Raw genomic sequence first — 57,671 nt, 5'->3', positions numbered from 1 at the left:
CTATGCCTGTATTCAGTGTATTCACGATTTGTGCATCTTTTTTAACGATATCATGTGTTGTTGGGTCAATCTCCAGATTCACATCTGAGATAGCGGCACCGCTTGAATATGCTTGGACAAGGAGCTTTCCGTCTACCGTAGAGTTCAGGTATTTATGATCATGAGCGGCAAAAATAACGTCCACTTCATCATCTACCGTATTGGCAAGGTCGATGGCTTCACCTGTGGGATTTGATCCATCAAGATTGGAGGTTCCGGGATTATGGGCTAATACAACGATAGCCTTGACTCCTTGATCCTTTAATTCTTTCGTATATTTATTGATTGCTTCTGCTTCGTCTGTGAATTCAACACCCTCAACACCGCTTGGAATAACGATGCTTGGTGTATCAGAATAGGTAACCCCGATAAAGCCGATTTTTTGTCCAGCTTCTTCTTTAATGATATAAGGATCAAAGATCGGTTTTCCAGTTGACTTGTCGATTACGTTTGCGGAGATGTACGGGAAGTTTGCTCCCTCAAAGGTGCCATATTGCTTGGTTTTCGGATGCTCTCCGCCATTGACCAGGCGCTTCATTTCAGCAACCCCTTCATCAAATTCGTGGTTGCCAAGAGTGCCGATATCAAATTTCATCAAATTCAAAAACTTGATGGTTGGCTCGTCCTGCAGCAGGGCGGAAACCGGCGAGCTTGCGCCGACAGCATCTCCAGCCGAAACCTTGATGGTATTCGGGTTTGTCGCTTCAAGCTTCTTTAGGTAGGCAGCCAAATAGGCAGCCGTTCCAGTGACTTGTCCATTAATCTTCGTTGTTTTATCAAGCTGTCCGTGAAAATCATTGATGCCAAGAATTTGGACCTTTACATTTGCAGTTGTATCCTCAGCGTGAGCAAGCTTTTGTCCTGCAGGAGACATGAACGATCCGAATAGAAGGGCAGAGGCCGTAATCTGGCCGAGCCTGGTAAACTGTTTCTTTTTCATCAAGGTTACACCATTCCTTTTCACAAATTAGTAGATTAATAGAGAAATAAGTAAAAAAAGGGCGCAGCATGCTAGCTAACATCCTTCATTATTATATATTTCTATTAGTTCTGTGAAAAGGTAATTTTCAGAAAAAATACAAAAGCCGCCATAAATTTTCATGGCGGCTAAATATTTTAACGTGATTTATGCTGTCCGGGAACAAAGGGGATATGTGCAGCTTTCATGATGATCCTTGATATGTCTGTATTATCTATGACACCTTTGAAATTCTCACTGCCTGGTCCTTCTGCAAAGACGGCAATGCTGTTAGCTGTATGTCCTCCAGTTGTTTTGCTTGCTGCCCGAATGCTGCGGTCCTGGACCCCTGCAAGATTATGAAGAGCGATGAGACTTCCTATTTCCCAGCCGGTAATTTGTGAAGGATAGATGGATTTGCCTGGAGACTGAAGATTTTTAATCAGCTCCTGAGTTTCCTTGGGAGAAAGCTTTATATTGGCATACTTCTGAAGTACCTCTACAAGGCTTTCAGGAATGATTTCTCCATCGCTTGTTTTTTTAAGCTGTGAAGCCATGTATTCAGATGAAGCTTTTACGCTTTTCAGTCCGCTAACATTCATGGGTTCTGATGACGAAATGCCCATCGTTTCATGATCGGCAAGCACAACAACAAGTGTATCTCCGCGTTTTTTTGCCCAGGATGTAACCTCTTTGACTGTTGAATCAAACTCGGCTGTTTCCTGCCAGATTCCTGTGAAATCGGCTGCGTGTGAGGCATGGTCAATACGTCCGCCTTCCACCATTAAGAAAAAGCCTTTGTCAGAGCCGGCGAGAACATGGAGTGCTTTTTCAGCCATTTCATTCAAAGTGGGCTCATTGGAACGATAGATATCCCGGTCATTCACAAATTGCATATATCCCTGATTGAATAAGCCTATAAGCTTGCGGTTAGAAGGAGCAGCCCGCAGCTGATTTTTGTCAGCAACGATGGTATATCCATTTTGACGGAATTTATCGATCAAATCTGTTCCGTTCTGTTCTTTTGGCGAAAAGTATTTAGCTCCGCCGCCGAGGATAACATCCAGATTATGCTTGTAAATTTGCCTGGCAATATCGGCATTTCCTGTCCACCTGTTTGCAGCGCTTGCACTAAAGGCTGCCGGTGTGGCGTCGGTGATCATGCTTGTTGAAATGATTCCCGCCCGTTTTCCATTCATCTGTGAGGCGTCAAGGATACTGTCTATTTCCTTTCCGCTCGGATCTGTGGCGATAGAACCGTTATTGGTTTTCACCCCTGTTGCAATTGCTGTTCCGCCAGCAGCAGAATCTGTTACAGAATTGTTCTCAGAATAGGTATGCATCAAAGCTAGATGCTCCATTTTCTCCATATTCAGCACGCCTTTTTTTCCATACTCCAACTGCCTCGCTATTTCCATCTGCCCAATTCCCATTCCGTCACCGATCATGACGATGATATTTTTTGGAACAGAGCCTTGTTTGGCAGCCGTTTTTAACGGGAGCCCGCAAAAACTGCCAAAAAGCAGAGTGGCTGTTAAAGTGAAGGCTTTGATATTGTGAGGCTTCATCACTCTTCAACCTCCTTTCAGTTACCAATAGGGTGCGTGATGCAGCTTGAATTATTCATGATGAGAAAAAGGAGGGGGAGAGGTATAAAACAGTGCGGGAAATCCATATTAACTATGTTCGTTATTAACGTTTGGGAGGGATTTTTAATGATGCAAAATCAAGGCCAAAACCACCAAAATATGCATACAGGCAGCGTACCTCCGCATTTAAACCATGGAGGACATGAAATATTTGATGTCGGGGAAGTGCTCTCTGGAACGATAAGTACGCTGAATTCATATATGCTGCTCCGCTCTCACGTGCAGGATCCTGAGCTGCTGGGAATTTTAGACCGCCAGAGTCAATTTATCCAGAATGAATATAACATTACGCTAGATTGCTTTAAAAGCGGGCAAGATCCGGCACAGCCGACTCAAAGCTATAAAATGAACCAGGGAAATGACTTCATTTACGGCTTAACACCAACATCGCCAACGAAGCCGGTGCAAAATGTTTCTGAAATGACGGATGCATCTGTTTCAAGCTGTATGCTCGGAGCTTTAAAATCGAGTGCTTCAGCGAAAACGATGGCAGCCCTGGAAACAACAAACCCTGTTGTCCGGCGCGTGCTTGCAGATTCGATCCCGAATTGCATTGAAATGGCCTATGAAGTCTCGATTTACCAAAACAAGCATCATTATTACCAGGTGCCGCAGCTGGCAGAGCAGGATATGCAGCAGATGCTGAATGCTTATGCACCTGCATCAGGCTCAGGGCAGCAGAGGCCAAATGGCGGAATGGCTCACTAAGATTCCAAATGAAAAATGCCCTTAAGCATACTGCTTAAGGGCATTGCGCGTTTTTAAGGATCCGGCGCTGATTACGCAGCAGCTTCTGCAGAGTGAGCAGGCTTGTTTCTTTTAAATAAAAGGAGAGCTGCTGTTAATAGGGAAAAGACTGCTAAAAAGACAGCCAGTGCAGCTGTATTTCCCCAAAAAGATGCATAGTTATCAAGGTTGATGACGGCTTTGAATCCACCGATTGAATATGTCAGCGGAAGGAATTTGCTTAATGTCTGGTAACCCTGCGGCAGCATATCTATAGGAAGGCTTGAGCCCGTTATTGACAGCTGCAGAACCAGGAATGCCAATCCCGCAAAGCGGCCGATATTTCCTGCAAGCACTGTCAAAAAGAAGACGATCGCCAGGAATGCCAGGCTTGCAAAAATGGAAAACAGCACCATGCTGATTCCGTTCATAAAATTGGAATGAATAAAGAATAGAGTAAACAGGGAAACGATGGCTGCCTGGGCAGCTGATAGCATTGCCATGGTTCCTAATTTGCCTCCGTAAAAACGTAACTTTGAAACTTCAAGGTTTTCCGGCAGCTTCAAATCAAAAAGAAGAGTCAAGAGCAATACGCCTGTAAACAAGGCAAGTGACAAGATATATGGAGCATTCGCATAGCGATATGCCTTGAATTTATGGATCGCTGTTCCAGCAAGTTTGACTGGAGCGGAAAATTGCTCGATGTTTTTATCTCCTGCATGGATGGCACCGGTTTGTTCTGCACCGCCTGCCAGTCCAGCAGTGAGTTCATTGGAACCGCTTTCAATTTCACCCACACCATTATCAACCTTTTTCAGGCCAAATGTCAGGGCTTCCCATCCAGTTTTAACAGACTGAGTTCCATTGGATACTTGAAGCATTCCGTTATCAAGTTTGTTAGCGCCGAGAGTTAAGGCGCTCCATCCGGTTTTGACTGTCTGGTTTCCGTCAGCAACCTGTTTTGTGCCATTTGCGAGTGTGGAAACACCAGAGGTCATGTCTTTCCAGCCGCTCTCAACAGTATGGTTGCCTTTATTAACAGAAGAGATGCCTCCATTAATGGCAGCCACTGAATCCGTCACCTTTTTCCAGGAAGAATTAACAGTTTCGTTTCCTGCAGCAAGTGTTTCTGTTCCAGCTGCAAGGGTGCCTGCTCCTACCGATAAGGTATTTGCTCCTGCTGAAAGCTTTTTGGCACCTGCATTGACTGCGGTTTGGCCTTTTACCAAATCACTCAATCCGCCATTCAGGGCTTTTGAACCTGTTTTTGCAGCAGCAATTCCAGTTGAAACCTGTTCAGCTCCCGCTTTAAGATCAGGAGTTTTTGCTGCAAGCAGACCCAGCCCGCCAGAAACCGCTTTGCTTCCCTCTAATAGCTTTTTAAAATCAGGGCTTTCTTTAAGGCCAGGCACTTTCTCAGCCAATTGGTCAAGTCCTGCAGCGACTGACTGTGCTCCGGCAAGCAAGGATTTTGCATTTTTGTTTACTTCGCCTGCGCCGTCAGCAACCGCCTTGCTTCCAGGCTCAAGCTTGGCCAAACCGCTGTCCAAAGAAGTGCTTCCGGATGCTGCATCTTTTAAACCATTAAGAACCAGTACAGAACCCGCCTCAAGGCTTCCGGCTCCAATAGCTAAATCACGTGCGCCTCCTGCAACCTTTTTCGCTCCGCCATCAACCTGCTTGGCGCCGTCCGCTAATTGGCCGATGCTTCCGGAACCATTCTTAAGAGATTTCAAAAGAAGACCAGATCCGTTCTCAAGCTGCTGTGTTCCGTCCGCAAGCTTCGAGATATCTGAAGACTTTTCCTTCAGTGAAGATAAAAGCGTATTTGTTCCGTCATTCACTTGCTTAGAGCCATCCGCTAGTTTTGCGATGTCGTTTTGTTTTCCGGAAAGAGAGCGGTATAATTCGCCTGTTCCCGATTTAAGCTCTTTGGAACCATCCGCCAATAATGAGATATCTGGCGCCTTTTCCGATAGGGAAGAGAGGATTTTTCCTGTTCCCTTATGCAGCTCCCCGGCACCGGTATTGATTTTTCCTGAACCATAAGCTCCGTCTTTAAAGCCCGCAGAAATGTCTGATAGCTTAGCAAATAATGTTTTGGTGTATGTTTTGGTAATCTGGTTATCAAGCTTTTCATGAATCGCGGCTGCTGCATTTTTCGTAACCTGTGCCGCCATAAAATGAAGCCCTTCATTTTGTGTGTACTTCAATTCTGGTTTCTTGGGATTTTCATCCAAAACGGTTGTTGCGTTTTTGGAGAAATCACGCGGGATTTCAATCACCATATAATACTTTAAATCCTTCAGCCCCCGCGCTGCATCGTCTGAACTTACAAAATCCCATCCGAGTGAATTGTTTTTCTTTAAATCTGCCACCAGATCACTTCCGACATTAATCGGCTGATCTCCTGACATGCCGCCTTCATCATGGTTTACAATGGCTACCGGCACTTTTGATAAGTTGTCATAAGGGCCCCAGCCGGCAGTAAGGATGATTGCCGCATACACAAGCGGTACTAATAAAACAGCGATAAGTGCAATAATCCATCCCTTTCTCCCGGTCAGTCCAGATGACTGTAATGCATAACCTTTCATTCTATCCCCCCATTGAATCTTTTTTACGCACAGAAAATGAATTGTTATTCACTTTCTGTGCGTAAATTATAATATTCTGAATATTAGTACTAAATACCTGCTAACTTTTTTAATGGTTACAAAATTTTTACTCGCTATTCAACAAGAGGTTGATTTCCGCTTCAGGATGCACGCTTTCCGCTCATCTAAGCAGGAGTCTCGTAACACTCGAATCAGCCTGACTTAACAATGGAATTGCCTCACAGAACAAATTAAAAACAACAAACTTTAAGAAAGGTCGTACATAAGAGAGATTCCGGCACAGTTTGCAAAATTGCACGAAAAGAAAATATTTCCAATAATGGGAAAATGACTTATGATAGAGGGGATAAAGAAATAGGGGGAACGATATGAAGCCGATTGCGAAAAAAATCCTGTCACTTGGCGTAAGTTTGTCTCTAGCCTCATCACCGTTTTTTTCTCATCATGAAGTCCTGGCTAAGGGACCGGCAATCTCTAAAGCAGCTTTGCCGCTGAAAAGTGCCCGCGCTTCTCTAAATGGCAAGCTGCAGGAAGCAAATGCACAGAATTACAGTGATGATACACTTGTTGTGAAATACTCGAAGCCGTTATCAGCAGCAGACCACCAGCTCGCGGGAGGCACTGTCATTCGGCATGTGAGCGGACTGAATTATGTTGTTGTTAAAGTGAAAAACAAGAAAGATTTAAAGAAGGCGCTATTAAAATATCAAAAAAATAAAAAAGTTGTGTCTGTCAATGTCAGCCCGATTTATAAAGCTCTGGGTACAGCAGATCCTAAAACGGACAAGCAGTATTCACTGAGTCTTCTGCATATCAATGAGGCTCAAAAACTGGCCGGAAAGAACAAAGTGACAGTTGCTGTCATTGACCAGGGAATTGACCGCAATCATTCTGAACTGAAAGGATCCCTGCTGTCAAGCTATAATGTTGTGAATCCGATGAATCCGGCTAATCCTGATTTTCACGGCACACATGTGGCAGGAATCATCGCTGCCAAAAAAGGAAATGGAATCGGCGGGTACGGTGTAAACCCGAATGTAAATCTTCTTTCGGTCGATGTGTTTGACAGACAAGGCGGCGCCTATGATTATAATATTGCCCAGGGTGTTTTATATGCGGCAGAAAAAGAGGCTAAGGTGATTAACATTAGCATTGGAGGAGGGTTTCCCTCGCCGGTCCTAGAGGATGCCATCAAAAAGGCAATCTCTAAAGGGGTGGTTGTGGTAGCCGCTTCCGGTAATGACGGGATGGAAATGCGGAGTTATCCGGCAGCCTATGAAGGGGTTATCAGCGTCGGTTCGGTTGACAGCAAGAAGAAGCTCAGCTATTTTTCCAACTACGGAGCCACAACAGATATTGTGGCGCCTGGTGAGGATATATACGCGCCTATTTATGACAAAGAGAAAAAATCAACCTTTGGTGCGATGAGCGGAACAAGCATGGCCACGCCGGTCGTGGCAGGGGCGGCATCACTGCTTCTTTCAAAATATCCAAAACTTACTCCGGCACAAGTGGAATACATTTTGGAACAAACATCAACAGATCTCGGAGCATCAGGCTATGATATCAAATACGGAAACGGGCTTGTCAATCCAGTTTCAGCCTTGAAATATGATATAAAAAAACTTCCGGCTTTCGTAAAGGAAAACTGGACTGTAGATGAAATTTTTAAAAAGGCAGAAGTCATTAAACCTGAAGCAGGAGCAAAGAAAATCTCTGGATCAATCACAAAGCCTTATCAGCAAAACTGGGTGAAGTTTCATGTGGAAAAAGGGGAGTATATCCAGGCAAACCTTTCTAGCAGCTCTCCATATGATTACAAGGTAATGGTGAATTTTTACGGAAACGAAATAAAACAGCAGATTGAAGTAAACAAAACAATGCAGGGAAAGAACGAAGCTAAGCTGATTCAAGCTCCATTTACAGGAGACGTTGCTATTGGTGTGAAAGACGTGAACGGAAACTTTGATAAAAGCCGTTCAACGTACTCGTTATCCCTCACTAAAACAGACAAGCTTCCAGAGGATGAATCAAGCAAAGAAGCACCAATTGATATGAAAAGCGTTCCCGGAGCCTTGCATCTTACAGGCGAAGAAGGTGACGACGATTATTTCACCTTTAAATCAGGAGATACATCGCAGCTGATGAAATTCAGTGCCTCAGGAATTCCTGGAGTCAATATCGGGATTGAAGTGTACGATAAGGCTTCCCTCTTTCCGCCAGCTGACGATGATTCCAGAGATGGAGAAGGAACAGCTCCAAAAGACGGAGAAAAAGCTGCTTCCAATGAAAAACCGCCTGCCAAGGAGGAAGATATCCCGTCACTATTCTTTGCGAATAAAGGCGGCATGGGGGACGGTGAAACAATTACCTTCCTTGCTGAACCTGATACAGAGTATTATGTGAAAGTAACGAGCAAGAAGCTGAAGTTGGATGATTCCATGAGCTTCATTGAATTCATAAATATGCTTATGACTGGAGTGTTCGAGTTTGAGCAGGAACCTGGACAATCTCTGCTTCCTTATCAAGTTCACCTCGACAGCAAGCCGCTTCCAAATGATGAAGATGGCCTCCCAAGTGAAGAACCAAATGGAGAAGATAGCGGCGGGGACTATGATTCTGATAAGGAATATGAAAAGATCTCCAGCGCAGCCCTTCCTTATGTATTAGGAAGTACGCTAAGTGGCTATATTCAGAACGAGGGTGATGAGGATTGGTACTCATTCACTGCAGATAAAACCGGAATTTACAAATTTGAACTTCCTGGAACAGAGGGAAGGCCTCTGCTGCAGATTTCAGAAGTAATTGAGTCAAAGGACGAGGATGGAAAAACACATAGATTCTTAAATCCGATTGGCTATAATGTGGAAGGCGATTTCTTTTCTATGGGATTGTCGAAGGAAGTTTATACAGGATTTAAGGCAGGGAAAACATATTATTTAACTGCGGTCATGAATCCATTTTCTTCGAATCTTTCTTTTAATCCGTATCATATCAAGGGACAGTTCTATATGAAAGCTTCAGGAGACATTTATGAAGAAAATGACACACCTGAAAAGGCGAAAACAATGCCAAAAGGGCCGATTGAAGGAAACTTCGCCATGCCGAATGATACTGACACCTTTTATCTTGCGCCTTCCAAAACCGCCATTTACGGAGTGGACTTTCAGCGCAAGGAACTGACAGATTCTTTGAAAGCAAGATATCCTCAAGCGCTGCTGGCTCCTTTCTTCGGATTCGTGGCCATCACCGAGGATACGAACCTAAACCACAAGCTGGATGATGATGAATATGAAAAAACTACTTATGTAGAAAAAATGGATCAATCCGGCTTTAATTACGGTTCCTTTAAGGCTGAAAAAGGAAAAAGGTACTTTGTCACATTGCAGAGCTATATTGATAGCGCCTCACCGCTGACATTATGGCCATATAAGCTGACTGTTGCACCGGTGAATCAAAGCGATGAAGACGCTTCTTCCAAAGTGCGTAATAATACACCGTCGAAACCGCTGCAGTTTAAAAAGATTAATAGCAAAACCTACTCTGCAAGTGCAAGTTTGAATGCAGGAGTCGGAGAAGGCGATGAAGACTGGTTTGCCTTCACATCCGCAAAAACTCAAACAGGGAAGATCACACTAAAAACAGGCAATGAAATCGACGGAGTGATTGAGGTTTACAAAAACGGGAAACGTGTCGCCTATAGTGATTACTACGCACAGGGAGACAGCGAAATCTTATCGCTTAACCTATCAAAAGGCACATACTACATCAAAGTCCGCGACAGCAAAGGAAATGCATCTTTCAATCAGTACGGATTAACGATTGCATTGAATTAGATACCTTTTAAGCAGCTCTCCTTTAGGGGGCTGCTTTTTTCTGCACATTTCTCATGAGAAGGTGCATGGATTTGGGAAGTTGCATGATTTTATGGGAAAGTCGCATGATTTCGAGAAAAGTTGCACGAATTTGCTGTAAAGGTGCATGATTATGGCTAAAAGCCGCATGATTTCTGGAGTAATCCCTGATTGTTAAGCATCAGAGCTGTGAAAAGAGCCTTAAAAGAGCGTATCAAAACCTTAAGATACCCTAAGTGTTTTAGAAAGACCATGAAAACAAGATAAACTTCAAAAATATAAAAATCCCCCGGCTTCTAAAGTCCAGGGGATATATTAATTCTTATAATGTTTTGCAGCCCATGTATCTTGGTTTCCAGTAGGAGTTGCTTAAGCTGGCGATGCTTACTCCGTGGGAAGAAGATGAGTTGATGAACTGGTTGTTTCCTATATATATGCCAACATGGGAGACGCCTGATCCGCCAGTGTTGAAGAATACGAGATCTCCTTTTACTGGGGCAGAGGTTTTTAGTCCGATGTTAGAGTAAAGCTGTGAGGAAGTCCTTGGAAGGATGATTCCTTGTTTTTGATAGACGTAATAGATCAAGCCTGAGCAATCGAATCCGGATGGAGTCATGCCTCCCCATCTGTAAGGAACACCCATGTATTGTTTGGCAGTACTGATAAGTCTTGGGACATCAACATTGTATACGCCCATAGCATTGTAGGTATTGCGTCCGGAAATTCCGTCAGCAGTCAGTCTTTTTGCGGATTGGAATCTTTTAACGGCACTAGTTGTTGAAGGACCGTAGTATGTAGTATATGAACCTGAATAGCTATAATAGCCTTTGATTTTTAATAGATTTTGGAGCTGCCTGACATCTGTACTTGTCATAGCAGGTTTAAGAGTTTTGTCTCCGATATTTGCGGAAGCCTGATGGCTGAAAAGCGGTGATAGCATAATGGCGGCAGCGGCTGCAACAGAAGCGATTACTTTTTTCATGATGTGTGTTGTTTCCTCCCGAATAATATCTTGGATAACTTGTACAATCATGGTAATACAGGAATGTTACAATAAACGCGCAATAATATTACAATTGTATTACAATTTTGAAATAGTAATCATTGGTAAATTTAATTTAGGTAAATTTTGACACATGAACATAAAATTTCTTAATATGATATAATTCGACTAGATGTTTATTTAATGGTAACAGGGGAGAATCGCATGATATCTAAAGTTAAAGAGCTTTTTAATGAAAGTTCAAAAGATTTGAAAAGACTATTTAAATTAACAGAAAAAGTAAATAAATTAGAGAAAAAGTATGAGAAATTGTCAGATTCAGAGTTAAAGGCATGTACTGAGGCCTTTAAAGAGAAGCTGAAATCCGGAGAGACTATTGAGAATATTCAATCAGAGGCGTTTGCTGTTGTAAGGGAAGCTGCCAAAAGGGTAATGGGTCTCAGGCACTATGATGTGCAGCTGATTGGCGGAGCTGTCATGAATGAGGGCAGTATTGCCCAGATGAATACAGGGGAAGGGAAAACACTTGTTGCCACTCTTCCAAGCTATCTGCGCGCGCTTGAAGGAAAAGGAGTTCACATCATTACAGCGAATGAATACCTTGCCAGCCGCGATAAAGAACTAATGGGCCAGGTTCATGAGTTTCTTGGCCTGACGGTTGGATTGAATATCTCCCAGATGGAAAACGCTGAAAAAAGAGCGGCCTATCAGGCTGATATCACGTACGGAACTGGCACAGAGTTTGGTTTTGACTATCTTCGCGACAACATGGTATTCCGTAAGGAAGATAAAGTTCAAAGGGGCCATCATTATGCGATTGTCGATGAAGTGGACAGTATTTTGATTGATGAAGCGAAGACACCTTTGATTATTGCCAACCAGTCCAGCGAGGGAGCCGAGCTGTTCAGGATTACCGCTGAGATTGTCAGGAATTTTAAAAAAGATGAGGATTATGATTTATTCCAGGATACCAAGCAAACCTTCTTAAGCGATGGAGGTTCGAAAAAGATTGAACAAGCTTTTGGAATAGACAATCTGTATGAAGCCGAGCATCAGGAGCTTCTTCACCATGTGATGCAGTCTCTGCGTGCATCCGTCATCATGAAAAAAGACGTGGATTACATTATCAAAGAAGGAAAGATTGTCATAATCGACCAGTTCACTGGAAGGGTTATGGAAGGCCGTACATTCAGCGAGGGCCTTCATCAGGCAATCGAAGCAAAGGAAGGTCTTGAAATTTCTGAGGAAAATGAAACACATGCAACGATTACGATTCAAAACTATTTCCGCATGTACAAAAACCTTTCCGGAATGACAGGCAGTGCCACACCTTCTAAAAAGGAATTCTGGGAAACGTACCGGCTGAACGTCGTCACCATCCCTACAAATAAAGAAGTCCGCCGAATCGATTATGACGATCTGGTATATAAGGATCAGCCTTCAAAAATCAAGAAGATCATTGAAGAAGTCAGTGTGATGCACGGCAAAAAGCGTCCTGTCCTGATCGGGACGACTTCTATTGAGCAATCTGAGAAATTATCGGCGCATTTGAAGAAGGCAAAAATCAAGCATCAGATATTAAATGCCAAAACAGAAGAAGATGAAGCAAAAATGATTTCAATGGCCGGCCAAAAAGGCCAGGTTATGCTTGCGACGAACATGGCTGGACGGGGAACGGACATCCTGCTTGGCGAAGGAGTCAGGGAACTTGGCGGCCTTCATATTATCGGGACGGAAAGGCATGAAAGCAACAGAATCGATATGCAGCTGAGAGGGCGTTCAGGACGCCAGGGAGATGAAGGCTCATCGCAATTCATTATCTCGCTTGAAGATGATTTGTTCCTTTATTACGATGAAGAAGAAAAAGAACGCTATATGAAAAAAGTAAAAACAGACACTAACGGCCTTGTGCTTACACCGGATCCCGTAAAGTTCACCAAAAAGGTCCAGGAAATGATCGAAAGTACACACTACAGCTCCCGCAGCCATCTGCTGAAGCTTGAAAATGTGCTGGATCAGCAGAGCAAGGTTGTATATTCCATGAGGGACAGGGTTCTTGACCTGGAAAGTGATGAAATGTTCCAGGAGCTCCTCCAGTATATGGAACGTTATATCGTTCAGATTATAGACAGATATTATCCGGAAGATCCTGCAGAATGGAATCATGAGGGGCTTGAATATGAACTTTCCATCTTGTTCTTTGCCCAGCATTTCCCGCAAGGAAGTCTGGCTGAACTTGAGAAAGCTGAGGCAGAGAGTCTGATATGGAGCGAGTTTGCCCATTTGAAAGAAATGATTTCCACTCTGGAAGAAGATGAAGGGTTAAGCATGCAATTGAAGCAGTTCATGCTTTCAGCCATCGATACGAACTGGATCACCCATTTGAATTTGATGAGCCAGATTAAAGACGGAATCCATCTTCGCAGCTATGCACAAGATGATCCTTATGTTCAGTTTGAAAAAGAAGGAATGGCAGAATTCAAACAGCTGATTGCCGATATCGAGTCAGAAATCAGCATCCGCTTCTCTGAATTCATGAAAAATGCCTATGATTATACAAATGATGATGAAGAAGGTGAAGAGTGATGGGATTATTCAAGAAAAAATCACCTATGCCAGTTAAAGAACCAATCGCACAACCCCCGGAGAACCTGTCTGAAACACTTGCAGACTTAGGGACGGATACAAGTTTATATTTTCACCCTGATTGGGAGCTGAGTGCTTCTGAGCAATATGTGTACCGTTTCCGCCATCAGCAGCTGGAAGCTCTGAAGCCTAACCAATTATCAATTACAGGACTGAATATGGCAGAGCTTGACGGCGATATCATGGTGGTAGCATTTTTGCGCAACACTCTTCCGAAAGCCGTGAATTTTGAAGAAGTTGATCTGCTGCTGATTGATAAAGACGGAAAAGCATTTGCCAAAAAACAGTTCGAAATGGATGATATCGGTGAAATGCCGCCGATGTCCTGCATGCCATGGAGATTTCTGTTTTTGAAGGAAGACCGGGTATCCGAGGAGATTCCTGAAGACGGCTGGAAGATTGCCTTTCAGCTGAAGCAGCCTCAAAAGGAAGCTTTAGATCTTGATAGTACATGGGAAAATCAGATTTCCGCCGAACAGCGCAAGTATCTGGAGGAAATGGTTACGAACCTTCCTAAACTGAATCCCGGAGAGATCAATTTAATGGGAATCGAAGCCACTATGAAAGATGATGGGACACTTGCTTGCGTGGTTCTTATCCGCAATGGAAACGATAAGAACATCAAGCTTGAGACCATTCCTTTAGTTGTGGAAGACGCTGATGGCGACATTGTCTGCCAGGGCGGATTTACACTAGAGAACTTTGAAGTGAAAGCAAATACCAGTAAGCCATGGACATTCATTTTCCCTGCTGCGCTTATTACAAAGCCTCAGCCTAATTTTGAAAGGTGGAAGGTATATCCTCCGCAATCTTAATGGAGGCGCAAAAAAACCTGTTCTTTTTGAACAGGTTTTTTCGTGCTTACTCTTGTTCTATGTATATCAACACCAGAAGGCTAGCGCTTCCACCGTTTTCTAGCCCTTATGTAAAGTCCGGCCAGTTGATTTGTATCTGGTCGCCTTCTATTTTTTCAAGTGTCCGGTATTTGAATGGAAGAAGATCGCTGTCAGGCTTGCCGATGAATTCTCTGATCAGCTCAAACGGCAGAAGTTCAAATTGATCGGATGCTTCGGAGATAAAGTATACCCCGGCAATTTGTCCGCTGCTGCTCATATCTAGTGTGAGAAATGCAGGATAATAAGTTTGGTCTTTTGCTTCAAGGATCCCTTTTGCAGTGATCTTGCCATCTGGCTCAGTTTCAACAGCATCGTTTGAGATTTTGTCCAGAACCTTTAATGCCCAGCCCGGCTTTTTGTAGCCGCCAATGATCTTGGGCGGGGTATTTTTTAATTGTTCTTTGAGATGGTTGATCTGATTTTGGTTATTATCCATGATCTATTCCTCCTTATAGTGAATACAAGTCCATGCCAGGCAACTTGCATACTCCTGATGTATATGCCAGGCACCGTCAAAAAAAGGCGGATGCGGTGCAGGAACTGGATATCTTGCTCTTTAAATGCCTGGCTTTCAATGCATTTTATACAGCGTAGGAGCCTGATGACCTTAATAATGAAGAAATTAAACTGATTCTCTCCATTGCCTGAATCCTTATAATTCGTTAAGCTTGGTGTGACGCAAATAGAGTTTACAATATGGATAATCATAACATACTTTATTTCTTTAGATATATTCATTCACCGTCATTTTTGTTGTGGAGCGTTAAATCCAGGACACTCGCTTCGTTAAAGTACCGGGAGAAACTTTGAATGGTAGAATTAGCATAGGAATTTTTTATAAAATCATCAGCACGGGGCAGCGGGAAGATGGGGCTTCCTGAAAGGGTACTATCCAAGCATCTAAACCAGTGGATATGTCTCTTTCTATTAAATTCCGAAGACTTTTGCTCTACCCGGGTTCCTGCAAAAAACCAGGCAGCTGAGGCAGGCCTGGTTCTTCAGGTTTTATAAGCTTCTATAACCTGCGAATCTGGTTTGATAGTAAGACATGCTGAGTGAGCTGATTTGCACGCCTTTACTCGAGCTGGCATGAATGAACTGTCCGTTTCCTATGTAAATCCCCATATGCGAAATGAGGACCGAGCTTGCCGGATTGGTAGAAAAGAAAACCAGGTCGCCGGGTTTAGGAGCTGCTACGGATTTGCCAAGGTCATAATAAGTGGCTGCAGAAACTCTTGAAATCTGGTAGCCGGAATTTTTAAAAACGTAATAAATGAAACCGCTGCAGTCAAAGCCATCAGGTGATGCTCCAGCCCATGAGTATGGCACACCGATCATTTTCTTTGCCATTGCAATTACAGAGCTTGCGTCCTTGGCTGGAAGCGGATTTGGCTTTGCTTCAGCAGGTGGTGCCGGTGCTGGTGCTGGTGCAGTTCCGCTTTTAGGAATCAGCAGGCTTTGCCCTACAGTGAGTGCATCAGTTTTTAAATGATTGAAATCAATGATGCTTTGCGGGGAAGTTTTAAATTGAGAAGCGATTTTCCATAAGCTGTCACCAGACTTTACAAGATAAGCCGAGCTTTCGGTTTTGCCTTCTGTATTGGCAGGCTTCGGCAGTGTCACCACGGTCTTTTCTTTAGTTTGGGAGATAATCAGTTTTTGCCCTATGTATATACTGGCGGTTTTAAGATTGTTTAGTTTTTTCAGTTCTGCCAGAGTGAGAGAATATTTATTGGCAATCTTGATTAAGGAGTCTCCCTTTGTGACTGTATATGTAACTGAATTGGTTTTCTTTAATGTGACCTTTGTATCTGGAACTGTCAGCTTCTGATTGATGCGCAGGCTATCGGAAGACAGTTTGTTCATTTGTTTAAGCTTGGCGACGGTAATATGGTGAGCGCTGGCGATTTTTGAGAGGCTGTCGCCGCTTTTTACGATATATGTATCAGCAAGTGCCGGGGAGGCGAATGCGGATGATATGACCGCTGCAGCTGACAGTGTGACAATGCCCTTGTTCATTAATTTCCCACCTCGGAGTCTTTTTTCCTATTCTACCAAATAAAGAATTGCAAGATATATTACAATTTGATTACATTTGGCGATTTAACAATTTGTATGCTGAATTTTAGTTTAATTGCTTGATATATGTAAAATAGTGTAATTTTAATAGTGCTTCAGTTGGGTGGAGGCGTCTTTTTGGAGTTCGCTCGAATGAAGGCGGATTTGGCTCGAATCAGAAGGAATTTGGCTCGAATCACTGGGTAACTGGCTCGAATCAGACTCAATTTGAAACTATTATCCAATTAAATGGAAATTATGAGCGTTTCAGCTGCCACAGCAGTTGGGCGGAAGGATGCGTCTAATTGTAGTTCGCTCGAATGGAGGCGGATTTGGCTCTAATCAGAAGGGATTTGGCTCGAATCGGTGTGTAACTGGCTCGAATCAGGCTCAATTTGAAACTATTATCCAATTAAATGGAAATTATAAGCATTTCCGCTGCCGCAGCAGTTGGGTGGAAGGAGGCGTACAATTGGAATTCGCTCGAATGGAAGCGGATTTGGCTCGAATCGGTGTGTAACTGCTCGAATCAGGCTCAATTTGAAACTATTATCCATTTAAATGGAAATCCCAAGCCCTAACCGCACCCAAAAAAAGCCAATGACAGCGGCTGTCATTGGCTTTTCGTATTTACTAGTTTAAAAGTAGAACTTGTTTTAGTGCTTTTATTGCCGGCATCATCGGCAGCTTTGACTAAAAACCTGTAATTTCCGCTCAATGCTTGTGCGTTTGCGGCAAACTTTCCTTCCCATCCGGCGGTGGATATTCCTTGAGGGAGGGATTTACCGGAGATCAGTGTTTTAATCGTCTGGTTTTTGCTGTTAATGATAGACACACTCGCTTTTACTTTTTCATTCATGCCGATCTTGACAGATATCCTGCTGCTTTCTGACGGTTTAAATACATGAGCAGATTTCAGCGTTACAACAGGAGGCGTGCTGTCGGCGATTAGCTTCAGGTTTACTGGAGCACTGATTCTTCCTGCTGTGTCTTTTGCAGACATTTCCAACGTATAGGATCCGTCAGGAACGATTCCGCCCTTGCTGTTTTTCCCGTCCCATTTCAGCGTATTTTTTCCGCCGTTTAAGGTCTTGTTTGACAGCAGTGTTTTTACGGTTTTACCTGTTTTGTCCGTGACTGCAGCTGTAAGGGCAGTGTTTTTATTCAGCTCGATAGGCACGATCAATGTCTTTTTTGTAGCCGGCGAAAAGGCCGTGATTTTGCTGCTGGCACTCAAACTGGGAATGACAGAGTCATTAATGGTGATATAAGAGCTTTTGAATAGAGTGTGCTTCCCATTCGTGACTTTTGCCGTCATTTTATATCTTCCTTGTGGTGCAAATGCCCCGCTGGTCAATTTCCCGTTCCATGTGAAAGAAAGAGGAGTATCAGAGAGAGTTTTATTCCTGGTTATTATGCTGACTACTTTATGTTTTTGATTTGTTACATAAAGGGAGGCTTTTGTCAGCTGTTGAGCTGAAAACTGCACAGATATCGTGTTCTTTCCGTTCTCGTTAAGGGTGCTGGCAGAAAGCTTTAAACTGGATACGGGACTCGGAGTGTTTATTAATGCCTGGTTTGCATCAGGAAGGCCGTATCCGAAGTATTTGTCCCAGCCTTTTTCGCCAAGGTCAGCTGCGGATTTCTTTAAAATGCTGATGACCCCATCCGGCTTTAAAAAAGGATTTTTCGATAAAATCAGGGCTGCTGTACCCGCAATGGCAGGTGAGGCCATGGAGGTTCCGCTCAGGTATCCATAAGAACTATGAGGCATTGTTGAGTAAATATCTGTTCCTGGAGCAGTGAAGTCAATATAAGTTCCGTAATTAGAAAAGGGTGCAGCATGCTTTTCTGGATCAATGGCACTAACGCCGACGACAGATTTCAGGGCTGCAGGATAGCAGAGTTTGCTTGTATGATCATTCCCGGCTGCTGCAGTGATGAAGACTCCATGTGAAGAGGCATATTTCACGGCATAATCCATGATCGATGAATAGTCGCTCATTGTCAGGCTAAGGTTGATGACATCGGCTCCTGCTTTCACTGAGTGGATGATCGCATCTGCAATATCATAATCGCTTGAATCATTGCCTGTGAACACATTGACCGGCATGATACTTACTCCAGGCGCAATGCCGACTGTATCGCTCTTATTGACAGCGGCGCCGATTATTCCTGAAACATGGGTACCGTGCTCATCAGCAGGGATGGTTTTAGTGCCAGTCACCGCGTTATAAGGAGTAATGATCCTGCCCTGAAATTCAGGGTGTGTCACCTGCATTCCACCGTCGATGACAGCCACCTTAATATCACTGGAACCTCGTGTAGTATCCCACGCTTGTTCAGCATGCATCATAGGAACATTCCATTGCTTGCGGTATCCGCTGTCGCTTGGAATATAGCTTGCCTTCACAAGATAGTTCAGCTGAACATCCTTAATCCGGCTGTCTTTTTTAAGCATATTGGCCGTTTTCATAAGGTTTGTATGTACAGGGAAAGCCAGCCTTGAATAATCCCCTGTTTGCAGTTCGTCATTTTCAATGGCTCCGTATGTTTTCAAAATATCCTCTTTTTGCTGAGCGTTTACAGCTCCCCGGAATTTAATGATTAAATGATTTTTGCTATATGAGCTGTCCGTCTGGGAAAGCTGCCGGGAAGAATTCTTGTGCAGCACATCCTTATTAGGTGCAGCATCCGCATCAGCTGCACTCATGAAGCTGAGTGAAAGCGCACAAATTACTGAAAGTAGAGGTTTCATCTTCAGTCTCCTGTCTGTTTCTGCATTGTTTGTAATCTTTCAAACCTGCAATCTATCATCATTTTATCATGACAAAACAGCAAATCACATTGGTCTACAGAGCCATTTTTTAAGAACAGGAAAAGGATGAATTTAAAAATAATGTAAAAAAGTGTTAACAATAATACCGGTTTCTAGGATAATAGAAGTGCGGACGCGGGTCTCATGAAAAAATTACCATGTAAAAGGTGAGTTATAGCTTCCGATATTACTAGAAGATGCTAGTGTTTTACAAACTTAATAAGCACTGCAGGCTATTTGCATTGTGAGAATGAATCAAAGGAATCAAATAGACAGAATCAACAAACTATTAAAGGTCTGGAAAGGATGTCATGATGAAGAATATTGGCAAGGCGCTGATTTTATCAACAAGTATTTTTGCCGGAGCGGCGGCATATGTGAATCCAACGGGGAATCTGCAGGCAGAAGCCAGCAGCGTCACTTCAATCAGCAAAACTTCATTTCAAACTACAGCCAATTTAAATATACGAATGTCTGCCAACTCAAAGGCCAAGCTGATTATCACTGTTCCGAAGGGCAAGATCGTGACGGCCACGCAAAGAATAGGAAGCTGGTACAAAGTTTCCTATACGTATAAATCAGGCGGGAAGAATGTTACGAAGGCAGGCTGGGTAAGCGGCAATTACCTGAATGGAGTGAAAGCCCCAATCTCGCCCGTCTATCTTTTTACAAATAAAACCTCTAAGCTCTATTCCTCACCGGATACCAAAAAGAAGGAAGTTTACTCAGTTGCCGGCAATACCGGTTTTTATTCAAAAATAAAAGTGGTAAATAGCGCGGGACAAACATGGTACCAGATTTCTTATAAAGGAAAAACTTTATACGTAAACAGCAGCGATACTGCAAAAAAAACGAAGTCAGACTTCACTCAAGCTAAATACACTGCCAAAAAGGATACCTATATCTATCAAAGCTACGGAAGCTCTTATACTAGAATCATTAAAGTGCCAAAGTCGGCATTCGTCACATCCAAAAGCAAAGTTGGAGATTGGTATGCGGTTTCCTACGGCGGAAAATCCGGATACACCATGAGTGCGGATCTTGCTAAATATAATGAAGTCACCTTCAAGCTGATTGATACAGATGAAACCTATTACTTTTCTAAATCATCCATTAAACTCTATGCAGCACCGGATGCCACTAAGCAACCCGTTTTATCCTCAGAAGCTAACGAGGGTTTTGTGTCTAAAAAAGAAGCAGTGAACAGCCTTGGCGAAACATGGTATTGCGTAGAGATGAACGGCAAGAATTATTACGTTAAAAATTCAGATGTGACCAGTGAAGCCTTTATGCCGGTTTCAGCATCCAAATTTAAACTAACGGCAGCATCCAGTTTGTTCGAATTATTTGGGACACAATATAATGTGCTTACAAATGTGCCAAAGGACACCATTGTCACTCCTGATAAAAAAATCGGCAGCTGGTATCATATTTCCTTTGAAGGGCAGTCGGGATATATTTCTGAAAGTGAATTGGTTCCGTATACCGACTATACTGAACAAAAAATTACGAAGACAACATTTGTGACAACCTCCGAACTGAATATCAGAGGATCTGCTGATGCAGCTTCCGGACTGTTGTCAGTCATTCCTGCCAGCACCCTTGTTGCGGCGGATTATAAAACGTCAAATGGCTGGTATAAAGTAGCCTATGATGGAAAAACAGGTTATGTTTCAGGAAGCTATCTGAAACAGGTAGTTACGGGAGACCCGCTGACAAACCATGACAGTTACCAGTTTATTGACCTGCGTACAAAATCTAATGTTACAGCTGCACAAATCAATAGCTATATTGCAAAAAACTTGAAGGCAGGGCAGGTTAGTGTGTTAACGAATAAAGGCCAGGCATTCATTGATGCAGGCAATAGATACGGAGTGAATGCGCTGTACCTTGCCGCACACGCCATACATGAAAGTGATTTTGGCAGATCAAACATTTCGTTGGGGAAAAATAACTTATTTGGTTTTGGAGCATTCGATATTTCTCCATTTGTTGCTTCATACCGTTTTTCGACGATAGATTTATGTATTAATTACATTGCTGCTGAGATAAAATCCACGTACTTAAATAAGGCGAGCTGGAAATATAGCGGAGCATATCTTGGCTTCAGTACAAAAGATATGAAGAATACCCGCATCGATCAAAATAGTGAAGGCATGAACTTTTACTATGCGAGCGATCCTAACTGGGGAAAATCGATTGCAAGGCATATGGAAAATATGCTTCCTTATGATAAAGCCTACTACAAAAATGCAGTGATTAATCCAACTGTTCCAGGCCAGCCTGGGATACCGGGCGGAAGCGACGTTTTTCCAGCAGGCATAACCGCAGTGGCCAAACAGGATCTGGTTTTAAACAGCGCTAAGGGCGTGAACGATAAAGTCAAAACCATTAAATCTGGATCATCATTCAATCTGCTGGAAAAAACGAATAATTACTGGGTCAGAGTATCAATCAACAATGTGGAATATTGGATAAACACTATCAAATTCGATAAATATAAAAACTATCTTGCCGTTCAGAACCTGGGCAGAATCACAGGTGCAAGTTCTGTGAACATCAGGAAAGATGCAACTGCGTCATCTGATATTCTTGGTTCTTATAAATTGAATGACTATGTTTCTATTGTTCCGCAAAAAGATGGCACTGCAACAATGAATCCCGCAAAAACATGGTATAAAGTACAGCTTTCCGATGGAACCTTTGCATGGGTCAGCGCCACATATGTAGCACGTGAACTTCAATAAACCACATGGACTCCGCAATTGCGGGGTCTTTTGTTATTTTAACGGGTATGTCATGGTCAATAGTTTTGGGTGAACATGATAGTTTCAGGCAGACGTTCCGAAACTGGAATTTCCAAATAACTGGATAATTTTCCGGAATCAAACTTGATTCGAGCTAGATTCCTGCTCATTCGAGCAAATTTTAGTATCCATCTAAAATAGGGCATAAAAAAGCAGGCGCCATAATATCAGGGTGCCTGCATCATCTTTTACTTGATTAAATATGTTGGAACGTCGAGCTGCATGGTGTATTTAGATAGCTGGGAATACATTTGCGAAATCCTGGAGGTTTGTTTGACCGCCCAGCCGATGTCAGTTGCGTATTGGTGTGTGGCATAGCCTTTTTTGGCCATTCCATCAGGGTTCCAGCGCATTTTATAAAGGGTATCCTGGCCGGCGTTTACATAGCCGTCACCGATGAATTTCGCTCCTCCGATAATTGCTGCATCCGGTGTAAACCAGCCTGCACTATAGGCGTACTCAGAGCCGCATCGTTCCGGACAGGAATCCTTTGCACCGATTCCGTACATATTATAGACCGTTTTAGGAGTTACGGCCTTGCCGTTTACACTTTTAACAAGAATACCATTAGATAACTTAGAACTGCCGTTTCCTGTTTCAAGCAGCGAATGGCTGATCAGGTAGATTTCATTGACGCCGTATGTTTTGCTTGCTGAAAGATAGGAAGCAGCTCTTCCTGTAAGGATGCCTTTACTTTTTAAAATCGTGTTATTAATTTCAGCTGCATCTGTTCCAGCAGATTTTGATAATGTTAGAAATTGATAAAAAGAGCTGGATGTTTGAATGAAATTTCCTGGATCAACATAATATTTCACCTGGCTGCTTGAAGCCGTCTTCCAGGAGCCTGATGAATCTGTCTGCGGATTCACCTTCATTTGCAGGGAAACTGCATCATCATAGGTTAAATCATAATACGATAATCCCTGTACATCGCTGCTTTTAATATAGCCAGTCGTTTTGACGCCGCTAACATAGACACTGGCTTCGAACCAATTATCTGAAAGGGTGCTGTATTTCAGGATTGAACGCTCTTTGTAGCTTTTTAGAACCTTGGAAACATCTGCCGCCTTGGAATAAATCTTAGTCGGACTCTTCATGGCCACCCCGCTTAATGACTGTTTGGTGCTCCACAGGTTTTCGAGGTCACTTTTCTTGATATAGCCAGTTGTTGCTTTTCCGCCGATGAAAACATTGCACTCCATCCAGCTTTCAGAAAGAGTTTTATACTTTAAAATTGTACCTGCTTCATAGCTTTTTAGTACCTTAGAGCCTGAATAGGCGGTACTGTATATTTTGGTCGGACTGCTTTTTCCGATTCCCTGCAGGTTTTCCTGTTCATCAACAAGCTTTTCAGCATCGCTTACATTCAAGTAACCAGTTTTTTGGATGCCATTCACATAGAATTTTGCTTCATACCAGTTTTCTGAGAAAGTTTTAAAAACTAAAACCTTTCCTGCTGGATAGCTTTTGAGCGACTTTGAACTTGACGAAGCTTTTTCATGCATGATTGTTGGGTTTTTTAATGACAATCCTTTTACCGATTGCTGTGACGAAAACAGATTTTCTGCATCACTGGCCTTCAGGTATCCGATGACTGCCGTGCCGTTTACGTAAAATCTGGCTTGATACCAGCTTGAAGTAAAGGTTTTATAGGTTAAAACAGTTCCCGGCTGATAGGTTTTCAGCACTTTAGATCCTGCTGATGCACTGGAATGCATATTGGTGGGGGTTTTTAATGCAATTCCGCGAAGAGTTTGCGGATTATCGGTGACATTTTCAACATCACTGGCACTTATGTAGCCAATTGTTGCCTGGCCATTGATGAAAATCCGTGCCTTGTGCCAGCTTGAGGTATACGCCTGATATTTTAGTACAGTTCCCTGGCCGTAGCTTTTAAGTACTTTTGAACTTGTTGAAGCAGAGGTGTATATATTTGTAGGGCTTTTTACCGCAGCCCCCTGAATCAGTGGCAATGATGAATCCCAGACCGGATCTTCTGCAGCAAAAGCCGCGGGGCCAGTTAGAGACAATAAAGACAGCAATAATGATAACGACAAGATAAACATACAAGCTTTTCTCATTTCTTTGATAACATCCCCTGTTTTAATAGTTTCAGGAAACTATGGGTCTATCTATCTTTAATCCCTCAATTTCCCTTTTACTATTGTAACATACGATTTTATGGTTAAAAGACCATATTTTTCTTTGGTATAATTTACATGTTTAATTTCTGGGAAAAGAGGGCTGGGAGCATGAAAACAGGAAGATGTATGATTTTCTTAAAAAGTTGCATGAATTTGGGGAAAGCTGCACGATTTCTTTAAAAAATCGCATGATTTAGGAAATGAGGTGATGAAAACTTGCATAATCAGGGTGAAAGCTCCTGCTTATTACATAAAAAAAAACGGAGAAGACCCGTAACGAGTCTTCTCCGTTTATTTTTTGAATAGAAAGTTCACCAGCTTTTTGCTGGAGTTTCCATCAGAGTATTCATTCCATTTTTCTTTAAATCTTTTGATCCTGCCGTAATCAGCGGATGCCGTTTTTATTTTTTCGATGATCTCTTGTGTTGTGTAAACGACAGGTCCGGGCATTTGTGTTTCATAGTCTTCCCAGAAGCCGCGCTCTTTTTCGTAATGCTCCAAGTCATAGGCAAAGAAAATCATTGGTTTTTCCAAAAAGGCGTATTCAAAAGGAATGGAAGAGTAATCTGTTATCAGCAGGTCCGTGATTAGCAAAATCTCATTTACATCATGATAATTTGTAAGATCATATACGAATCCCGGAAATTGTTTCTCCAAATCGTGTTCACCAGACACAGCTGGGTGGAGCTTAAGCAGGAGAACATATTCATCTTGGTGAAATTCATCATAAAGTTTTTGAATATCAAGCACAATGGAGCTTGTTTTCAGCTCATTTTCCCTGAAGGTAGGAGCGTATAAGATCGTCCTTTTCTCCTCAAGCCCCGGAAATTGCCCCAGAAGTGACTGATAGGCAGCTGATTTTTTTTCTTCATCAAAAAAGAAATCGGTTCTTGGAACACCTGTGCTCAGTATATTTCCGTCAGGCAGCCCAAAGCTCGCCTTAAAGATGCCAGACATGGTATCAGATCCGGAAACAACGTAACGGAACTGGTTGTATACACGCTGAAAGCGCTCCTTCGCACGCCGGCTGCGGTTTAGGGCAGAAGGGTCTTTTAAGCCGAATTGCTTTACTGCCCCAGCGGCATGCCAGACCTGGACACAAGTGACGGCAGGCCTGAACGAGATGGCAGAAAGAAAGCCGAAATAGTTGTCTATGATTACCACTTTGGATGTGGCCAGATGGTAAATAGAGAGCAGGTAGTGCAGAAGATGTTTGATTTCAAAGTGAAAGACGATGGTTTTCCCATCGCCTTTAAAATCTGCTCTGCTATGATTCCCTTTTAAGATGATTCTTTTGCCTTCAATTCCCTGTGCGTTCATTTCATCGAGGATATAACGCGCATTATCACCGAATGACACAACAAAAGCTGTTTTCTTTTTTAAAGGAAAAAGGCGGAAGACAGAAAAGAGAGCCTTAAATATAAGCAGATACAGCTCTATTGCCAGTTCTCTAGCCATTATTGACTGTCAGAAGATCGTCTTTGATCTTGCTGGTAGAAATTCCGATGGTTCTTGGAAGATAGACAACTTCACAGACCTCGTTCAATTCATCAAATTTGCCCTTCCAGTCATCGCCCATGACAAACACATCCACGCCTTCACGGATGATATCTTCTTTCTTTTGTTCCCAGCTGTTTTCTGCGATTACTTCATCCACATAGCGGATGGATTCAAGAATCATTTTTCTGTTTTCAAAGCTGTGGTAGGCTTTTTTATTTTTAAGTTCATTAAATTCGTCAGAAGAGATGGCAACAATCAGATAGTCGCCAAGAGCTTTAGCTCGCTTCAATAAGTTGATATGCCCCCAGTGAAGCAAATCGAATGTACCGTACGTAATAACCTTCTTCATGCGTAGTATTCCTCCAGTCAAATCTATTAATCAATCGTTTGATTAAATTTAAAGCAGTCTATTTAAACCAGCGTAAGCAGGCGCTTGCGCTTTTTATCTCATGGCTTCATGCATAATAAGGAAATAGAACATTTTAATAGTGTAAACTCTACCTAATTATAACCTATTTGATTTACAAATAAACAACAAACATTTAACAAACATGTGTTGAATTCTTATAGACTTCCGGCAATGTGATTTATTTTACTTGGTTTTTATATTCCAGACAAGGGATTGGAGTGAATTTATTATAAAAGCTGCGGAAGAACTATTGTAAATCCTGACAAATTAAGGATGGGAGCATAGGCCATTTTGCTTCTTTTTTGAGCGGAAAAAAGGGCGGCCCTCTATAAATGATGCATGCTGCTGAAAAGCGGGGGGAGAATAGGAAGAAAATCTTAGGAACTCAAGCGGGGCACATGCTATTCATTGTTGAGAAAAAAGCTGAAAACGTATATGATTTTATAATGGTTGTGATGAAAGAATTTCTTATTTCATCAGTGACCAAGTTGAATAAATGCGAGTGTTTCTTCCGGTTTATTCTAAACAGCAATGTTTTCATAAATATTTAAATTTCAGGTGGTTATTCATGAAGATGAAATTATTTCGATTTTTAAAGCGCAGCAAGAACAAAATCAGACTGAAGCATAAGCTGTCTGTTTCACAGGAAAATGGAACAATCTTCATCCAGGGAGCATTCTCCAAGGAGTTTTATTGTGCAAAAGAGCTGTGGGTGAAGGTAAGGGAAACGGGTGAGATGTTTAAAGCATCTGAGATAAGGCCGAAACCTGTCTTTTCATTCCAGGTTGATATTGATGATCAATTTAGAAACTTAAAGACAGATGATTCGACTGCCTTGGACTTTTTTATCAAAGTTAGGGTGCCTGAGGGAAAGGTTCGGAGAGGTCCAAGTGAAGATCAGGAAATAAAGATAATCGATGGACAAGCATTTGTTGAATATTTAATTAGGCTGGGAAGATTTCAGCATACCGAAATTAAACGATCTTCGTATTTCTATTCTAGAAATAAAAGAGGTATTCTTTTTGTTACAAAAAAGGGGAATTTATCTTTCTTGATTAACCAAGACCCTGCATTGTCTATGCGATCTCAAATTGAAAAAATCTCCTATGAGCAAAGTAAGATGATTATAGAGGGGAAGATATTTACAAAGAGTTCTCAAATAACAAATGGAGTAATTTTTATCAAAGGAAGAAAGACAAATATGGAAGTATCCGCACAGTCAGTCTTCACGTTCGACCAAGAAGGAACAGCGAAAAAATTCGGTTTGAACCGCTATACTTATCGATCTGAAATGGATTTGGGACAAATTCACGATGCTGGGCTTGCTGAGGATGATATTTTCGATTTTTATTTCGACTTAACTCTGCATGATCAGCTTGAAGTGAAAAGGGCCAGAATCGGGCGCCCGACTGGCAGGGTCAAGCTTTTTCTTAAGGAGACCTTTGTAAGAAAGGGCAGCGAGGCCTATGTAATCAATCCTTACTTTACCTTCAAAGCAAAGAACCTATCCATTGAAGTGTATGGTTTTCCTGTAGATACGTTTAACTATTTGAGGAAAATGCGGCGTTTTGCTCCGCTGTACAGAATGTTTAATAAAAGCAAGGATGTCTGGCTGATTGGCGAAAGGTCTTATAAGGCCCAGGATACAGGCTATCATTTCTTTAAATATGTGCGGGAGAATTTTCCTGATAAAAACGCCTACTATGTTATTGAAAAAGATTCTCCAGAGGCTGGAAATGTGGAACCGCTTGGGAATGTCCTTTATTTTAAATCAAAAGAACATATACGCAACACCGTCATTGCATCAAAGGTTATTTCGTCTCATCATCCTGATTATTTATACCCTGTGCGTACCCGCAAGTTTAAGCGGAACGTGAAGGCGCTGAAGATCTTCCTGCAGCATGGTGTCATGGGAACGAAGAATATGCTTGCCAATTATGGCAAAAAAGCGTCCGGTTTTGATACAGATCTATTTCTGGTCAGCTCTGAGTTCGAAAAAGACATGATCATCAGTGATTTTGGCTATGACGAAGATCAGGTTTATGTCACAGGGCTATCGCGCTTTGATTCTTTATTCAAAGAAGACGTGGAGATCAAGCGCCAGCTGCTCATCATCCCTACATGGAGGGACTGGATTACTTCTGAGGAAGTGTTTCTTGAGAGCGAGTATTTTGAAAGGTACCGGGACCTGACTCATCATCCGAAGCTTCATGCAATGGCGAAAGAAAGAAACCTTGAGATTGTGTTCTGCCTGCATCCTAATATGCAGAACTTTACTTCTTACTTTAAAGATGCACCTGTCCGGGTTATCTCGCAGGGGGAAGTGGATGTTCAGCATTTGATCAAGGAAAGCGCGATGATGATCACTGATTATTCAAGTGTTGCATTTGACTTCAGCTTCCTTCATAAACCGGTCCTTTATTATCAGTTTGACCGTAAACGGTTTATTGGTAAAAGAAGGTCACATCTGGACTTGGATAATGATCTTCCGGGATATATCACGGATAATCTTGAAGACCTGCTTAATGTGGCAGACGTGTACAGCAGCCAGGATTTTGTTATGCCTGAGGTGTATAAAGCAAGAGCGAATAAATTCATCAAGCACCGTGACCAGCATTCAAGTGAGCGTATTTACGAAGTGGCAGAACACGCAGAGCTCCAAAGAAGCTTCTTCCAAAAAATGGCCCAAACTGAATATTATCAGCTTTTCTTCAGGCAGTTCAGGAAAAGCAAACGCTACTTCCCGACCATGAAGCTACTATATAAAATCATGATGAAGACGGTGAAGGTGGATAAAAACCTTATTCTATTTGAAAGCGGAGTAGGAAAACAATATGGAGACAGTCCGCGGAACATTTATGAAGAAATGCTCGAGCGGAAAATTGACATGAAAAAAATCTGGGTGTACGGCGGAATGATGCCGGTCAGAGACAGAAATACCAAAAAAATCAGCAGGCTGAGCCCGCAGTACTATTATTACCTCGCAAAGGCAGGATACTGGGTCAACAATCAAAACTTCCCAACGTATCTTGATAAGCGCAAGGAAACGACGTATATCCAAACATGGCATGGCACGCCGCTTAAGAAAATGCTGTTTGATATTGAAAATATCCAGGGAAGAGATGAAGGGTATTTAGAGCGTGTATATCATGCGACTCAAACCTGGGATTACCTGGTGTCACCGAGCCCGTATGCGTCGGAAGCATTCAGGAGCGCCTTCCGCTATGACGGGGAGATCCTTGAGACAGGCTATCCGAGAAATGATTTATTCTTTAAAGATGATAGGGAAGCAAGGGCTAGGTCAGTTGCTGAGAGGTTGAAAATTCCTGAAGGCAAAAAGGTTATCTTATATGCTCCAACTTTCCGGGATAATCAAACTTCTAATAAAAATAAATTTGTGTTTGACCTGCAGTTCGATTTAGAAAGGATGAAACAGGCTCTAGGCGATGAATATGTACTGTTGTTAAGGATGCATGTGGTCATCTCCAACTCTTTGAAAATTCCGAATGAGTACCGTGATTTTGTTATGAATGTTTCGAAATATCCGGATATCCAAGAGTTGTATTTGATTAGTGATATCTTAATGACGGATTATTCTTCGGTTATGTTTGATTTTGCCAACACTGGCCGCCCAATCCTATATTACACTTATGATATTGAAGATTATCGGGACAATATCCGCGGCTTTTATATCGATTTTGAAAATGAAGCACCAGGTCCTTTCCTGAAAACTACTGAAGATATCATAGAGGCAGTAACAAATATAGAAGAAACGTCTGCAGCATACAGCAAAAAATACCAGGATTTCAGGCAGAAATACTGCGGCTTGGAAGACGGCAAGGCTACAGACAGAATTGTGGACCGTTTCTTTGGCATTTAAAACTAACTTGTTCTAGGAGGGATTATGGTGAATTTGGCTATGAGGGAGAAAGCAAGAGATATTCTTTCTGGAAGTAAAGCAGAAATTAAGAACAATCCGCTGAGTAAAAAGAATGCATTATTCAGCAAGCCTAAAGAAAAAAAGGTAACAGTTATAACTGCTGCTTATAATGCGGAAAGATTCATTAGAAAGACGATCGATTCGGTAATAAGCCAGTCTATTGGATTTGATGAGATTGAGTATATTATCGTGGATGACTGCTCTACTGACGGAACTAAAGAAATTGTTCAAGAGTATGCAGCGATGTATAAAAATATATGTCTAGTATCACTCAAGGAGAATACCGGATCGCCGGGAACGCCAAGGAATATCGGAATTGAATTAGCACAAAGCAAATATGTTATTTTTCTTGATGCAGATGACTGGTTTGCAGCTGACGGGGTTGAAACCCTTTATCATATCTTAGAGGAAACAGGCGACGATTATGCTATTGGAAAAACTATAAAAGTTGAATCTGCAGGAGAAAGTGTTATTGGTGAATTTAATTCTTTTAAAGAAAAAAGAAGTATTTCTCCTTTAGATATCCCTCACTTCTTTTATCATATGGGGCCAACTGCAAGGATGATGAAGCTCTCTATCATTAAAGATCATGATTTAGGATTTCCGGATCTTAAATTCGGAGAAGACAAGTGGTTTTTTATGGAGCTTTTCTTTAAAATCCGTTTTGCTTCAACTACAGCAAAGCCGATATACTATGTGAACCGGACGAATGAGAATTCCCAGTCACTGACAAGGGTAACGAATGTTTTAGATAAACGGCGGGCTGATCTGAAAATTATTAAGCATATACAAGAAGCTGATGATATTGGGCTAGAGTTAAAAAAGACAGCCTTAACAAGGCTGTATGAATATGATTTAATCAAAACATGTGATAGCAGGCTATTTGTAAATGCAGAAAATAAAGAAGATTTTATAGAGATTTTGAATGAAGCCTTTTCTAGTATAAGTGATTTGCCTTTTGATTTATTGAATGAATTCAAAACGCCATTTTATAAAGCAGCTGCAGAACTATTCTTGGAAAAACGTATAGAAGACTTTATAATGCTTTTCCAGTGGCTGAAAGATGAAAGCAATAAAAAATATGCAATTAGAGAGCAACTGCCTTATTATGAGATTCCCTTCCTTGAGGAACCTTATCGCTATATCAGAGTGCCAATTTTGGCCCGTGCGTTGGATTCCTATGTCATGGATGATATTTATTATCAGACCTTGGAGATCTATGGAGACCATATCAGCCAAATTGATACGATCGTGATAAGGGACAGGAAAAGAGTGGGGAATGAAGTCATATGTGATTTGGAAATTACAGGAAATATTGGCACTTTTCACGTATCTAAGACTGAATTAGACAGATTAGAGAGTTCGTTATTCACGGTATTTGTCCGCTATAATGACTATCAATTAGCTAATGTTAAGAGAATAATGAAAAATAAGATGAGTTATGATGATAAAGAGATGGAATTTTATACAACATTATCTAATAATTTGGGTCTCAAAATCACTTCGAAAAATTAATAATAAGGCTAAATAGGCTCTTTCCCTTTGGAGGGGCCTAAGCTTTTATGCAACTTATTTAAAAGGCTTTTTTTTGTTGTTAAAAATGAATGAAACGTTTATGATTTTAATAATGCGCCAAAATAAAATGGACACAATGAAATCACTCATAATGAACCAGAGTGACATTCACAAATGTTTAGGGAGAAAGTGTAATGTCTAACCCATTAAAAACATCTATCCGTTCTGGGAAAGGGCGGATCAAGTCAGGTCTTACAAGTTTATATAAAAAAACCTTTCTCATGCTGGGAACCATCCTCCCTGCAGACAAAAAGCTGATTGTGTTTGAAAGCTTTCTCGGTAAGCAGTACAGCTGCAATCCGAGGGCAATTTATGAGTATTTGCAGAAGACGCACCCAGAGTATAAGATGTACTGGAGTGCGGATAAGAAATACACGGCTAATTTTGAGCGCGAGGGAGTGCCGTATTTGAGGCGCTTTTCTGTAGAGTGGATGTTCAAAATGACGAGAGCTTCCTACTGGGTTTCAAACAGCAGGATGCCGCTTTGGATTCCAAAGCCAAAGCACACCACCTATCTGCAGACCTGGCACGGCACACCGCTGAAGAAGCTTGCTGCAGATATGAAGGAAGTTTATATGCCTGGAACTGACACAGAAAGCTACAAGCAGAATTTCCATCAAGAATCAAGCAAGTGGGATTATTTGATCTCGCCAAACCCTTATTCTTCGGAAATTTTCTCAAGAGCCTTTGCAGTTGATCCCGGCAAGGTCATTGAAACAGGGTATCCTAGAAATGACGTGCTTTATAACGAAAACAACTCCGCTTCGATTTCATCGCTGAAAAAGAAAATGGGGATTCCCGATGATAAAAAAGTCATCCTCTATGCTCCGACCTGGAGAGATGACGAATTTTATTCAAAAGGGCGGTACAAGTTTTCCTTAAAGCTTGATTTGAATGAAATGAGAGAGAAGCTTGGAAGCGAATATGTGATCCTGCTTCGCCTCCATTACCTGATTTCAGAGAATCTGGAGCTTTCCGATTTTGAAGGCTTTGCCTATGATTTCTCAAATTATGGTGACATCAGCCATTTGTATCTGATTTCAGATATGCTGATCACCGATTATTCTTCAGTATTTTTTGATTATGCGAATTTAAAACGCCCGATGCTGTTTTTTGTGTATGATATTGAAAATTACAGAGACAGGCTGCGCGGTTTTTATTTTGACTTTGAAGCCTCGGCGCCCGGGCCGCTCGTGAAAAGGACGGATGAGGTGATCCGCGAAATTAAGGCCCAGGAAGAGAAGGGATTTGTCCCGGATGAAAATTCCGAAGCTTTCTATGAACAGTTTTGCGGATTGGAAGACGGACATGCTTCACAGCGGGTGATAGAAAAAGTGTTAGGAAGGTCTGTATAAGATTATGAGATCTGCTTTGACCGTGTTAAACGAACAAATAAAGAATTTCTATTTAGTCAGGCGATTATCAGCCTATGAAATGAAGAGCAGCAATAACGATAATTATTTGGGCATACTTTGGGAAATTATAAATCCAATGATACAAATCGCCATTTACTGGTATGTATTCGGCTTTATTATGAAACGGAATGATGTTGGAGACGATGCTTATTTCCCGTGGCTCCTTGCGGGGATTTCGGTGTGGTTTTTAATCAGCCCGTCGATTACACTCGGGTCAAAGGCTATTTACTCAAGGCTTGGCATGATTTCGAAAATGAGCTTTCCTGTGAGCGTCATCCCGACGTATGTCATTTTGGCGAAGTTTTACCAGCATTTAATGCTGCTTGCGGCTGTCATCATCATCCTGGCTTTTTCGGGATATCCGCCGACCTTTTATATTGTGCAATTGCCATATTTCCTGTTTGCGACGCTTGCCTTTTTGGTGTCACTGTCGCTGATTACCTCCACTCTAACCACAATCATCAGGGATATTCAGATGATTATTCAATCGCTGATGAGGGTGTTATTGTATTTAACGCCGATCCTTTGGTATAAAGACAAGTGGAACCCGGCATTTCTTGGAGAGATCATGAGAGCCAATCCTCTTTATTATATTGTGGAAGGCTACCGTGCCGCATTACTTGGCCATTCCTGGTACCTTTTTGATCATTATAAATACACCCTGTATTTCTGGGTGCTGACGATCGTATTATTTATCATTGGTTCCGCACTTCACTTAAGGTTCAGGGACCGCTTTGTCGATTTCAAGTAAAATTGGAAGTGAGAAATATGGATAAATCCGTTGTTGTTAAAAATGTGAATAAACGCTACAAGCTTTATAATAAAAACTCCGAAAAACTGCTGGACCTTCTGTTTCCAAAAAGCTATGGAGAAGATTTCTTTGCGCTCCGCGACATCAGCTTTGAAGCGGAAAAAGGCGATGTAATCGGATTTGTAGGAGTCAATGGCTCCGGTAAATCCACTCTGTCGAACATCATTGCCGGCATTATTCCCCCAACAGGAGGAAGCGTAGAAATCGACGGGAAAACAGCGCTCATCGCCGTGGCTGCCGGGCTGAATAACCAGCTCACAGGACGGGAAAACATTGAGCTTAAGATGCTCATGCTCGGCTTTGATAAAAAACAGATCCGCAACCTGGAGCCTGAAATCATTGAGTTTTCCGAGCTTGGCAAGTTCATCGACCAGCCTGTCAAATCGTACTCAAGCGGAATGAAGTCGCGCCTTGGATTTGCGATTTCCGTTCATATTGATCCTGATGTGCTGATCATCGATGAAGCATTGTCAGTCGGTGACAAAGCATTCGCAGATAAATGCCTTGAAAAAATGAACGAATTCAAGGAACGGGGAAAAACCATGTTCTTCATCAGCCATAGCTTAGGCCAGATGAAGGAGTTCTGTGATAAAGCCCTCTGGCTTGAATATGGCGAGGTCAAGGCCTTTGGCCCGATTACCGAAGTCATGCCCAAGTACGAAAAATTCCTGAAGGATTACAAGGCCATGTCTAAGGCGGAAAAGAAAAAATACCGTGAAGACGCGACAGAGAAACGAAGCAAAGCAACTGTCTGAGAATAGAAATGCGGGAGGGAGGGCTTTTATAAGCTCTCTCTTTTTTCTGTTTTTGGAGCTGGAATTCGATTTGGCTCGAATCATTTGGGATCTGGCTCGAATGGAGCAGGATTTCGCTCTAATGGAAGGGAATTTGGCTCGAATCAGGGCTTAAATGGACTAATTATCCATTTATCTGAAAAAAAAGGTAGAATGGTGCTAGGAGAGCTTTTTTCAAGGGGCTACTTAACATGTGCATCAGGTTGTATTTTTGAGGCTGAAATTCGATTTGGCTCGAATCAGAGCGTAATTAGACTAATTATCCATTTATCTGGAAAATAAAGGCAGAATGGTGCTGGGGGAGCTTTTTCAAGGAGCTACTTAACAGGTGCATCAGGTTGTGTTTTTGAGGCTGGAATTCGATTTGGCTCGAATCACTTGGGATCTGGCTCGAATGGAGTGGGGTTTCGCTCTAATGGACAGGGATTTGGCTCGAATCAGGGCTTAAATGAACCTATTATCCATTTAATTGGAAATTATCAAGCCCGTTATGGTACTGGAAAGTAAAGTAATGGACCTTTTCTCATAAGGAGAACCTAAACACATGGACAAAGAGCCATTTTTTAGAGAATATCACTATTTTCTTTTCTTCAGGGTGCTTTTCGACGATAATGATGAGAGAGAATTTACAAATTCTTAATAATAGGCATAGTCATGAGAAAGGCTGAATAGCTATAATGAGTTCAATAATTAATGTGTTATCCATACCATTTTTTAATACAAATAAGTCGTCGTTTATTCGGGATGTTCTTGTACCGCGAATCCTGAAGCGAGAAAAGACGTTTATCGTAACAGCAAATCCGGAGATTGTTGAATATGCAAATGAACATGAAAGCTACAAGAAGATCATCCTTGGAGCGGATTATATTATTCCTGATGGAGCTGGGATCATTCTTGCTGCCAAAATGCTGAATACACCCCTAGAGGAGCGTGTGCCGGGCTTTGATATTGCAATGGAGCTGCTGAAGGTGGCCAATGAGCATCATCTTGGTGTGTATATGCTTGGGGCGGCAGAAGACGTGGTTGAGGCTGCAGCAGCTGAGGTGCATAGGAAGCATCCGAATATCCGCTTGCATCACCACCACGGGTATATAGATATTAATGATCAAGAATTAGCGCGTGAAATCGCAGAACATAAGCCTGATATGATTTTCACTGCACTGGGTTTTCCAAAGCAGGAGGAGTGGATATCGCAGCATTCGCATTTATTTGAATCAGGCGTGTTCATGGGTGTCGGCGGAACCTTTGATATCCTTGCAGGGACGGTCAAGCGGGCGCCGAAATTCTGGCAGAAGCTGAACCTGGAGTGGCTGTACAGGCTCATTCAGCAGCCATCGAGATGGAGAAGGATGCTGGTTTTGCCTCTTTTTGTCGTTAAGGTCATGCTTTCAAAGAAAAGCAGGGCTTGAAACTAATCCTTGCCTTTAATCGTCTAATTAAGTGCTGATTCATAAAGGATTGAATTTAGGTTACCTTAAGACTAGGAGAATTTGCAGACTGCAGTTCCGACAAAAGCAGAAGGACTTTTACAAAATTCTTCAGGCATGAAAACTTATTGTAGTGTTTTCTGTTGAAAACATATATAATTTGTAGTTGAGAGTGATTTATTTATTGAATTTATGTAAATTTGTAAAGTGAATATATATGTGTGGTTTCGACATTGTAAAGAACAGGGTATTACACGATTATGATGAATGCAGAATGAAGAGGTGGGTCATATGTTGATAGGAGCCTTGTTGACAGCTTTTTTCCTGTCAATAGTACTGACTCCGTTTGTATCTAAGCTCGCCTTTAAATGGGGAGCTACCGATAAGCCGAATGAACGCAAGGTCCATCAGAAGATCATGCCTCGGATGGGCGGTTTAGCGATATTTTTAAGCTTTGCGATTTCGTTTCTTATTTTTCGGCCGGATGTTCCAAACGAAAATTATTTGCCGATTTTAGCAGGCGCCTGCCTGATCGTCCTAATCGGGATTTTTGATGATATTTATGAATTAAGCGCCAAAATGAAGCTTGCCGGACAGGTGGGCGCAGCCCTCATCATTATCTTCTGGGGCGGCATCCAGGTTCAGTTCATCAATCTCCCTTTCGGAGGAGAGCTTGAGTTCGGAGCGCTGAGCATTCCAATTACAATCATCTGGATTGTAGGAGTCACAAATGCTATTAACCTTATTGACGGCCTGGACGGGCTGGCAGCAGGTGTTTCATCCATTGCACTGGTCACGATTTCCGTCATGGCGCTTGTGATGGGAGACATCTTTGTAGCTACAATTTCCTTAATTGTAACAGGCAGTTCACTCGGCTTTTTGAAATACAACTTTCACCCGGCCAAGATTTTTATGGGCGATACAGGATCGCTGTTCCTTGGATATATCATTGCTGTCCTTTCACTATTAGGATTTAAAAATATTACAGTCATTTCATTGATTGTACCGATCATTATACTTGGTGTACCGATTTCAGATACCATTTTTGCCATCATCAGAAGACTGGTGAACAAAACACCGATTTCGGCGCCGGACAAGTCCCATTTGCATCATTGCTTAGTAAATGTCGGATTTTCGCATAAACAGACGGTTGTCCTTATTTATGCACTTGCTGCATCATTCGGGCTCGCGGCCATTATCTTTTCCTTCGCTACCCAGTGGGGGGCATTGCTGATTGTTGCGATTCTATTAATCACAATTGAAATAATAGTAGAAAAGGTAGGCTTGATCGGATCGAACTACCAGCCTCTGCTGAAGATGTTTGCACCGAGAAAAGAGAAGCCTTAATAAAAAAGCGCCCTAATCTTCTTGTTCAAGAACGAGCTGATTATGGCGCTTTTTTATATAAGATATACAGACATTTGGCGTGGCCGCAGAATATCTGCGGGTTTTTGACTGGAAGTCCTAATTACTAAAAAGCCGAGCTCATAAAGCATCCCAACGTTTCAATCACCCGGCAAGTTTAAAAGAGCTATATAAAAAACCCTCCGCAGTCTTTGCGGAGGGTTTCGCCGTTTAGTAGGAAGAGCTGTCTGCTGAACCGTTTGTGTCGTCCTTAGAGGTGACATTCAAATGCTTCTGCAGGGCCGCTTTTACTTCTTCGACGGATGCTTCATCAAGCTTATAATAGTAGATGCCGTCTGTGTAGTTGTCGGAGCCTTTGAGTTTGATAGTTTCAATGTTAAGTCCTGCGCCGCTTGTTACATAGCTTAGGAACGACTTCATTTCGGTGAACTTAAGATTTGTTTCCATGTTGTTGCCTACTGCCTGGATGACGTCAGTATATTTGGTGACAGCGCCGACAGATGTTGCCTTTGTCATGATTGCTTTTAATATCTGCTGCTGGCGTTGGCCGCGCTGGATATCGCTGTCGTGGTGTCTTGTTCTGGCAAGTGCGAGAGCTTGTTCACCGTCAAGGGTTTGCATGCCCGGCTTCAAATGAATGGCATCTTTATGGTCTTTAGAGTCTTGTTCGCGTAAATCATACGGTACATCAACATCAATGCCGTTTAAGGCGTCCACTACATCGATGAAGGCATTGAAGTTCATGCGGACATAGTAATCAACAGGTACGTCCAGCAAGTGCTCTACAGTCTGGATAGTGGTTTTTGGACCGCCGTATGCATGAGCCGCATTAATTTTTGTATACCTGTCTTTGCCTGGAATGTATACATAGGAGTCACGCGGGATGCTGAGCAGTTTAATCGATTTCTCTTTTTTATTAAAGGTGGCAAGCATAAGGGCATCAGATCTGGCGTGGCCATTAAATTTACGCTTTGTGCTGTCATCCACCCCAATGAACAAAATGGACACATTGTCCGCCATTGGATTGACAGCCGTTTTGCGCTTATCTGAGGTGCCGATAGATTTGTAGGAATCGTCCATCACGCTTTTTGCCTTCACATAGATGGAAGCCGCATAAGCGGAAGCTCCTAAGCCAAGGATGAATAGGGGAACGAGAAACAGTAAAAGTTTTTTGCGGTTTTTCTTTCTTTTCCTAATCTTGTACACACGCCTTCTTGCCATTGTTACTTCTCCTTTAAAAAAACAGCAGCTCTAAAACTGCCATCTTCTTTTTCTAGATGATATAGTTGTAAATCAAAATTCATTTTACCTTGAATTTCACCATCCGTAAAATAAAATTTTCTTTACAAAAAAGGAGTGACACTGTAATAAATGAAATCAATGCTAAACATCTGTCTCTAGATAGAGCGTTTCCCCTTCGGTAATGATTCCCTGCCCATTCGTCAATTCTGTCATCCAATCGATGAATTGCTGTTTCTCGCCGGCAGCTACATAGGTCTGGAAGATGACTGAATCAAGATATTCTATCTCTTTAATAGGAAACGGCGAAGACCGGAGCTCATTTTCCACTTTTCCAAGCCAAGTGTACTCTAGCTTTGTATGCATGACGGCCGTAAGCTTTCTTTCGACAACGCCGATTGCCTCAATTCCTTCTGAGGTGCTATTGCTATAGGCGCGGATCAGCCCGCCTGCCCCTAGCTTAATGCCGCCGAAATAACGGGTGACGACAACAGTGGTATCCTTCAAGTTCTTTTTCTTCAATACTTCTAAAATTGGCACCCCAGCCGTCCCTGAAGGCTCGCCGTCATCATTCGCCTTTTGAATCAGGTTTTGTTCACCGATCATATAGGCTGAACAGTTGTGAGTGGCATCTCGGTGTTTTTTCTTGATTTCCTGGATAAATGCTAAAGCTTCTTCCTCTGTTTCAGTTCGGGCGATGGAGGCAATGAACCGCGACCGCTCTATTACAATCTCATTTTCCCCTTGTCCTTTTACAGTCAAATATTGTGGAAGCAAAATGATTCTCCTTTCTATTGGGGTTTCCCCGTATATTGAATTATGGCAATGGGCCTTTTTTGTTATTGTTCAAAATATGAACGGTGAGTATTTAGACCTATCAAAGTGGTTTTTAGCGATAAGACTATTTTACTATAATGAATAGTTCCCTTCATTTATCGGTCGAATGTAATGTAAAGGTAACGGAATGTAAAAGAATTTTAATATATACAAGAAAATTCCATGATATAATGAGTACTAATGTTCAATGAAACTACTATCGTAAAATAGTGTTGTATGCTTAAAAGAATATTTTCCATAAAAAATCAAGAAATGTTTTTCGACATTCATGGCTTTTTACCCGTTTTTGCAGGGATATCAAGGGTTTTAACTGCATAATAGTCTCAGGGTTTTGAAATATATGGACGAAATATAAAGATTCTTCCATTTGATTCTTTTGTATAGAATGGATTAGGATAAAGGATATACTAATCGATTTCTATGCATTGTGTGCGATGTGTTTTTTAATAAAATATATCGCTTCTTGTATCGTATCTCTTTTCCTAATATTTTTACAGTAATTCGCTGTATTTGCTCTGATATTTGTTACAATAAAGAGGAAATAAGTGTAAAGTCAGCTGTCAACGAAGGTTGTTTTTCAATAGGATTACTGAACACAGCGAGAATGGATACGATCACTTACATAAACCAATTTGTTCATATAAGCGGAGGAATCCTGATGTCCATTAAACAATTAGATATAAATTCTTTGGACATGATATTAGAAACCATGGTGAGAACAGTAGGTGACAGCAAATCTGAGATCTTCGAAATTGAAGAGCAGTGCCGCCGTGACTTTGAAGAGTCTTCTAAAGAGCTTGAAGAAATCAGGGTGCGGGTTTCGACAGTCATTGACGAAAGTGATTCTCTGGACAAAAAAGCCCGCTATGCCAGAAAACGGCTTTCAGAGGTTAGCATGTTCTTTAATAACTTTTCAGAAGAACAGGTTCGCGATGCCTACGAAAAGGCGCATAAGCTGCAGATTGATCTGCAAATGAACCGTCAGCTCGAAAAACAGCTCCGGGTACGGCGCGATGATCTTGAAAGAAGATTAAAAGGTTTGCAGCAAACGATCGACAGAGCTGATCATCTTGTTTCGCAAATATCCGTTGTGCTCAATTACCTGACGAGCGATCTGAAACAGGTTGGCGAGGCCCTTAAGGATGCACGGCGGAAGCAGGATTTTGGCCTGAAGATCATTGAAGCCCAGGAAGAGGAACGAAAGAAGCTTTCCCGCGAAATTCATGATGGCCCTGCCCAAATGATGGCGAACGTGATGATGCGTTCTGACTTGATCGAGAGGGTCTATCGCGACCGCGGTGCCGGTGAAGCCATGACAGAAATAAAGAGCTTGAAGGTCATGGTCCGCAATGCGCTTTATGAAGTCCGCAGAATCATTTATGATCTCCGCCCGATGGCACTGGATGATCTTGGCCTGATTCCTACCCTAAGAAAATACCTGCAGACAACCGAAGACTATAATGAAGGCATTACATTAAGCTTCATAAATCTCGGGGAAGAAAAGCGGCTGCCTCCGAAGATGGAAGTTGCGTTATTCAGGCTTGTGCAGGAATCCATCCAAAATGCCATCAAGCATGCCAGTCCGAAAAACATTTCAGTCAAACTGTCGATGACACGCGAAATGGTCATGGTCATGGTGAAGGATGACGGCAGCGGATTCGACGCCTCACAGCAAAAAGAAGGCTCGTTCGGCCTGATGGGAATGAGAGAGCGTGTGGATCTTCTTGAAGGAGAGATCACAATCAATTCCCAGCCTGGCATAGGCACGCTTGTCATGATCCAGGTACCTTTAAAAGTATAAACAAAGCATATAAAATTTTAAAAAAACAGAAAAACGTAGAATTAGGGGGGCGAAGCCCATGACAACAAATATAATCATTATTGATGACCATCAGCTTTTTCGTGAAGGGGTAAAAAGAATACTAGACTTCGAAGATTCATTCGATGTAGTGGCAGAAGGCGACGATGGCAGCGATGCAATCAGCCTTGTTGAAGAACACAATCCAGATGTTGTATTGATGGACATCAACATGCCGACAGTAAATGGAATCGAAGCTACAAAGATGCTGATCTCCCAATATCCCGAAACAAAAGTAATCATCCTGTCCATCCATGACGATGAAAACTATGTGCAGCACGCTTTAAAAACAGGCGCACAAGGATACCTGCTGAAGGAAATGGATGCAGACGCATTGGTAGAAGCAGTCAAAGTAGTAGCAGACGGAGGGTCATACCTTCATCCGAAAGTCACTCACAATCTGGTGAGAGAATACCGCAGACTCGCTACAGAGCCGAACTCTGACAGCAGCAAGTCATCTTTTGGCCCGGAAATCAGAAGGCCGCTGCACCTGCTTACACGACGCGAATGCGAAGTGCTTCAGCTATTGGCTGACGGAAAAAGCAACCGCGGCATAGGCGAAACCCTATACATAAGCGAAAAAACCGTCAAAAACCACGTGTCCAACATTCTGCAGAAAATGAATGTAAACGACCGCACACAAGCCGTAGTCCTTGCGATTAAAAACGGCTGGGTGGAAGTGAAATAATATTGTGTTAGAAGAAGTCTGGCTCCCTATGGGGCTGGGCTTTTTTTATGGTTTTGGGGGTTACTAAAAGAGCGTATCTATAAGGTTTGGCTCGAATCAAGGGCGATTTCGCTCTAATGGAGGGTGAATTGGCTCGAATTGTGGTCTATTTGAACTTATTATCCATTTAATTGGAAATTAGTATGCATTTTTGAAGCAGTTCTCCAGAATAAAGCTGCTTTTTTAAAGAGTGATATGTTCTTAGAGTGACTTTTTTTATGAAAATATCATTAATTTACGGAAAAGCGTAACTTAAGCAGGGTAATACGGCTGCCAAGTCAGCTTTAATTCAAAAACCAACCAGGTATATAATGCAGGATGGATGGTTTTCAGATAGAATGGTGTATATATTTATAGAAGCTCATTATTTTTTATAAGGGATGGTTTTATTCTATGAAAACGGCAGTTGTAACGGATAGCACTGCATATATACCAAAAGATGTGCGTGATGAGCTTGACATACATATGGTTCCGCTTCAGGTTGTTTTCGGGAACGAGGTTTACCTGGAAGAGATGGATTTGACGGCGGAGCAATTTTACGAGGAAGTTAAAAGGGCTGATAAACTTCCGACCACTTCGCAGCCTCCGATAGGAAAGTTTGTGGAGAAATTCGAGGAGCTAGCGAAGGACTATGACGCTGTAATCAGCATTCATCTGTCGAGCGGCATCAGCGGTACCTATCAGGGGGCCATTGCAGCAGGGGACATGGTCGATAACATTGATGTTTATGCGTTTGATACAGAAATCAGCTGCATGGTGCAGGGATTTTATGCTATTGAGGCAGCCCAAATGGCGAAGGACAACAAAAGCCCGCAGGAAATCCTGGGGCGGCTTGAGGAGATGAAATCATCGGCACGTGCGTACTTTATGGCTGACGATCTCCGCCATCTCCAGCGGGGAGGACGGTTGAACAGTGCACAGGCATTAATCGGAAGCTTGCTTCAGGTTAAACCTTTGCTTCATTTTGTAAATAAGGTGATTGTGCCTTTTGAAAAAATCAGGACCCGAAAAAGAGCACTAAAGCGCATTTCGGACCTGCTGGCCGAAGACGCAAAGGATGGCGGGCAATACAAAGCGGTCATCATCCATGCCATGTGCGAAGAAGAAGCGAAGCAATGGAGAGATGAGCTTCAGGCAGAAATCCCGAATGCTGAATTCGGCATTTCCTATTTCGGGCCGGTCATCGGGACCCACATCGGAGAAGGCGCGATGGGGATGGGCTGGTACAAAGTATAAGGTTTTGGTGCAAGCAGTCCTTTTAGGACTGTTTGTTTTTATTAGGCAGGAATTTTAATCATAGGCACCGAATGGATTCCCTGGAGGTGTTACATGAAAAGAGATTTTCCTTTATTAAAAGAGCTGCAAAAGCATTTATATGGCCGCTCGCTTCTTGCTGAAGAAATTCCCTTCCCGCTTGAAACGATTGGGTATCATCAGGAACAGGGTTACATTTCAGGCACTCCCGGTGTGGAAAAAGAAAAGGGCCGGTTTGTTTGCAGGAGGTGCGGGTGCCGCGAGCAGAGGCTGTTTTATTCTTTTCCCTGCAAACGCTGCGGAAAGATGTGCAGCTATTGCCGTTCCTGCATCATGATGGGGCGGGTGAGCGAATGCTCGCTTTTGTACAGCTGGGCTGGCGATCATTACAGTTTCTCTGTACCGGAACATCCTATGTTATGGGAGGGCACGCTTTCCCAGGGACAAAAAACAGCTTCTGAAGCAGTTGCCGAAGCGGTAACCAGAAATGAAGAAATTCTGGTTTGGGCAGTGTGCGGTGCAGGAAAAACTGAGGTATTGTTTCAGGGGATAGAAACAGCATTGAAATTAGAAAAGCGTGTATGCATTGCCACTCCGAGAACAGATGTCGTTTTAGAGCTCGCTCCCCGGCTGAAGCAGGCCTTTCCTGGTATTGATGTGGCCGCCCTATATGGAGGCAGCGAAGACCGGCATATGCTTGCCCCTCTCACAGTCTCGACCACCCATCAGCTATACCGTTTTCAACAGGCCTTCGATACCATCATTATCGATGAAGTCGACGCATTCCCCTACTCGATGGATCCCTCCCTTCAGTATGCTGCGGCCAAATCAAAAAAAGCTCAATCCTCAACCATTTACCTCACCGCCACACCTTCAAAAAAGATGCAAAGTTCAGCCAAAACAGGCAAGCTCGCACATGTCACCATTCCGGCACGCTATCACCGAAAACCGATTCCTGTGCCGGAGATGAAGTGGTGCGGCAATTACCCTAAACAATTTTCAAAAAAAGTAATACCAGCCACTATCAAAAATTGGGTGGAAAAACGCCTTGAGGCAGAAACACCGATTCTGCTGTTTTTCCCAAGCATTATCATGATGGAACGTGTTCTTCCTCTTTTTCTGCATCTTCATGAAAGGTTAATTTCGGTGCATTCACAGGATCCAGAGAGAAAGGAAAAGGTGACAGCACTCCGCAAAGGGGAAGTACCCGGGCTTTTGACAACGACCATTCTCGAGCGCGGTGTCACGATTCCTAGGCTGGATGTGGCTGTAATTGGAGCAGAACATGAGGTGTTTTCAGAAAGTGCGCTAGTCCAGATTGCAGGCCGGGTCGGCAGGAGCTCACAGCATTTCAGCGGCAATGTTACTTTTTTTCATTACGGCAAAACAAATAGCATGATTTCAGCGGTTCACCACATTTCACACATGAACTCTGAAGCGAAGGAAAGAGGGCTGCTTGATGAGTAATTGTCTGTTGTGTGACAGTGAAATGAAGCAGCCTCTAACTTGGAATGTTCTAATTTTGAACAAAGAAGAAAATGTCTGTAAAACATGCAGGGATCTGCTGCAGCTGCTTACGGGTGAAACATGCTGCATCTGTGGAAGGGTGCTCCATGATGATTTCCGTGAGGGTGAGATGTGCAGTGACTGCATCAGGTGGGAGCAGGATCCGGAATGGAGGGGTATCCTGAAGCGAAATGTATCTCTGTTTCACTATAATGAGTTTTTAAAGGAAACGATTGCGAAGTTTAAATATCGGGGAGATTATGCGATTGCTTCTGCTTTTTCTTTTTATATAAATGCTGTTTTGCAGAAAATGGAGTTTGATCTGCTTGTTCCTGTCCCGTTAAGCAGTGAGCGATTGTTTGAGCGGGGATTCAATCAGGCCGAAGCCCTCGCAAAATGTGCGGGTTTCAGCTGCACTGATATTCTCGCAAGGATGCACAGTGAAAAACAGTCAAAAAAATCGAGAAAAGAACGGATGATCATAGCGAAAATTTTTCAGGTAAAAAGTCCTGATTTTGTCGTTGGGAAAAATATATTGCTGCTGGATGATATTTATACTACAGGCTCGACAATCAGGAATGCTGCCAAAGAATTGAGGCTGGCGGGGGTAAGCTCGGTACAGTCATTCACGCTTGCCAGATAATTTTAAAAAACTTCTTCACTTTCCCTTAAAACTGTTCGATATAAAAGGCAGAGAATATGAAAAGGGGAATAGAGATGGAATTAAGCAATTGCCCAAATTGTGATTCATTGTTTGTGAAAAATAATTTCCGTGAAGTTTGCGATAGCTGCTATAAAGAAGAAGAAGCAAAGTTCGATAAAGTGTATCAATTTATCCGGAAAAGAGATAACAGAACGGCTACGATGGATCAGGTTGTGGAAGCTACTGAAGTGGAAGAAACGCTGATCATCCGGTTTATTAAGAGCGGGAGACTCCGGATTGCCCAGTTTCCGAATCTTGGCATTCCCTGTGAAAGGTGCGGCAAAACAATCCGTGAAGGCAAGCTTTGCGGGGACTGCTCAAAGTCTCTTCGTACTGATATTCATAATCTTGAAAAAGAAGAAAACCGCCAGCGCGAAATAGAAGAACGTTCAAAAAAAGCCACGTATTATACAAAGTGAATGCAGGGAGCTTGCAGATATTTCTATATCTATCTGCAGGCTTTTTTCGTGAAACTCAAGTAAAATAGAAGGATAAAGAGATATTATGACAAAGGTCCCTGTGTTGCAGGATAAAAGACCTTATTTCGACAACGTGGTAAAAATTTTGTCAATAATAAATTTATAAAAGGTGATAAAAAATTTTAAATGGTGTCCGATAATACTTTTAGGGAGAAAATATAAATCGGCCGAAAGAGAGGGTTACGTAATGAAAATTAATCAAACTTTTGGTGCTTCAGGGGTAAACCCTTACAATCGCCAAGCAAATAAAATCGACCAAACAAAACCGGCAGTGAAGCTTTCTGATAAAGTAGAAATTTCATCAACGGCTAAAGAACTGCAGCAGACTTCGCAAATTCCTGCCCAAAGACAGGCAAAGGTAGAGGAATTGAAGCTTCAGGTGCAAAATGGCACCTACAAGTTAAATGCACAAGAAACCGCTAAAAGCATCCTAAATCACTTTAAAAAATAAAGAGACGGGAAAACCGTCCGTTTACCAGACCGAAAATTAACGCATCAGCAGGGGAGGGAAAACAATGTCTGCCGCACACATCATCACAGCGCTCCAAAAATTAATCAAGCTTCATAAAAGCCTGAATAACCTGGCGCAAAGAAAAACAGACATCATCAAAGAAGGCGACATGGACGCCCTCAGCCAGCTGCTGATGGATGAACAAAAGCATATAAAAGCGATCGAACTTACAGAGAATGAAAGAGAAAGAGCCGTTCAAGGCTATTTGCTGAAAAAGGGCCAAGAACTCAATATAATGACCATTTCAGATGTGATAGAAATCTCTTCAGATAAAGAAAAAGCACTGCTTGAAGCATTAAAAGCACAGCTGCTTGAGGAAGCACACATGCTGAAGGAGCATAACTATCTGAATCAGCAGCTCATCTATCAATCTCTCCAATTCGTCAATTTAACATTAGATATGCTGAGGCCGCGCAATCAGAACTTCAATTATGAAAAGCCGGTCCAGCAAAAACATAGTCAGGCATCAACTGGGATGTTTGATTCTAAAGCGTAAGAAGAAAGACATGTGCCTGTTTGCTTCCTGGTTTAATAGGCACCGCGTTACATACAGTTAGGAGGACAAACACTCATGGTTTCTACTTTTATGGGACTTGAAACAGCACGCAGAGGCATGACAGCCCAGCAAAGCGCGCTATATACGCTAGGCCACAATATCTCCAATGCGAATACCCCCGGATACACAAGACAGCGGGTAAACTTCACACAAACCACTTCATTTCCTTCTGTAGGGATGAACGCCCCGCAAATTCCAGGCCAAATGGGAACCGGTGTGCAGGCAGGATCCGTGCAGCGGATTCGTGACAGCTTCCTGGACACCCAGTACCGCGGCGAAAGCAATAAAGTCGGCTACTATGGAATGCTAAGCGATTCTCTTTCTAAAATGGAAGGCATTATGAATGAACCGTCTGACAGCGGACTGCAAAGCACAATGGAGAAGTTCTGGAATTCACTCCAGACACTATCGAGCAATCCTGAAAACTCAGGTGCACGTGATGTTGTGGCAGCAAACGGACAGATGGTCGCTGACACTATTAATTATTACTACAATTCGCTCTCAAGCATACAGACTGACATCGGGAACCAAATTGATGTAAAAACAAACAGCATCAATTCAATTATTGATAATATAGACCAGCTCAACCACCAGATTGCATCTGTCGAACCGAACGGCTATCTGCCAAATGATCTTTATGATCAGCGGGATGCTTTAGTGGATCAGCTTTCTTCTATGATCAATATCAAGGTTTCGTCTGTTAAGCCGGCTAATTACGGAAACGCAAAGCCTATTGCAGAAGGCTTGTATAACATAGAATTGATTAATAAAGAAGGAAAGCCTTATACTCCAGCCGTCGAACTGATTCCTGTGGATCCTAGTGGAATGAAGGCTGTGAATAGGTTAACTGTTAATTATCAAAATACCACTGATCCTAAGGGTGCAGTAAAGAGTATTCAATTTGGGACTGTAGAAGTAACCGACATGAACTTTTCCGGTGAGCTTGCAGGAGCCATTGAGAGCTATGGCTATGTTAGCGGTACAGAAGTAAAGGGAACATATCCTGACATGCTGAGTCAGTTGAATAAAATGACAGAGGCGTTTGCAAATGAATTTAACAAAATTCATAGCGAAGGATACGCTCTTGGAGCTGCATCAATGTCAGGTAAGGGATTTTTCACTTTTTCAGCTGGAAATGCAGCGAAGTCGATCAGTGTTTCTAAGGATATATTAGATAATCCCCTTAATATTGCAGCAGGAAAAAATAGCGGAGCTTCTGGAGATAATGGAAATGTCCAAGCTTTGGCTGATTTAAAAAAGGTGAACTTCAGTGATTATACTTTTTATAAAGTTCCTGCCAATACATTGCCGGATGGCTTAACAGGGAGTTTTGATTCTTTTTACGCCGGACTTATCGGCAAGCTTGGTGTCAACTCCCAGAGTGCTCAAAAGAACGCCTCAAACTCACAGGTGCTTGCGGATTCGGTTGATAAAAACAGGCAGTCTGTAAGCTCTGTTTCACTTGATGAAGAAATGACAGATATGATCAAGTTCCAGCAGGCATACAATGCTTCTGCAAGAAATATTACAATCGTCGATGAAATGCTCGATAAAATAATCAACGGCATGGGAACAGGCGGAAGATAAAGGAGTGAAGTAAGATGCGTGTAACACAATCAATGCTTACAAGTAATATGCTGCGGAACTTAAGCAACAGCTATGACCGGATGGGGAAACTGCAGGAGCAGATTTCCACTCAAAAAAAATTCTCCAAGCCTTCTGATAATCCTGTTGCCGTTATGATGGGCATGAACTATCGAAAAGGTTTAAACCAGGTGCAGCAGTTTTCGCAAAACATCGGTGAAGTGAAAAACTGGGTAGACAGTACAGACGGCGCTTTGGACCAGGCAACATCTGTTCTTCAGCGGATTCGGGAATTGACTGTACAGGCAAGCAATGGCACCCTTGATGCTGATCAAAGAAAAAGCATTAATGAAGAAGTGAAGCAGCTAAAAGAACAGCTTGTGAATATCGGTGATACACAGATTGGCGATAAATATATTTTTAACGGCCAGCAGACGAATGTCCGTCCCTCTGATACAGGGAATTACGGCAGCGGAACTATCGAGCTCGAAGTGTTTTCAGGCATTAAGCTGCAGGTAAATACCGATGGATCTGCTCTTTTTGGAGATTTAAAGGATCCTAACGGCAGCATAAACAAGTTAATTGCAGGTTTAGAAAATAATGATCCTAGCATTGGGAATATGCTGAGCGGCATTGATGACAAAATTAATCAGGTGCTTACTGTACGTGCCCAGGTCGGTGCAAGGCAAAACAGGGTGGAGCTGATGGAAGACCGTCTCAGCCAGCAGGAGACCTTTGCTACACAGGTTCTTTCTAAGAATGAAGACATCGATATCGAAAAAGCCATTATGGATCTTACCACTCAGGAAAGTGTCCAAAAGGCAGCCCTCAGTGTTGGTGCCAGAATCATTCAGCCGTCACTAATGGATTTTCTAAGGTAAAAGCTATCTTTCATGAGATAGCTTTTTTTATAAGGAGGAAAGACAATGCAGCTGCCTCAGATTAGATTGCAGTCACAATTTGTACAATTAGGATTAAACATAGAGCAGCCAAAGCAGGAAATTGAACAGCCTCAGGCGATACAATCCATAGAGCAGCCTCAGGCCATTGTCATGATGGAAACTACACCAGGGCAATTGACAATTGATCAGACAAAAGCGAGAGAAGATCTGGATTTGAAAAATTTATCAAAACGAGTGGAAGAGTTTGCACAAAATGGCTACCAGGACTGGCTGAGCGGATTAGCGAGGCGTGCAGAGCAGGGCCGTGAATTAGCTGCAATTGAAAATGGCGGAAATCCAATCGCCACTCAAGCGAGGCAAAATAGTGAAAGACCAGAAAAGCAATTCAATATTGGCTGGATTCCGTCCTATGGAAGTGTCAAATTAAACTACGAGCCGTGTAAGGTAAACATTCAAGTAGAACAGCAAAAACCTATCATAAATGCAGAGATTAGAAAGCCGATTCACAATTATACACCAGGAAAAGTAACCCCGGAAATTTTGCGAAATAACAGCCTTGATATAGATTTTATAAACATATTCCCAAAGAAAAGTGAGTGAAGGGTGAAAAAATGAACATTACAACGAAGTTTCACGGAGAGCAAGAAATTAAAAAAGACGATATTTTAACCTTTGAAACGGGCATACCAGGATTTCTTGAGGAAAAGGAATTTTGTATTCTGCCATTGGAAGACAGTCCCTTTTACGTGCTGCAATCAATCACTTCCGAGAATACTGCATTTATAATGGCTGATCCATTTTCTTTTTTTAAAGAGTATGAATTCGATTTAGCAGATGAAGTAATGGAGAACCTGAAAATTCATTCAAATGAACAGGTTGCCGTTTTTGTCATTCTTACTATTAGAGAGCCCTTTAATGAAACGACTGCCAATCTGCAGGCTCCCATTATCATTAATACAAAAAGTCAGCTAGGCAAGCAATATATTATAAATCGGAGCATATATACAACAAGACATAAAATTATCAGTTCCTCAGAACGAAACAATGAGGTGGGCTTATAATGCTAGTTTTAACGAGAAAAACGGGCGAATCAATCATGATAGGTGACGATATTGAAATTACAGTAGTGGCTGTTGAAGGAGAACAGATTAAACTTGGCATTCAAGCACCAAAAGACATTGACATTCACAGGAAAGAAATTTATTTATCCATCCAGCAGGAAAATAGCGCTGCCATGAATGCAAAGACTAATCTATTAAGCAGCCTAAATGACTACTTTAAGAAAAAAAACAAATAAATTCTCTTATTTGCTAAATAATTGTTAATTACAGACGATATTATCTATGTAAGGATGAGCAGTGAAGAGGCGGCCGACTTAATCGCTGTTCCCTAATATTAAACCACATGGATGTGGGCTAAAACTCAAGGAGGAAATAAAAATGCAAATTAATCACAATCTTGCAGCTTTAAACACGTTCAACAAATTAAACTCTGCAACAAATGCTCAATCTAAATCTATGGAGAAATTATCTTCTGGCCTTCGCATCAACCGTGCTGGTGATGACGCAGCTGGACTAGCTATCTCTGAAAAAATGCGTGGACAAATTCGTGGATTAGACCAATCTTCTAAAAATGCTCAAGATGGTATCTCTTTAATCCAAACAGCTGAGGGTGCATTAAACGAAACACATGATATCCTACAGCGTATGCGTGAATTAGCGGTTCAATCATCCAATGATACAAATACTGATGCTGACCGTAAAGAAATGCAGAAGGAGATTTCTCAGTTAAAAGACGAAGTAAATCGTATTTCTACGGATACTGAGTTTAATACAAAGAAACTATTAAATGGTAGTGTTGGTAATAGTGCAACTATGGGTACTAACAACGTAAATATTAAAGCAGTCGAGGTTGTTAAATCAGATTTAAAGGCAGATACTTATACTGTTACACAAGGTGCACCAGCAACTTTAGGTGTTGACGTTAAAACTAACACAACCGGATTAGCAGCTGCAAACTTCACCAAAGCTGCGACTACTGACATAAGTGGTCTTGAGCTAGGCGACTATACCTTAGAGCTAAAATCAACAGGAACTGCTGGCAAATTTGACGTAACATTAAAAAATAGTGATGGAATATCAGTAGCTAGTGCTTCTTCATGGGATAGTGCAGCAGGCGGTGCTTTAACAGGTACGGCTCCAGACGGCACAGCAACAAAATTCACTATTGCTACTAACGCGGCAGCACAAGAAGGAAAAATGACTTTTAACCTAAATGCTACTTATGGTGCGGCTGCTGATTTTAAAGTTGAAAACTCTGCAAGTGGAACTGAATTTGCTAGTACTGCTAACCAAAAGATTACTTCTAGCAAGTTAAATGCAGGTGGTTTTGAATTTAAAATGACAGTAAATACTGCATTATCTGGTGCAGCTACTACTTCTACAATTACAACAACAAATAATGCTTTATCAATGCATATTGGTGCAAATGAAAACCAAACAATGAAAGTTGACGTTAACAAAATTGACACCACTAGTCTTGGTGTGAAAAATGTTGATGTAACTTCTCAAGCAGGTGCTGAAAGTGCTATTACATCAATTAATGATGCAATTACAAAAGTATCAAGTGAACGTTCTAAACTTGGTGCATTCCAAAACCGTTTAGAGCACACAATCAACAACCTTGGAACATCTTCTGAAAACTTGACTGCTGCTGAATCTCGTATTCGTGACGTAGACATGGCGAAAGAAATGATGAACCAAACTAAGAACTCTATTCTTTCTCAAGCTGCTCAAGCTATGCTTGCACAAGCTAACCAACAGCCACAAGGCGTCCTTCAATTACTTCGTTAATAGTCGCTTAGTTGCTTAAAAGACCCTAGGAATTATCCTAGGGTCTTTTTTATGCTCTTATCTCTTTTTAAATTATATTTTGAATAAGTCAAAACTCATCTTTATAAACTTTAATTCTAAATATTAATAGCTTTTCTCCGATATAAACTGTAAAGCTATTAATCTTGGAGGAGAAAGTGATGCTTGATCGTCTTTCGGTAAATAACCTATCCTCTCAGCTAAGAACTGCTAACACAGAAGGAATTCCAAATTATAATCAAAAAGAAAATGACACTGCTGTCAGTCCTGAAATAAAAGATCAGGCCGATAGTCCAGTTAAGAAAGAAAAGGTTGAAGAAGTAGTAGATAGTTTAAATCAGTTTCTTGAGCCTACACATACTTCGTTAAAGTTTAAACTTCATGAAAAACTGAATGAATATTATGTGAGTGTTATAGATGATAAAACGCAAGAAACGATCCGCGAGATTCCTTCTAAGAAGCTGCTTGATTTTTATGCGGCGATGACGGATTTTGTTGGGATTATGGTAGATAAAAAGATATAGGCGGTGAAGGTTTTTGGTACGTATAAGCGGATTGGCTAGCGGGATGGATATTGATTCGATGGTAAAGCAGCTTATGACTGCTGAGCGTGTGCCTCTTGATAAATTAAATCAAAAGAAACAGACGATGGAATGGCAGCGCGACGATTACCGGGATATGAATAGTACTCTGCTGGATTTGGATACAACCATTTTTAATGGAGTGGGAAAACAATCATCGTTCATTAAAAAGAATGTAACGATTTCAGATTCTAATATGATTTCTGTAAGAAATGTTAATTCTACCAGTGACTTTTCTGGAAAGATAGAAGTGAAGGAGCTGGCGTCACCTGCCTCTATCACTAGCAAAACTGCAACAAACGTCACAGATTCCACAGCAAAGCTGACAGCTTTAGCAGGCAAAACCATTACCGTTCAGGCAATTACAAAAGATGGAACATTAGAAGATAAGCCATTTTCTTATACCATTAAAGCTGATGATACATTGGACAGCGTTATTTCCCAAATTAATTCAAACTCCGGTGTAACAGCCTTTTTTGACCAAAATACAAAACAAATTTCCTTTATTGCAAAAAATACGGGGCAAGCATCTGGCGGCAAGGAAATTATTTTTACCGGAGATGAATTTTTTAAAAATACATTAAACGTGGATCTTGATAATGCAACTAGCAGCTTGGGAAATTCAGTACAAGGAAAAAATGCCACCATTGTTTATAATGGACTGCAAACTACCCGTTCCTCCAACACTTTCCAAATCAATGGTGTGGAAATTACATTGAAGCAAAAAACAGCTGTGAATACTCCAGTGACTTTTTCATCGGCACCAGACACAGATGCTATCCTTGATACGATTACAAAGTTTGTCACCAAATATAATGACACAATCAAAAAGATCAAAGACAAAACAGATGAGCCCAAGTACCGTGATTATCTGCCGCTGACCCAGGAGCAAAGGACGTCCATGAAGGATGATGAAATCAAGCTTTGGGAAGATAAGGCGAAGAGCGGTACCCTGAGAAATGATTCTGTGCTGAGCAGTTCTCTTAATAAGATGAGGTCTTCACTTTATACTAGTGTTCCGGGTACTCAAACATTCAGCCAGCTGAGTGCGATAGGCATTACAACAACAAGCAATTATTTAGATGGCGGCAAGCTCACAATTGACGAAGATAAGCTGCGTGCTGCGATAGCGAAAGACCCTAACGCCGTTTATAATTTGTTCAATAAAGATGGTGCCACTTCTGCGGATAAAGGTCTTGCCCGCCGCTTAAGAGATGATATCAAAGGGACAATGACCGATATTGAGAGCAAAGCAGGAAAAACATCTTCTGTTAATACTACTTTTACAATCGGCAAGCTCTTAAACTCAATCGGCACTCAAATTACAAGCTTTCAAGATAAGCTGACTAGTACAGAAACCCGTTATTATAATCAATTCAGTACCATGGAACAAGCCATTCAAAAGGCTAACTCACAAAGCGGTTATTTAACGCAGATGTTAAGCAAATGATTTTTCTAAAGGAAGTGTAAACGATGGCTCTTGGTAATCCCTATCAGGCGTATCAGCAGAACTCGGTAACAACGGCATCACCTGGAGATTTAACACTTATGCTTTATAACGGCTGTCTGAAATTTATCACATTAGCCAAAAAAGCAATCGAAGAAAACAATATTCAGGAGAAAAATACGAATTTAATCAAAGCGCAAAACATCATTCAGGAACTAATGGTGACTCTCAATATGGACGTTGAGGTATCAAAGGATTTGATGTCCCTATATGATTACTTGAACCGCCGTTTGATTGAGGCTAATTTAAAAAGTGATTTAGCGATACTCCAGGAAGTGGAAGGCTTCGTCACGGATTTCCGCAATACGTGGAAGGAAGTTGTCCAGCTTAACCGCCAAAAACAATTTAGTCAAAATGGACAAGCCTAATGGAGGCATTGTTTGCATATCATACTCTTTCACTTAAATTAATTGGTTTGTTAGAAGAGGCACTAGCACACGAGCGGGATGAAAAAATTGCCGGAATCCAGGAGCTGCTGAATCAGCGGGATGAAGTGATGAAGCATATTTCCCCGCCGTTTTCCTCTGCTGACCAAGAGCTGGGCAGAAAACTGAAGGTGCTGGATGCCAGGGTGATTCAGCTGCTGAATGAGCAAAAAGCCGTTATTCAAAAAGACCTAAAGCAGCTTAGCGCTAAAAAGGAATCCTCCCGTAAATATGTGAATCCCTATCAATCTCTTTCAACAGATGGGATGTTCTACGATAAAAGAAAATAACCTATCAAACCGCTTATGATAAGCGGTTTTTATTTTGGGTTCATTCTTCAATTCCGGCAAAAATTCGACAATTTTTTATTATGCGTTTGTGAAGGAATTGTAAAGGGTATTGAAGAATATAACAATTATAGCTTTATTTTTTTGAAGGAGGACTCGTTTTATGAATTATAACGTTCGCGGTGAAAACATTGAGGTAACTCCAGCAATTAGAGAGTACATTGAAAAGAAAGTCGGGAAATTGGAGAGATATTTTAATGACGCTCCGAATTCCAATGTTCTGGTGAATTTAAAAGTGAACAATACGAATTCCTCAAAGGTGGAAGTGACCATCCCGATGCCGAATCTGGTATTGCGGGCTGAGGAAGAAAATCCCGACATGTATGCAGCTATTGATTTGATCAATGATAAACTTGAACGTCAAATTCGTAAACATAAAACGAAAGTGAACCGAAAATTCCGCGGTCCAGGCGGCGCGACACAGGAAATGTTCGCTACTACTCTGGAGGAAGCGGAAGCAGTCCCGGCTGTTGAAGAGGATGAAAGCGATCTTGAAGTTGTCCGTAACAAGCGCTTCGATTTAAAACCGATGGACAGCGAGGAAGCAATTCTTCAGATGAATATGCTCGGCCATAATTTCTTCGTTTATACAAATGCAGAAACAAATACAACCAATGTGGTGTACCGCCGCAAAGATGGCCGCTACGGACTGATTGAGCCAAGCTGATAAATAAAATAAGAGATACCAGAAGCCCTGCACATTGCTGCAGGGCTTCTTTATGTTGTTTGTTATGTACCAGGGATCAGAATTCAGTTTAGATTGAATCCTTGCGAATCTGGCTCGAATGGAAGAGGATTTGGCTCTAATCAAGGCGTAATTGAATCAATTATCCATTTATATGGAAATTTTTAAGGCAGTTTCGTTTAGAAAATGTAAATAAACGGAATTTTTTTGATTAGGAGATTCTAAACAGGTGAAAAGTAGCCATTTTTTGTTTTCTACGCCGCTCATTATTTAAATTTCGTATATATTAAATTCACAATAAAGAACGAAAAGAAATAATAAATAGAAATCCGAGGAATTTTCTCTTTTAAAACTGGTTTGTTTGTAATATACTCAACATATAATATATTCTTTATAAAGAACAAAAAATAGTGCGATATTAAGAATGGATGGCGGTGGAATATTGGTTCTATCCCGGGTGAGAACGCATCAGAATCTGAAGAATAAAAAGAAAAGGCGGTACAGGGTTTATGCAGGAACGGTCCTGCTGGCGGCGATGATTCCCTATATGTCTGTCCCGACATATGCTTTGCTGACAGACCAAGTCCAGGAAACGGGCCAGGGAGTGCAGGCTGCCTTTGTGTTTCCGGTAACAATCAAGGAACTGGCAGAAAAGGCCGCGGAGCTTAAGGAGAAAATGGATACATACGCTGCAGAGGCAGAAAGCACTGCCGGTAAGGTTTCATCCTCGGAGACGGCAGCAGGAGCAAACTCTCTTGTTGATTCAGTAGTTGCCAAGAACTCGGCAGCAGAGAACACCAAAAAAGAGCTGGAAAAAGTGGTAATACAGCTGCAGGATTATTATGACCGGGCTCAAAAGGAAAAGGATGAAAGCAAGGCGATATTTGAACAAGCAAAAAGCAGTGATTCTCTGACAGGAGAAAATCTTAAACAGGTTCAGTCGTTACTAGGTGAAGCTACTTCCCGGAAAAATTACGGTGATGAATCTGTTGCTGTTGATTCAGATTTGCTTGAGAAAATCGGAAATAAAGTGAAATTCTATAATCGTGTATACAGCTATGTAGAATCAGGCTTTAAAAAGGCAGATAAAGAAAATACAGATGCAGATGAAACACTGGCGCGGCTGGATTCCACATTATCTAGTGCTCAAGCTGCCGCAGCTGGTGTAGAGGAACGGATCAAGGAAGAAGAAAAAAAGAAAAAAGAAGAAGAAGCAAAAAAACAGGCTGAAGAAGCGAAGAAACAAGAAGAAGCGAAGCAAAAAGAAGAAAACCCTTCAAAAGGAGAGAAAAGTGACAAGCCTGAGAGCGGCGATAGTGGGCAAGAACCTAAACAGGGAAATGACAATGGCGGGCAGGATGCATCAAAAGGGCCGGCTGGAAGCAGTGATACCAGCAAAGGAAATCCTGATCCGGGAAAAGAAGATGATTCTGCAAAAGGAACCTCAGAACCTTCTCCTGCACAGCCAGGAAATGATGATTCAGCGGCTGGCACTGATAAAAGTGCCCCTTAAAAGCAGCAGGGAGTGGAAATGTGAAAAAAATTATCGGAAACACATTGACTGTTTTATTAGCTGGGATACTGATTATCCTTGGGTATACAGCTGTTTCTTCAAAAATTACAGGCAAGGCCCCGAGCTTATTCGGAT

42 protein-coding genes and 6 pseudogenes (2 of these 48 cut by a window edge) are annotated in these 57,671 nt (G+C 41.9%); 35 read left to right on the top strand and 13 right to left on the bottom strand.

Annotation, left to right across the window (positions count from 1 at the left end):
- Positions 1-979, bottom strand: a pseudogene (locus tag BIV59_RS12420) (bifunctional metallophosphatase/5'-nucleotidase); its annotated part reaches 629 nt to the left of the window's first position; the annotation flags it as partial.
- A 176-nt stretch (positions 980-1,155) separates the two neighbouring features.
- Positions 1,156-2,565, bottom strand: coding sequence for an alkaline phosphatase (locus tag BIV59_RS12415; RefSeq protein WP_071351817.1), 1,410 nt, complete (start codon positions 2,563-2,565; stop codon positions 1,156-1,158).
- A 147-nt stretch (positions 2,566-2,712) separates the two neighbouring features.
- Between BIV59_RS12415 and BIV59_RS12410 the strand changes: the two genes are divergently transcribed.
- Positions 2,713-3,354, top strand: coding sequence for a spore coat protein (locus BIV59_RS12410; RefSeq protein WP_071351807.1), 642 nt, complete (start codon positions 2,713-2,715; stop codon positions 3,352-3,354).
- Positions 3,355-3,425: 71 nt separating this feature from the next.
- Here BIV59_RS12410 and BIV59_RS12405 read toward each other — a convergent pair whose 3' ends face one another.
- Complete coding sequence (locus BIV59_RS12405) at positions 3,426-5,969, bottom strand: YhgE/Pip family protein (protein ID WP_071351806.1); 2,544 nt, start codon at positions 5,967-5,969, stop codon at positions 3,426-3,428.
- A gap of 389 nt (positions 5,970-6,358) precedes the next feature.
- Between BIV59_RS12405 and BIV59_RS12400 the strand changes: the two genes are divergently transcribed.
- Positions 6,359-9,826 carry a S8 family peptidase gene (locus BIV59_RS12400; RefSeq protein ID WP_071351805.1) on the top strand — a complete coding sequence of 1,156 codons (3,468 nt, stop codon included), beginning with the start codon at positions 6,359-6,361 and terminating at the stop codon, positions 9,824-9,826.
- 340 nt (positions 9,827-10,166) lie between these two features.
- On the opposite strand, the pseudogene BIV59_RS24435 reads toward BIV59_RS12400, so the two are convergent.
- A pseudogene (locus BIV59_RS24435) lies at positions 10,167-10,508 on the bottom strand (C40 family peptidase); the annotation flags it as partial.
- A gap of 42 nt (positions 10,509-10,550) precedes the next feature.
- Positions 10,551-10,718, bottom strand: a pseudogene (locus BIV59_RS24430) (peptidoglycan-binding domain-containing protein); the annotation flags it as partial.
- A gap of 333 nt (positions 10,719-11,051) precedes the next feature.
- Here BIV59_RS24430 and secA2 point away from each other — a divergent pair.
- Together secA2 and BIV59_RS12385 are read left to right on the top strand one after the other, a co-directional pair.
- Positions 11,052-13,433 (top strand): accessory Sec system translocase SecA2, encoded by a 2,382-nt coding sequence (gene secA2, locus BIV59_RS12390; RefSeq protein ID WP_071351803.1) that lies wholly within the window; start codon positions 11,052-11,054, stop codon positions 13,431-13,433.
- Entirely contained in the window at positions 13,433-14,308 is an 876-nt protein-coding gene (locus BIV59_RS12385) for an accessory Sec system S-layer assembly protein (RefSeq protein WP_071351802.1), read from the top strand. The genes secA2 and BIV59_RS12385 overlap by 1 nt, the downstream gene beginning before the upstream one ends.
- Positions 14,309-14,414: 106 nt before the next feature.
- On the opposite strand, the gene BIV59_RS12380 is transcribed toward BIV59_RS12385, so the two are convergent.
- Positions 14,415-14,825: a hypothetical protein gene (locus tag BIV59_RS12380; RefSeq protein ID WP_071351801.1), complete on the bottom strand. Its 411-nt coding sequence runs from the start codon at positions 14,823-14,825 to the stop codon at positions 14,415-14,417.
- A gap of 569 nt (positions 14,826-15,394) precedes the next feature.
- Complete coding sequence (locus BIV59_RS12375; RefSeq protein WP_071351800.1) at positions 15,395-16,408, bottom strand: C40 family peptidase; 1,014 nt, start codon at positions 16,406-16,408, stop codon at positions 15,395-15,397.
- A gap of 334 nt (positions 16,409-16,742) precedes the next feature.
- On the opposite strand from BIV59_RS12375, the gene BIV59_RS12370 reads away from it, so the two are divergent.
- Complete coding sequence (locus BIV59_RS12370) at positions 16,743-16,967, top strand: hypothetical protein (protein ID WP_071351799.1); 225 nt, start codon at positions 16,743-16,745, stop codon at positions 16,965-16,967.
- A 93-nt stretch (positions 16,968-17,060) separates the two neighbouring features.
- Here the strand turns inward: BIV59_RS12370 and BIV59_RS12365 are convergent, their stop codons facing one another.
- The gene (locus BIV59_RS12365; protein WP_071351798.1) at positions 17,061-19,205 is read right to left on the bottom strand and encodes a S8 family serine peptidase; all 2,145 of its coding nucleotides are present in this window, start codon (positions 19,203-19,205) and stop codon (positions 17,061-17,063) included.
- A gap of 371 nt (positions 19,206-19,576) precedes the next feature.
- Here BIV59_RS12365 and BIV59_RS12360 point away from each other — a divergent pair, with 371 nt between their 5' ends.
- A complete protein-coding gene (locus tag BIV59_RS12360; protein WP_083392152.1) occupies positions 19,577-22,012 on the top strand; it encodes an SH3 domain-containing protein in 2,436 nt (811 codons plus the stop codon).
- A 248-nt stretch (positions 22,013-22,260) separates the two neighbouring features.
- On the opposite strand, the gene BIV59_RS24255 is transcribed toward BIV59_RS12360, so the two are convergent.
- From BIV59_RS24255 to tagD, 3 genes are all read right to left on the bottom strand, one after another.
- Positions 22,261-24,138, bottom strand: coding sequence for an N-acetylglucosaminidase (locus BIV59_RS24255; RefSeq protein ID WP_071351796.1), 1,878 nt, complete (start codon positions 24,136-24,138; stop codon positions 22,261-22,263).
- Between the two features lie 369 nt (positions 24,139-24,507).
- Positions 24,508-25,674, bottom strand: a complete 1,167-nt coding sequence (locus tag BIV59_RS12350) for a CDP-glycerol glycerophosphotransferase family protein (protein ID WP_071351795.1) — start codon at positions 25,672-25,674, stop codon at positions 24,508-24,510.
- Positions 25,667-26,065, bottom strand: coding sequence for a glycerol-3-phosphate cytidylyltransferase (gene tagD, locus BIV59_RS12345; protein WP_071351794.1), 399 nt, complete (start codon positions 26,063-26,065; stop codon positions 25,667-25,669). Before tagD ends, BIV59_RS12350 begins: the two co-directional genes overlap by 8 nt.
- A gap of 628 nt (positions 26,066-26,693) precedes the next feature.
- Here tagD and BIV59_RS12335 point away from each other — a divergent pair.
- From BIV59_RS12335 to BIV59_RS12305, 7 genes and pseudogenes are all read left to right on the top strand, one after another.
- Positions 26,694-30,005, top strand: a complete 3,312-nt coding sequence (locus tag BIV59_RS12335; protein WP_071351792.1) for a CDP-glycerol glycerophosphotransferase family protein — start codon at positions 26,694-26,696, stop codon at positions 30,003-30,005.
- Positions 30,006-30,029: 24 nt separating this feature from the next.
- Positions 30,030-31,580, top strand: a complete 1,551-nt coding sequence (locus BIV59_RS12330; protein ID WP_071351791.1) for a glycosyltransferase family 2 protein — start codon at positions 30,030-30,032, stop codon at positions 31,578-31,580.
- 251 nt (positions 31,581-31,831) lie between these two features.
- A pseudogene (locus BIV59_RS12325) lies at positions 31,832-32,995 on the top strand (CDP-glycerol glycerophosphotransferase family protein); the annotation flags it as partial.
- A gap of 4 nt (positions 32,996-32,999) precedes the next feature.
- On the top strand, positions 33,000-33,806 hold the full coding sequence (locus BIV59_RS12320; RefSeq protein ID WP_071351789.1) for an ABC transporter permease: 807 nt from the start codon (positions 33,000-33,002) through the stop codon (positions 33,804-33,806).
- A gap of 17 nt (positions 33,807-33,823) precedes the next feature.
- Positions 33,824-34,621: a teichoic acids export ABC transporter ATP-binding subunit TagH gene (gene tagH, locus BIV59_RS12315; protein ID WP_071351788.1), complete on the top strand. Its 798-nt coding sequence runs from the start codon at positions 33,824-33,826 to the stop codon at positions 34,619-34,621.
- A 716-nt stretch (positions 34,622-35,337) separates the two neighbouring features.
- Entirely contained in the window at positions 35,338-36,069 is a 732-nt protein-coding gene (locus BIV59_RS12310) for a WecB/TagA/CpsF family glycosyltransferase (protein ID WP_071351787.1), read from the top strand.
- A gap of 309 nt (positions 36,070-36,378) precedes the next feature.
- Positions 36,379-37,434 (top strand): glycosyltransferase family 4 protein, encoded by a 1,056-nt coding sequence (locus BIV59_RS12305; RefSeq protein ID WP_071351786.1) that lies wholly within the window; start codon positions 36,379-36,381, stop codon positions 37,432-37,434.
- A gap of 228 nt (positions 37,435-37,662) precedes the next feature.
- Here the strand turns inward: BIV59_RS12305 and BIV59_RS12300 are convergent, their stop codons facing one another.
- Positions 37,663-38,673, bottom strand: coding sequence for an LCP family protein (locus BIV59_RS12300; protein WP_071351785.1), 1,011 nt, complete (start codon positions 38,671-38,673; stop codon positions 37,663-37,665).
- Positions 38,674-38,835: 162 nt separating this feature from the next.
- The gene (locus BIV59_RS12295) at positions 38,836-39,468 is read right to left on the bottom strand and encodes a YigZ family protein (RefSeq protein WP_071351784.1); all 633 of its coding nucleotides are present in this window, start codon (positions 39,466-39,468) and stop codon (positions 38,836-38,838) included.
- 718 nt (positions 39,469-40,186) lie between these two features.
- Between BIV59_RS12295 and BIV59_RS12290 the strand changes: the two genes are divergently transcribed.
- The 22 genes and pseudogenes from BIV59_RS12290 to BIV59_RS12190 all read left to right on the top strand — a co-directional run.
- Positions 40,187-41,329, top strand: coding sequence for a sensor histidine kinase (locus tag BIV59_RS12290; RefSeq protein WP_071351783.1), 1,143 nt, complete (start codon positions 40,187-40,189; stop codon positions 41,327-41,329).
- Positions 41,330-41,387: 58 nt separating this feature from the next.
- A complete protein-coding gene (locus tag BIV59_RS12285) occupies positions 41,388-42,074 on the top strand; it encodes a response regulator (protein WP_071351782.1) in 687 nt (228 codons plus the stop codon).
- 432 nt (positions 42,075-42,506) lie between these two features.
- Positions 42,507-43,349 (top strand): DegV family protein, encoded by an 843-nt coding sequence (locus BIV59_RS12280; RefSeq protein ID WP_071351781.1) that lies wholly within the window; start codon positions 42,507-42,509, stop codon positions 43,347-43,349.
- Between the two features lie 93 nt (positions 43,350-43,442).
- Positions 43,443-44,834 carry an ATP-dependent helicase ComFA gene (locus tag BIV59_RS12275; RefSeq protein ID WP_071351780.1) on the top strand — a complete coding sequence of 464 codons (1,392 nt, stop codon included), beginning with the start codon at positions 43,443-43,445 and terminating at the stop codon, positions 44,832-44,834.
- Positions 44,827-45,516: a ComF family protein gene (locus BIV59_RS12270; protein WP_071351779.1), complete on the top strand. Its 690-nt coding sequence runs from the start codon at positions 44,827-44,829 to the stop codon at positions 45,514-45,516. Before BIV59_RS12275 ends, BIV59_RS12270 begins: the two co-directional genes overlap by 8 nt.
- A gap of 74 nt (positions 45,517-45,590) precedes the next feature.
- Positions 45,591-45,995, top strand: coding sequence for a TIGR03826 family flagellar region protein (locus tag BIV59_RS12265; RefSeq protein ID WP_071351778.1), 405 nt, complete (start codon positions 45,591-45,593; stop codon positions 45,993-45,995).
- Between the two features lie 247 nt (positions 45,996-46,242).
- On the top strand, positions 46,243-46,506 hold the full coding sequence (gene flgM / locus BIV59_RS12260) for a flagellar biosynthesis anti-sigma factor FlgM (protein WP_071351777.1): 264 nt from the start codon (positions 46,243-46,245) through the stop codon (positions 46,504-46,506).
- A 64-nt stretch (positions 46,507-46,570) separates the two neighbouring features.
- A complete protein-coding gene (locus BIV59_RS12255) occupies positions 46,571-47,062 on the top strand; it encodes a flagellar protein FlgN (protein ID WP_071351776.1) in 492 nt (163 codons plus the stop codon).
- Between the two features lie 75 nt (positions 47,063-47,137).
- The gene (gene flgK / locus BIV59_RS12250; RefSeq protein ID WP_071351775.1) at positions 47,138-48,709 is read left to right on the top strand and encodes a flagellar hook-associated protein FlgK; all 1,572 of its coding nucleotides are present in this window, start codon (positions 47,138-47,140) and stop codon (positions 48,707-48,709) included.
- Positions 48,710-48,723: 14 nt separating this feature from the next.
- Positions 48,724-49,587: a flagellar hook-associated protein FlgL gene (gene flgL / locus BIV59_RS12245; RefSeq protein ID WP_071351774.1), complete on the top strand. Its 864-nt coding sequence runs from the start codon at positions 48,724-48,726 to the stop codon at positions 49,585-49,587.
- Between the two features lie 45 nt (positions 49,588-49,632).
- Positions 49,633-50,208 carry a DUF6470 family protein gene (locus tag BIV59_RS12240; RefSeq protein ID WP_071351773.1) on the top strand — a complete coding sequence of 192 codons (576 nt, stop codon included), beginning with the start codon at positions 49,633-49,635 and terminating at the stop codon, positions 50,206-50,208.
- An 11-nt stretch (positions 50,209-50,219) separates the two neighbouring features.
- Entirely contained in the window at positions 50,220-50,669 is a 450-nt protein-coding gene (fliW, locus tag BIV59_RS12235) for a flagellar assembly protein FliW (RefSeq protein ID WP_071351772.1), read from the top strand.
- Positions 50,669-50,905, top strand: a complete 237-nt coding sequence (gene csrA, locus BIV59_RS12230) for a carbon storage regulator CsrA (protein ID WP_071351771.1) — start codon at positions 50,669-50,671, stop codon at positions 50,903-50,905. The genes fliW and csrA overlap by 1 nt, the downstream gene beginning before the upstream one ends.
- A 142-nt stretch (positions 50,906-51,047) precedes the next feature.
- Positions 51,048-51,404, top strand: a pseudogene (locus BIV59_RS24425) (flagellin N-terminal helical domain-containing protein); the annotation flags it as partial.
- A 600-nt stretch (positions 51,405-52,004) separates the two neighbouring features.
- Positions 52,005-52,460 (top strand): annotated as a pseudogene (locus BIV59_RS24420) (flagellin); the annotation flags it as partial.
- 179 nt (positions 52,461-52,639) lie between these two features.
- On the top strand, positions 52,640-53,002 hold the full coding sequence (gene flaG / locus BIV59_RS12220; protein ID WP_071351769.1) for a flagellar protein FlaG: 363 nt from the start codon (positions 52,640-52,642) through the stop codon (positions 53,000-53,002).
- Between the two features lie 13 nt (positions 53,003-53,015).
- Positions 53,016-54,509: a flagellar hook-associated protein 2 gene (locus BIV59_RS12215; RefSeq protein ID WP_240501896.1), complete on the top strand. Its 1,494-nt coding sequence runs from the start codon at positions 53,016-53,018 to the stop codon at positions 54,507-54,509.
- A gap of 23 nt (positions 54,510-54,532) precedes the next feature.
- Positions 54,533-54,934 carry a flagellar export chaperone FliS gene (gene fliS / locus BIV59_RS12210; protein ID WP_071351768.1) on the top strand — a complete coding sequence of 134 codons (402 nt, stop codon included), beginning with the start codon at positions 54,533-54,535 and terminating at the stop codon, positions 54,932-54,934.
- Positions 54,934-55,281, top strand: coding sequence for a flagellar protein FliT (gene fliT, locus BIV59_RS12205; protein ID WP_071351767.1), 348 nt, complete (start codon positions 54,934-54,936; stop codon positions 55,279-55,281). The genes fliS and fliT overlap by 1 nt, the downstream gene beginning before the upstream one ends.
- 160 nt (positions 55,282-55,441) lie before the next feature.
- Complete coding sequence (hpf, locus tag BIV59_RS12200) at positions 55,442-56,005, top strand: ribosome hibernation-promoting factor, HPF/YfiA family (RefSeq protein WP_071351766.1); 564 nt, start codon at positions 55,442-55,444, stop codon at positions 56,003-56,005.
- A gap of 460 nt (positions 56,006-56,465) precedes the next feature.
- Positions 56,466-57,536, top strand: a complete 1,071-nt coding sequence (locus tag BIV59_RS12195) for a hypothetical protein (protein WP_071351765.1) — start codon at positions 56,466-56,468, stop codon at positions 57,534-57,536.
- Between the two features lie 20 nt (positions 57,537-57,556).
- Positions 57,557-57,671, top strand: the 5' portion of a protein-coding gene (locus tag BIV59_RS12190) for a signal peptidase I (protein ID WP_071351764.1). The gene runs 437 nt beyond the window's last position; 115 of the gene's 552 nt are visible here — the first part of the coding sequence; its start codon is at positions 57,557-57,559; the stop codon falls past the right edge of the window.

Source organism: Bacillus sp. MUM 13 (assembly GCF_001866725.1).
GTDB lineage: Bacteria > Bacillota > Bacilli > Bacillales > DSM-1321 > Peribacillus.
The sequence above is the reverse complement of the archived record's forward strand: the minus strand, read 5'-3'. Positions and strand labels throughout refer to the sequence as shown.

Coding starts and splice junctions, on each gene's coding strand:
- secA2 (WP_071351803.1), top strand. CDS start 11,052: ATGATATCTAAAGTTAAAGAGCTTTTTAATGAAAGTTCAAAAGATTTG.
- BIV59_RS12350 (WP_071351795.1), bottom strand. CDS start 25,674: ATGGCTAGAGAACTGGCAATAGAGCTGTATCTGCTTATATTTAAGGCT.
- BIV59_RS12320 (WP_071351789.1), top strand. CDS start 33,000: ATGAGATCTGCTTTGACCGTGTTAAACGAACAAATAAAGAATTTCTAT.
- BIV59_RS12330 (WP_071351791.1), top strand. CDS start 30,030: ATGGTGAATTTGGCTATGAGGGAGAAAGCAAGAGATATTCTTTCTGGA.
- BIV59_RS12385 (WP_071351802.1), top strand. CDS start 13,433: ATGGGATTATTCAAGAAAAAATCACCTATGCCAGTTAAAGAACCAATC.
- BIV59_RS12305 (WP_071351786.1), top strand. CDS start 36,379: ATGTTGATAGGAGCCTTGTTGACAGCTTTTTTCCTGTCAATAGTACTG.
- BIV59_RS12240 (WP_071351773.1), top strand. CDS start 49,633: ATGCAGCTGCCTCAGATTAGATTGCAGTCACAATTTGTACAATTAGGA.
- BIV59_RS12300 (WP_071351785.1), bottom strand. CDS start 38,673: ATGGCAAGAAGGCGTGTGTACAAGATTAGGAAAAGAAAGAAAAACCGC.
- BIV59_RS12265 (WP_071351778.1), top strand. CDS start 45,591: ATGGAATTAAGCAATTGCCCAAATTGTGATTCATTGTTTGTGAAAAAT.
- BIV59_RS12400 (WP_071351805.1), top strand. CDS start 6,359: ATGAAGCCGATTGCGAAAAAAATCCTGTCACTTGGCGTAAGTTTGTCT.
- hpf (WP_071351766.1), top strand. CDS start 55,442: ATGAATTATAACGTTCGCGGTGAAAACATTGAGGTAACTCCAGCAATT.
- BIV59_RS12370 (WP_071351799.1), top strand. CDS start 16,743: ATGCGTCTAATTGTAGTTCGCTCGAATGGAGGCGGATTTGGCTCTAAT.
- BIV59_RS12255 (WP_071351776.1), top strand. CDS start 46,571: ATGTCTGCCGCACACATCATCACAGCGCTCCAAAAATTAATCAAGCTT.
- fliS (WP_071351768.1), top strand. CDS start 54,533: ATGGCTCTTGGTAATCCCTATCAGGCGTATCAGCAGAACTCGGTAACA.
- BIV59_RS12365 (WP_071351798.1), bottom strand. CDS start 19,205: ATGAAACCTCTACTTTCAGTAATTTGTGCGCTTTCACTCAGCTTCATG.
- BIV59_RS12410 (WP_071351807.1), top strand. CDS start 2,713: ATGATGCAAAATCAAGGCCAAAACCACCAAAATATGCATACAGGCAGC.
- BIV59_RS12270 (WP_071351779.1), top strand. CDS start 44,827: ATGAGTAATTGTCTGTTGTGTGACAGTGAAATGAAGCAGCCTCTAACT.
- tagH (WP_071351788.1), top strand. CDS start 33,824: ATGGATAAATCCGTTGTTGTTAAAAATGTGAATAAACGCTACAAGCTT.
- BIV59_RS12285 (WP_071351782.1), top strand. CDS start 41,388: ATGACAACAAATATAATCATTATTGATGACCATCAGCTTTTTCGTGAA.
- BIV59_RS12275 (WP_071351780.1), top strand. CDS start 43,443: ATGAAAAGAGATTTTCCTTTATTAAAAGAGCTGCAAAAGCATTTATAT.
- BIV59_RS12335 (WP_071351792.1), top strand. CDS start 26,694: ATGAAGATGAAATTATTTCGATTTTTAAAGCGCAGCAAGAACAAAATC.
- BIV59_RS12360 (WP_083392152.1), top strand. CDS start 19,577: ATGATGAAGAATATTGGCAAGGCGCTGATTTTATCAACAAGTATTTTT.
- BIV59_RS24255 (WP_071351796.1), bottom strand. CDS start 24,138: ATGTTTATCTTGTCGTTATCATTATTGCTGTCTTTATTGTCTCTAACT.
- fliW (WP_071351772.1), top strand. CDS start 50,220: ATGAACATTACAACGAAGTTTCACGGAGAGCAAGAAATTAAAAAAGAC.
- BIV59_RS12375 (WP_071351800.1), bottom strand. CDS start 16,408: ATGAACAAGGGCATTGTCACACTGTCAGCTGCAGCGGTCATATCATCC.
- fliT (WP_071351767.1), top strand. CDS start 54,934: ATGGAGGCATTGTTTGCATATCATACTCTTTCACTTAAATTAATTGGT.
- flgM (WP_071351777.1), top strand. CDS start 46,243: ATGAAAATTAATCAAACTTTTGGTGCTTCAGGGGTAAACCCTTACAAT.
- BIV59_RS12380 (WP_071351801.1), bottom strand. CDS start 14,825: ATGGATAATAACCAAAATCAGATCAACCATCTCAAAGAACAATTAAAA.
- csrA (WP_071351771.1), top strand. CDS start 50,669: ATGCTAGTTTTAACGAGAAAAACGGGCGAATCAATCATGATAGGTGAC.
- BIV59_RS12280 (WP_071351781.1), top strand. CDS start 42,507: ATGAAAACGGCAGTTGTAACGGATAGCACTGCATATATACCAAAAGAT.
- BIV59_RS12415 (WP_071351817.1), bottom strand. CDS start 2,565: ATGAAGCCTCACAATATCAAAGCCTTCACTTTAACAGCCACTCTGCTT.
- flaG (WP_071351769.1), top strand. CDS start 52,640: ATGCTTGATCGTCTTTCGGTAAATAACCTATCCTCTCAGCTAAGAACT.
- BIV59_RS12290 (WP_071351783.1), top strand. CDS start 40,187: ATGTCCATTAAACAATTAGATATAAATTCTTTGGACATGATATTAGAA.
- flgK (WP_071351775.1), top strand. CDS start 47,138: ATGGTTTCTACTTTTATGGGACTTGAAACAGCACGCAGAGGCATGACA.
- tagD (WP_071351794.1), bottom strand. CDS start 26,065: ATGAAGAAGGTTATTACGTACGGTACATTCGATTTGCTTCACTGGGGG.
- BIV59_RS12310 (WP_071351787.1), top strand. CDS start 35,338: ATGAGTTCAATAATTAATGTGTTATCCATACCATTTTTTAATACAAAT.
- BIV59_RS12405 (WP_071351806.1), bottom strand. CDS start 5,969: ATGAAAGGTTATGCATTACAGTCATCTGGACTGACCGGGAGAAAGGGA.
- flgL (WP_071351774.1), top strand. CDS start 48,724: ATGCGTGTAACACAATCAATGCTTACAAGTAATATGCTGCGGAACTTA.